This is a genomic window from Prochlorococcus marinus str. MIT 9312, assembly GCF_000012645.1.
Classification (GTDB): Bacteria; Cyanobacteriota; Cyanobacteriia; order PCC-6307; family Cyanobiaceae; genus Prochlorococcus_A; species Prochlorococcus_A marinus_L.
Genome location: NC_007577.1, coordinates 1,589,405 through 1,647,075 on the forward strand (window position 1 = coordinate 1,589,405; position 57,671 = coordinate 1,647,075).

At 32.6% G+C, this 57,671-nt stretch carries 57 protein-coding genes, 1 tRNA gene and 1 riboswitch (2 of these 59 running past the window's edge); of the genes, 24 read left to right on the forward strand and 34 right to left on the reverse strand.

The genetic code is table 11. The annotated features are described in order from the left end of the window. Nucleotides 1-147 carry the start of a glutamine--fructose-6-phosphate transaminase (isomerizing) gene (glmS, locus tag PMT9312_RS08765; protein WP_011377241.1) on the reverse strand. It extends 1,749 nt beyond the left edge of the window, so only the first 147 of its 1,896 coding nucleotides appear in the window; its start codon is at nt 145-147; the stop codon falls past the left edge of the window. A gap of 80 nt (nt 148-227) precedes the next feature. After that, on the reverse strand, nt 228-473 hold the full coding sequence (gene psaC / locus PMT9312_RS08770; RefSeq protein ID WP_011377242.1) for a photosystem I iron-sulfur center protein PsaC: 246 nt from the start codon (nt 471-473) through the stop codon (nt 228-230). A 133-nt stretch (nt 474-606) separates the two neighbouring features. Between psaC and acpP the strand changes: the two genes are divergently transcribed. The 3 genes from acpP to tkt are packed head-to-tail and all read left to right on the forward strand — an operon-like array spanning nt 607 to nt 4,147. Then, on the forward strand, nt 607-846 hold the full coding sequence (acpP, locus tag PMT9312_RS08775; protein ID WP_011377243.1) for an acyl carrier protein: 240 nt from the start codon (nt 607-609) through the stop codon (nt 844-846). 6 nt (nt 847-852) lie between these two features. Next, complete coding sequence (gene fabF, locus PMT9312_RS08780; RefSeq protein WP_011377244.1) at nt 853-2,097, forward strand: beta-ketoacyl-ACP synthase II; 1,245 nt, start codon at nt 853-855, stop codon at nt 2,095-2,097. A 43-nt stretch (nt 2,098-2,140) separates the two neighbouring features. Then, nucleotides 2,141-4,147: a transketolase gene (gene tkt, locus PMT9312_RS08785; protein WP_011377245.1), complete on the forward strand. Its 2,007-nt coding sequence runs from the start codon at nt 2,141-2,143 to the stop codon at nt 4,145-4,147. 13 nt (nt 4,148-4,160) lie between these two features. Here the strand turns inward: tkt and thiC are convergent, their stop codons facing one another. The 4 genes from thiC to ruvB form a co-directional block, all read right to left on the reverse strand. Continuing rightward, a complete protein-coding gene (gene thiC / locus PMT9312_RS08790; RefSeq protein ID WP_011377246.1) occupies nt 4,161-5,531 on the reverse strand; it encodes a phosphomethylpyrimidine synthase ThiC in 1,371 nt (456 codons plus the stop codon). Nucleotides 5,532-5,566: 35 nt separating this feature from the next. Further along, a riboswitch (TPP riboswitch) is annotated at nt 5,567-5,665 on the reverse strand. A 274-nt stretch (nt 5,666-5,939) separates the two neighbouring features. Further along, nucleotides 5,940-7,124, reverse strand: coding sequence for an amidohydrolase (locus tag PMT9312_RS08800; RefSeq protein ID WP_011377248.1), 1,185 nt, complete (start codon nt 7,122-7,124; stop codon nt 5,940-5,942). Nucleotides 7,125-7,127: 3 nt separating this feature from the next. After that, complete coding sequence (locus PMT9312_RS08805) at nt 7,128-7,916, reverse strand: tetratricopeptide repeat protein (protein ID WP_011377249.1); 789 nt, start codon at nt 7,914-7,916, stop codon at nt 7,128-7,130. Further along, nucleotides 7,903-8,961 carry a Holliday junction branch migration DNA helicase RuvB gene (ruvB, locus tag PMT9312_RS08810; protein WP_011377250.1) on the reverse strand — a complete coding sequence of 353 codons (1,059 nt, stop codon included), beginning with the start codon at nt 8,959-8,961 and terminating at the stop codon, nt 7,903-7,905. Before ruvB ends, PMT9312_RS08805 begins: the two co-directional genes overlap by 14 nt. 52 nt (nt 8,962-9,013) lie before the next feature. On the opposite strand from ruvB, the gene smpB reads away from it, so the two are divergent. After that, complete coding sequence (gene smpB / locus PMT9312_RS08815) at nt 9,014-9,508, forward strand: SsrA-binding protein SmpB (RefSeq protein ID WP_011377251.1); 495 nt, start codon at nt 9,014-9,016, stop codon at nt 9,506-9,508. A gap of 24 nt (nt 9,509-9,532) precedes the next feature. Here the strand turns inward: smpB and PMT9312_RS08820 are convergent, their stop codons facing one another. From PMT9312_RS08820 to PMT9312_RS08845, 6 genes are all read right to left on the reverse strand, one after another. After that, complete coding sequence (locus tag PMT9312_RS08820) at nt 9,533-9,781, reverse strand: hypothetical protein (RefSeq protein ID WP_011377252.1); 249 nt, start codon at nt 9,779-9,781, stop codon at nt 9,533-9,535. Between the two features lie 29 nt (nt 9,782-9,810). Beyond that, the gene (gene lysS / locus PMT9312_RS08825; protein ID WP_011377253.1) at nt 9,811-11,349 is read right to left on the reverse strand and encodes a lysine--tRNA ligase; all 1,539 of its coding nucleotides are present in this window, start codon (nt 11,347-11,349) and stop codon (nt 9,811-9,813) included. Nucleotides 11,350-11,399: 50 nt separating this feature from the next. Then, entirely contained in the window at nt 11,400-12,146 is a 747-nt protein-coding gene (gene rpaB, locus PMT9312_RS08830) for a response regulator transcription factor RpaB (RefSeq protein WP_011377254.1), read from the reverse strand. Nucleotides 12,147-12,327: 181 nt separating this feature from the next. Next, complete coding sequence (locus PMT9312_RS08835) at nt 12,328-12,846, reverse strand: hypothetical protein (RefSeq protein WP_011377255.1); 519 nt, start codon at nt 12,844-12,846, stop codon at nt 12,328-12,330. Continuing rightward, complete coding sequence (gene mreC, locus PMT9312_RS08840) at nt 12,843-13,595, reverse strand: rod shape-determining protein MreC (RefSeq protein ID WP_011377256.1); 753 nt, start codon at nt 13,593-13,595, stop codon at nt 12,843-12,845. Before mreC ends, PMT9312_RS08835 begins: the two co-directional genes overlap by 4 nt. 4 nt (nt 13,596-13,599) lie before the next feature. Next, nucleotides 13,600-14,652, reverse strand: a complete 1,053-nt coding sequence (locus PMT9312_RS08845) for a rod shape-determining protein (RefSeq protein WP_011377257.1) — start codon at nt 14,650-14,652, stop codon at nt 13,600-13,602. A 133-nt stretch (nt 14,653-14,785) separates the two neighbouring features. On the opposite strand from PMT9312_RS08845, the gene PMT9312_RS08850 reads away from it, so the two are divergent. Then, nucleotides 14,786-15,160 carry a single-stranded DNA-binding protein gene (locus PMT9312_RS08850; protein ID WP_036923880.1) on the forward strand — a complete coding sequence of 125 codons (375 nt, stop codon included), beginning with the start codon at nt 14,786-14,788 and terminating at the stop codon, nt 15,158-15,160. Here the strand turns inward: PMT9312_RS08850 and PMT9312_RS08855 are convergent. Beyond that, nucleotides 15,157-15,816, reverse strand: a complete 660-nt coding sequence (locus PMT9312_RS08855) for a DedA family protein (RefSeq protein WP_011377259.1) — start codon at nt 15,814-15,816, stop codon at nt 15,157-15,159. The genes PMT9312_RS08850 and PMT9312_RS08855 overlap by 4 nt on opposite strands. Nucleotides 15,817-15,818: 2 nt before the next feature. Beyond that, nucleotides 15,819-17,237 (reverse strand): adenosylhomocysteinase, encoded by a 1,419-nt coding sequence (ahcY, locus tag PMT9312_RS08860; protein ID WP_011377260.1) that lies wholly within the window; start codon nt 17,235-17,237, stop codon nt 15,819-15,821. Between the two features lie 51 nt (nt 17,238-17,288). Between ahcY and tsaE the strand changes: the two genes are divergently transcribed. After that, nucleotides 17,289-17,726, forward strand: a complete 438-nt coding sequence (gene tsaE / locus PMT9312_RS08865; protein ID WP_011377261.1) for a tRNA (adenosine(37)-N6)-threonylcarbamoyltransferase complex ATPase subunit type 1 TsaE — start codon at nt 17,289-17,291, stop codon at nt 17,724-17,726. On the opposite strand, the gene PMT9312_RS08870 is transcribed toward tsaE, so the two are convergent. Continuing rightward, nucleotides 17,684-18,682, reverse strand: coding sequence for a carbohydrate kinase family protein (locus PMT9312_RS08870; protein WP_011377262.1), 999 nt, complete (start codon nt 18,680-18,682; stop codon nt 17,684-17,686). The genes tsaE and PMT9312_RS08870 overlap by 43 nt on opposite strands. 90 nt (nt 18,683-18,772) lie before the next feature. On the opposite strand from PMT9312_RS08870, the gene PMT9312_RS08875 reads away from it, so the two are divergent. Next, nucleotides 18,773-19,687 (forward strand): alpha/beta fold hydrolase, encoded by a 915-nt coding sequence (locus PMT9312_RS08875; protein ID WP_011377263.1) that lies wholly within the window; start codon nt 18,773-18,775, stop codon nt 19,685-19,687. Here the strand turns inward: PMT9312_RS08875 and PMT9312_RS08880 are convergent. The 6 genes from PMT9312_RS08880 to gyrB all read right to left on the reverse strand — a co-directional run bounded on the left by PMT9312_RS08880 (nt 19,672) and on the right by gyrB (nt 25,217). Beyond that, entirely contained in the window at nt 19,672-20,673 is a 1,002-nt protein-coding gene (locus PMT9312_RS08880) for an RpoD/SigA family RNA polymerase sigma factor (protein ID WP_036923838.1), read from the reverse strand. The genes PMT9312_RS08875 and PMT9312_RS08880 overlap by 16 nt on opposite strands. Nucleotides 20,674-20,774: 101 nt before the next feature. Then, complete coding sequence (gene mgtE, locus PMT9312_RS08885; protein WP_011377265.1) at nt 20,775-22,181, reverse strand: magnesium transporter; 1,407 nt, start codon at nt 22,179-22,181, stop codon at nt 20,775-20,777. A gap of 44 nt (nt 22,182-22,225) precedes the next feature. Continuing rightward, entirely contained in the window at nt 22,226-22,594 is a 369-nt protein-coding gene (locus tag PMT9312_RS08890; protein WP_318655364.1) for a CrcB family protein, read from the reverse strand. Then, nucleotides 22,552-22,920: a FluC/FEX family fluoride channel gene (locus tag PMT9312_RS08895; protein ID WP_011377267.1), complete on the reverse strand. Its 369-nt coding sequence runs from the start codon at nt 22,918-22,920 to the stop codon at nt 22,552-22,554. The genes PMT9312_RS08890 and PMT9312_RS08895 overlap by 43 nt, the downstream gene beginning before the upstream one ends. Before the next feature lie 3 nt (nt 22,921-22,923). Continuing rightward, nucleotides 22,924-23,253: a hypothetical protein gene (locus PMT9312_RS08900; RefSeq protein WP_011377268.1), complete on the reverse strand. Its 330-nt coding sequence runs from the start codon at nt 23,251-23,253 to the stop codon at nt 22,924-22,926. Next, a complete protein-coding gene (gene gyrB / locus PMT9312_RS08905) occupies nt 23,250-25,217 on the reverse strand; it encodes a DNA topoisomerase (ATP-hydrolyzing) subunit B (RefSeq protein WP_011377269.1) in 1,968 nt (655 codons plus the stop codon). Before gyrB ends, PMT9312_RS08900 begins: the two co-directional genes overlap by 4 nt. Nucleotides 25,218-25,356: 139 nt before the next feature. On the opposite strand from gyrB, the gene miaA reads away from it, so the two are divergent. From miaA to cysE, 4 genes are all read left to right on the forward strand, one after another. After that, complete coding sequence (gene miaA, locus PMT9312_RS08910) at nt 25,357-26,256, forward strand: tRNA (adenosine(37)-N6)-dimethylallyltransferase MiaA (RefSeq protein WP_011377270.1); 900 nt, start codon at nt 25,357-25,359, stop codon at nt 26,254-26,256. A 55-nt stretch (nt 26,257-26,311) separates the two neighbouring features. Continuing rightward, on the forward strand, nt 26,312-26,884 hold the full coding sequence (infC, locus tag PMT9312_RS08915) for a translation initiation factor IF-3 (RefSeq protein WP_011377271.1): 573 nt from the start codon (nt 26,312-26,314) through the stop codon (nt 26,882-26,884). 78 nt (nt 26,885-26,962) lie between these two features. Further along, a complete protein-coding gene (locus PMT9312_RS08920) occupies nt 26,963-27,949 on the forward strand; it encodes a GntR family transcriptional regulator (RefSeq protein ID WP_011377272.1) in 987 nt (328 codons plus the stop codon). Between the two features lie 6 nt (nt 27,950-27,955). Further along, nucleotides 27,956-28,690: a serine O-acetyltransferase gene (gene cysE / locus PMT9312_RS08925; protein WP_036923877.1), complete on the forward strand. Its 735-nt coding sequence runs from the start codon at nt 27,956-27,958 to the stop codon at nt 28,688-28,690. Nucleotides 28,691-28,698: 8 nt separating this feature from the next. Here cysE and secA read toward each other — a convergent pair whose 3' ends face one another. Beyond that, nucleotides 28,699-31,530: a preprotein translocase subunit SecA gene (gene secA, locus PMT9312_RS08930; RefSeq protein ID WP_011377274.1), complete on the reverse strand. Its 2,832-nt coding sequence runs from the start codon at nt 31,528-31,530 to the stop codon at nt 28,699-28,701. Between the two features lie 173 nt (nt 31,531-31,703). Between secA and PMT9312_RS08935 the strand changes: the two genes are divergently transcribed. Beyond that, nucleotides 31,704-32,159: a GNAT family N-acetyltransferase gene (locus PMT9312_RS08935; protein WP_011377275.1), complete on the forward strand. Its 456-nt coding sequence runs from the start codon at nt 31,704-31,706 to the stop codon at nt 32,157-32,159. 21 nt (nt 32,160-32,180) lie between these two features. On the opposite strand, the gene PMT9312_RS08940 is transcribed toward PMT9312_RS08935, so the two are convergent. From PMT9312_RS08940 to psbZ, 4 genes are all read right to left on the reverse strand, one after another. Beyond that, nucleotides 32,181-32,612, reverse strand: coding sequence for a nuclear transport factor 2 family protein (locus PMT9312_RS08940; protein WP_011377276.1), 432 nt, complete (start codon nt 32,610-32,612; stop codon nt 32,181-32,183). 45 nt (nt 32,613-32,657) lie between these two features. After that, nucleotides 32,658-32,729: transfer RNA gene (locus PMT9312_RS08945), tRNA-Gly, on the reverse strand. Between the two features lie 60 nt (nt 32,730-32,789). Further along, a complete protein-coding gene (gene ribH, locus PMT9312_RS08950) occupies nt 32,790-33,266 on the reverse strand; it encodes a 6,7-dimethyl-8-ribityllumazine synthase (RefSeq protein ID WP_011377277.1) in 477 nt (158 codons plus the stop codon). Nucleotides 33,267-33,315: 49 nt separating this feature from the next. Beyond that, nucleotides 33,316-33,513: a photosystem II reaction center protein PsbZ gene (gene psbZ / locus PMT9312_RS08955; protein WP_011377278.1), complete on the reverse strand. Its 198-nt coding sequence runs from the start codon at nt 33,511-33,513 to the stop codon at nt 33,316-33,318. Nucleotides 33,514-33,656: 143 nt separating this feature from the next. Between psbZ and mutS the strand changes: the two genes are divergently transcribed. Then, nucleotides 33,657-36,398, forward strand: a complete 2,742-nt coding sequence (gene mutS / locus PMT9312_RS08960; RefSeq protein WP_011377279.1) for a DNA mismatch repair protein MutS — start codon at nt 33,657-33,659, stop codon at nt 36,396-36,398. Between the two features lie 31 nt (nt 36,399-36,429). Here mutS and PMT9312_RS08965 read toward each other — a convergent pair whose 3' ends face one another. After that, nucleotides 36,430-37,053 (reverse strand): precorrin-8X methylmutase, encoded by a 624-nt coding sequence (locus PMT9312_RS08965; protein WP_011377280.1) that lies wholly within the window; start codon nt 37,051-37,053, stop codon nt 36,430-36,432. Nucleotides 37,054-37,111: 58 nt separating this feature from the next. On the opposite strand from PMT9312_RS08965, the gene holA reads away from it, so the two are divergent. Both holA and PMT9312_RS08975 read left to right on the forward strand, forming a co-directional pair. Beyond that, on the forward strand, nt 37,112-38,113 hold the full coding sequence (holA, locus tag PMT9312_RS08970) for a DNA polymerase III subunit delta (protein WP_011377281.1): 1,002 nt from the start codon (nt 37,112-37,114) through the stop codon (nt 38,111-38,113). A gap of 39 nt (nt 38,114-38,152) precedes the next feature. Further along, nucleotides 38,153-39,913 (forward strand): aspartate kinase, encoded by a 1,761-nt coding sequence (locus tag PMT9312_RS08975; protein WP_011377282.1) that lies wholly within the window; start codon nt 38,153-38,155, stop codon nt 39,911-39,913. A 7-nt stretch (nt 39,914-39,920) separates the two neighbouring features. On the opposite strand, the gene uvrB is transcribed toward PMT9312_RS08975, so the two are convergent. Both uvrB and PMT9312_RS08985 read right to left on the reverse strand, forming a co-directional pair. Beyond that, entirely contained in the window at nt 39,921-41,960 is a 2,040-nt protein-coding gene (uvrB, locus tag PMT9312_RS08980; protein WP_011377283.1) for an excinuclease ABC subunit UvrB, read from the reverse strand. A gap of 29 nt (nt 41,961-41,989) precedes the next feature. Further along, on the reverse strand, nt 41,990-42,766 hold the full coding sequence (locus tag PMT9312_RS08985) for a DUF561 domain-containing protein (protein ID WP_011377284.1): 777 nt from the start codon (nt 42,764-42,766) through the stop codon (nt 41,990-41,992). Nucleotides 42,767-42,851: 85 nt separating this feature from the next. Between PMT9312_RS08985 and tilS the strand changes: the two genes are divergently transcribed. Next, nucleotides 42,852-43,862, forward strand: coding sequence for a tRNA lysidine(34) synthetase TilS (gene tilS / locus PMT9312_RS08990; protein ID WP_011377285.1), 1,011 nt, complete (start codon nt 42,852-42,854; stop codon nt 43,860-43,862). Here tilS and PMT9312_RS08995 read toward each other — a convergent pair. From PMT9312_RS08995 to PMT9312_RS09005, 3 genes are all read right to left on the reverse strand, one after another. Further along, nucleotides 43,859-45,841, reverse strand: coding sequence for a ribonuclease J (locus tag PMT9312_RS08995; protein ID WP_011377286.1), 1,983 nt, complete (start codon nt 45,839-45,841; stop codon nt 43,859-43,861). The genes tilS and PMT9312_RS08995 overlap by 4 nt on opposite strands. An 80-nt stretch (nt 45,842-45,921) precedes the next feature. After that, nucleotides 45,922-46,824 (reverse strand): 4-hydroxy-tetrahydrodipicolinate synthase, encoded by a 903-nt coding sequence (gene dapA / locus PMT9312_RS09000; protein ID WP_011377287.1) that lies wholly within the window; start codon nt 46,822-46,824, stop codon nt 45,922-45,924. Further along, nucleotides 46,821-47,852, reverse strand: coding sequence for an aspartate-semialdehyde dehydrogenase (locus PMT9312_RS09005; protein WP_011377288.1), 1,032 nt, complete (start codon nt 47,850-47,852; stop codon nt 46,821-46,823). Before PMT9312_RS09005 ends, dapA begins: the two co-directional genes overlap by 4 nt. 123 nt (nt 47,853-47,975) lie before the next feature. Here PMT9312_RS09005 and tig point away from each other — a divergent pair, with 123 nt between their 5' ends. The 4 genes from tig to PMT9312_RS09025 all read left to right on the forward strand — a co-directional run bounded on the left by tig (nt 47,976) and on the right by PMT9312_RS09025 (nt 53,401). Then, on the forward strand, nt 47,976-49,421 hold the full coding sequence (tig, locus tag PMT9312_RS09010; RefSeq protein ID WP_011377289.1) for a trigger factor: 1,446 nt from the start codon (nt 47,976-47,978) through the stop codon (nt 49,419-49,421). A 65-nt stretch (nt 49,422-49,486) separates the two neighbouring features. Then, nucleotides 49,487-50,131 (forward strand): ATP-dependent Clp endopeptidase proteolytic subunit ClpP, encoded by a 645-nt coding sequence (clpP, locus tag PMT9312_RS09015; RefSeq protein WP_036923831.1) that lies wholly within the window; start codon nt 49,487-49,489, stop codon nt 50,129-50,131. A gap of 104 nt (nt 50,132-50,235) precedes the next feature. After that, on the forward strand, nt 50,236-51,603 hold the full coding sequence (clpX, locus tag PMT9312_RS09020) for an ATP-dependent protease ATP-binding subunit ClpX (protein ID WP_011377291.1): 1,368 nt from the start codon (nt 50,236-50,238) through the stop codon (nt 51,601-51,603). 58 nt (nt 51,604-51,661) lie between these two features. After that, on the forward strand, nt 51,662-53,401 hold the full coding sequence (locus PMT9312_RS09025; protein WP_011377292.1) for a DNA polymerase III subunit gamma/tau: 1,740 nt from the start codon (nt 51,662-51,664) through the stop codon (nt 53,399-53,401). A gap of 1 nt (nt 53,402) precedes the next feature. On the opposite strand, the gene PMT9312_RS09030 is transcribed toward PMT9312_RS09025, so the two are convergent. Further along, a complete protein-coding gene (locus PMT9312_RS09030; protein ID WP_011377293.1) occupies nt 53,403-54,704 on the reverse strand; it encodes a glycosyltransferase family 2 protein in 1,302 nt (433 codons plus the stop codon). Between the two features lie 12 nt (nt 54,705-54,716). Next, nucleotides 54,717-56,270, reverse strand: a complete 1,554-nt coding sequence (locus tag PMT9312_RS09035; protein WP_011377294.1) for a SpoIID/LytB domain-containing protein — start codon at nt 56,268-56,270, stop codon at nt 54,717-54,719. Between the two features lie 91 nt (nt 56,271-56,361). Between PMT9312_RS09035 and rpmI the strand changes: the two genes are divergently transcribed. The 4 genes in view from rpmI to PMT9312_RS09055 are tightly spaced (at most 36 nt apart) and all read left to right on the forward strand, a layout consistent with a single transcriptional unit that may run on beyond the window. Beyond that, complete coding sequence (gene rpmI, locus PMT9312_RS09040; protein WP_011377295.1) at nt 56,362-56,559, forward strand: 50S ribosomal protein L35; 198 nt, start codon at nt 56,362-56,364, stop codon at nt 56,557-56,559. Nucleotides 56,560-56,587: 28 nt separating this feature from the next. Continuing rightward, nucleotides 56,588-56,935 carry a 50S ribosomal protein L20 gene (rplT, locus tag PMT9312_RS09045; RefSeq protein WP_011377296.1) on the forward strand — a complete coding sequence of 116 codons (348 nt, stop codon included), beginning with the start codon at nt 56,588-56,590 and terminating at the stop codon, nt 56,933-56,935. A gap of 36 nt (nt 56,936-56,971) precedes the next feature. Continuing rightward, entirely contained in the window at nt 56,972-57,529 is a 558-nt protein-coding gene (locus tag PMT9312_RS09050; RefSeq protein WP_011377297.1) for a tetratricopeptide repeat protein, read from the forward strand. Between the two features lie 2 nt (nt 57,530-57,531). Then, on the forward strand, nt 57,532-57,671 hold the 5' end (the start) of the coding sequence (locus tag PMT9312_RS09055; protein WP_011377298.1) for a thiazole synthase. Its footprint extends 655 nt past the window's final position; only the first 140 of its 795 coding nucleotides appear in the window; its start codon is at nt 57,532-57,534; its stop codon lies off the right edge, out of view.

Consider the following 57,671-nt stretch of genomic DNA (forward strand, 5'->3'; position numbering starts at 1 on the left):
TGCTTTGTTACAAATAATAGAATTTGTTTCAGAATTTATTATTGCAATACCTGCAGAATCGTAACCTCTGTACTCAAGTTTTTCTAAACCATTCATTAACAATGGTAAAGCTTTTTTATAACCAGTGACAGCAACTATTCCACACATACGCTGATTTTTTTTTAATTATATTGAAAAAAAATGCGTATTTAATAAATCATGGACTCTCTTAAAACTGCACTATAAAGTTAGTAAGCTAGGCCCATACTCCTAGAAGTCTCGTCACCTAAATAAACACGAATACTTAAGAAATCAGTTGGACAGGCCGTTTCACATCTTTTACAACCTACACAATCTTCTGTTCTAGGAGATGATGCAATTTGGGCAGCCTTACAGCCATCCCAAGGAACCATCTCTAAAACATCAAGTGGGCAAGCCCTTACACATTGGGTGCATCCAATGCAAGTGTCATAAATTTTAACTGCGTGTGACATGTAAAAATTCTCTTTTGAACCTTGATATATAATACTATTGTCTTACAAAGAAATTAAAAAAATTAAGATATGCTTCACTCTTGTTAACTCTAGGGCATAAAATCTTATAGATAATTAGTAAATTCCATAAACTATGTCACAAGAAATCCTCGAAAAAGTCTGTTCTATTGTTTCAGAGCAATTAAGCGTTGAAGCAGCAGAAGTGAAATCAGATTCAAATTTCCAAAATGATTTGGGTGCAGATTCCTTAGATACTGTTGAATTAGTGATGGCTCTGGAGGAAGCATTTGATATTGAAATACCTGATGAAGCAGCTGAAGGCATTGCAACAGTTGGAGATGCAGTTAAATTCATCGAAGAAAAAAAAGGTTAATTAAGAATGCCAAATTTCCATCGAGTAGTTATTACCGGTATCGGAGCAGTAACTCCAATTGGTAACAACATTGATGAATATTTACTAAGTCTTCAAAAAGGTGCTAATGGTGTCTCAGGTATCACTCTGTTTGATCCAGTAGATCATCCTTGCAAATTTGCAGCAGAAGTTAAAAATCTTCAATCTCAAAATTTCATAGAAGCCAAAGAATCCAAAAGGTGGGATCGTTTCTCACAGTTTGGAGTTATTGCTGCAAAGCAAGCCTTTAATGATTCTGGTCTTGAAATTAATGAAGCTAATGCATCAAGAATTGGAGTGATTATTGGCTCAGGTGTTGGAGGCTTACTAACTATGGAAAGTCAAGCTCAAATACTGAGTCATAAAGGGCCAAAAAGAGTAAGTCCATTTACAGTCCCAATGATGATTCCAAATATGGCAACTGGACTAGCTGCCATTGCTTTGGGTGCAAAAGGCCCAAGTTCCTCTGTTTCCACTGCTTGCGCTGCTGGCTCTAATGCAATTGGTGATTCTTTTAGATTACTCCAACTTGGAAAAGCAGATGCAATGATCTGTGGAGGTGCAGAAGCAAGTATTACACCTCTTGGAGTAGCTGGCTTTGCCAGTGCCAAAGCTCTTTCATTCAGGAATGAAAGTCCCCAGACAGCTAGTAGACCTTTTGATGCTGAAAGAGACGGTTTTGTTATTGGAGAGGGTTCCGGCATTCTTGTGTTAGAAACTTTAGAGAATGCTCAAAAAAGGGATGCAAGAATCTATGGAGAAATTATTGGATATGGAACAACATGCGATGCTCATCACATCACTGCTCCCTCTCCAGGTGGAGTTGGAGGTGCAGAGGCTATCAAACTAGCAATTGAAGACAGTTCTATCAGTCTTGACGAAGTTGATTACATAAATGCTCATGGAACGAGTACATCAGCTAATGACAAAAATGAAACTTCTGCAATTAAATCTATTTTTAAAGACAGATCTTACCTTATTCCTGTAAGCTCTACTAAGTCGATGACTGGTCATCTCCTAGGAGGTTCAGGAGGTATAGAAGCTGTTGCTTGTATACTTTCTTTGACACATAATTTTATCCCTCCTACAATTAACTACGTCAATCCAGATCCTGATTGTGATCTAGATTATGTACCAAATAATGCAAGAGAAGCTCGACTGGGAGTAGCTCTTTCTAATTCTTTCGGCTTTGGTGGTCACAATGTTTGCCTTGCTTTTAGCAAAATGAATTGAAGACAACCAATTCTGTATTTCCAAATTATCTTATTTTAAAAAAATGGTTGCTGCATCTGTTTCAATAGAATCACTCTGTGTAAATAGTATAAGAATGCTTGCTGTAGATGCAGTAAATAAATCTAATAGTGGGCATCCTGGTTTACCAATGGGATGTGCTCCTATGGGTTATGCACTATGGCAAAACATACTAAATCACAACCCCAATAATCCAAAATGGTTTAATAGAGATCGTTTTGTATTATCAGCTGGTCATGGCTGTATGTTGTTATATTCCTTGCTTCATCTAACAGGATACAAATCAGTTTCCATAGAAGATATTAAAGAATTTAGACAATGGGGATCAAAAACTCCTGGTCATCCAGAAACATTCGAAACTGAGGGAGTTGAAGTTACAGCTGGACCTCTCGGAGCTGGTATTTCTAATGCAGTTGGTTTAGCAATAGCTGAAACTCACTTAGCAGCCAAATTCAATAAGCCTGATTGCAATATCGTTGATCATTATACTTACGTCATAATGGGTGACGGCTGTAATCAAGAAGGTATCGCATCAGAGGCTTGCTCATTAGCTGGTCACCTTAAGCTTGGAAAATTAATTGCGCTCTATGACGATAATCAAATTACAATTGATGGACGTACAGATGTCTCTTTCACTGAAGATGTTTTAAAAAGATACGAAGCTTATGGATGGCATGTACAACATGTTGAAGATGGTAATCATGATGTTAAAGGAATAACTGAAGCTATCGAAAAAGCAAAATCAATTACAAACAAACCTTCTATTATAAAAATCTCTACAACAATAGGTTATGGTTCTCCTAATAAATCAGATACTGCAGGAATTCATGGTGCAGCTGTTGGAGAAGAAGAAGCTTCATTAACCAGAGAGTTTTTAAATTGGGAATATCCTCCATTTGAAATTCCAGATGAAGTATATAAACATTTCAGAAAATCAATAGACAAGGGCGAAAACTTAGAGAAAGAATGGGATTCTAGATTTGAAGAATATCAGAAAAAATATCCCTCTGAAGGAGCCGAATTAAAAAGAATGTTAAAAGGCCAATTACCTGAGAATTGGGATTCAGATCTCCCATCTTATACACCTAATGATAAAGGTTTAGCTACCAGAAAGCATTCACAAATATGTTTAGGTGCTCTAGGTCCTAACCTACCAGAATTAATTGGTGGATCAGCAGATTTAACTCACTCTAACTATACAGATATCAAAGGAGAAACAGGATCATTCCAGCCTCATAGTCCTGAAAAAAGATATTTACATTTTGGAGTAAGAGAGCATGCAATGGCAGCAGTACTTAATGGTATTGCATATCACAATAGCGGTCTTATACCCTATGGTGGAACCTTCCTTGTTTTCGCGGATTATATGAGAGGTTCAATGAGACTTTCAGCACTTAGCGAATTAGGAGTTATCTATGTATTAACCCATGATTCAATTGGTGTAGGCGAAGATGGTCCAACACATCAACCTATTGAAACTATCCCTTCTCTTCGAGCCATGCCTAACATGCTAGTTTTCAGACCAGGAGATGGAAATGAGACGAGTGGAGCTTATAAGCTTGCTATTAAAAATCGCAAAAGACCTTCTGCCCTTTGTTTAAGTAGACAAGGTATGCCTAATCAAGAAAACACTTCAATTGAAAAAGTTGCACTAGGAGGATATATAGTTGCTGATTGCGAAGGAACACCAGATTTAATATTTATTGGAACTGGAAGTGAACTAAATCTTTGTATTGAAGCAAGTAAGGAGATTTCAAACTTAGGTAAAAAAACTAGAGTTGTCTCTATGCCATGCATAGAACTTTTCGAAGAACAAGAAGAATCTTACAAAGAAAGTGTTTTACCTAATAGTGTGACTAAGAGAGTTGTAGTAGAAGCTGCCCATTCATTTGGTTGGCATAAATATACAGGTTTTGATGGGATTTGTATTACTATGGATAGGTTTGGTGCATCAGCACCTGGTGGCGAGTGTATGAAAAATTTTGGATTTACAGTTGAAAACGTTGTAAATAAAACAAAGGAAATTCTATAAGCATTATTGATAATTACACTGAAGAATTACATTCTTCAAGTTTATCTTTTAGTTGATCAAGAGATTCATCAGAAATTTTCGAATTCATTGGACAATGTTTAGGTCCACACATTGAACAAAATTCGGCCTTTTTAAAGATTTCTTCAGGTAGTGTCTCATCATGGTATTGCTTTGCTCTTTCTGGATCTAATGAGAGTTCGAATTGTTTATTCCAATCAAAGTTATACCTTGCATGACTAAGTTCATCATCTCTATCACGAGCTCCAGCTCGATGTCTTGCTATATCAGCAGCATGAGCAGCTATCTTGTAAGCAATTAATCCTTCGCGTACATCTTCTGCATTTGGGAGACCTAAATGTTCTTTTGGTGTTACATAACATAACATAGAAGTCCCATACCAACCTGCCATTGCCGCTCCAATAGCACTTGATATATGGTCATAACCAGGAGATATGTCTGTTACTAATGGACCAAGTACATAAAAGGGAGCTTCTGAACATTCTTCCATTTGCTTTCTCACATTAAACTCAATTTGGTCCATAGGAACATGACCAGGGCCCTCAACCATTACTTGAACATTATGTTCCCAAGCTCTTCTAGTAAGTTCTCCTAAGGTCTTCAATTCGGCTAGCTGAGCATCATCAGAAGCATCATGTAAACATCCAGGCCTGAGTGAATCACCTAGAGAAAAAGTACAATCATATTTCTTAAAAATCTCACAAATATCATCAAACCTTGTATATAGAGGATTTTGCTTAAAATGATGCAACATCCATTGAGCTAAAATACCACCCCCTCTACTTACAATTCCAGTAATTCTTCCTTTGACTTTTGGCAAATGCTCTATTAATAATCCAGCATGAATAGTTTGATAATCTACGCCCTGCTGGCAATGTTTTTCAATAATATGAAGAAAATCGTCTTCAGTTAGTCTATCTATTGAGCCATGTACACTTTCTAAAGCTTGATAAACAGGAACTGTTCCTATAGGGACAGGTGATTCGTGAATAATTGCTTTCCGCACTTCATCTAAATTTACTCCTCCTGTAGAAAGATCCATAACCGTATCAGCCCCATATTTAACGGCTAGCTTGAGCTTCTCTACTTCTTCATTAATATCACTAGCATTAGGGGAAGCACCAATATTTGCATTAACTTTGCATCTAGAAGCAATACCTATTGACATTGGCTCAAGATTCAAATGATTAATATTAGCTGGAATGATTAATCTTCCTCTTGCAACTTCTTCCATTATTAAAGAAGCTGGTAGATTCTCTTTTTTAGCAACAAAATCCATTTCTTCAGTAATATATCCATTTCTCGCAAAGTTAATCTGAGTTACATTGTCTTTGCCTAGGCGAGGCTTAATCCAGGAACTTCTCATAATTTATAAATTTTTAAAAGTTTTATTACTAAAGTTTGATCAAATTTCCACTTCCCTGAATCAGGATTAATGATTCAGGTTCAAAGGGTATGATCTCAGCTAAGTTAAATTTCCCAGCACCCCTAGTATTAATCTTATTGATAGCTCTTTTCTAAAAAATAGTCATCACATATTGCGTAAATTAAATAAAATAATTTTATTTAATTTTTTTATAAGACTTTATCTTTTGTAAAATATTCTCCCGTTCCAGTCTTCTTCTTACTTCTTTCTCCAAAATAATTGAAATTCCCATTAAGCCAATAGGCAAATAAAAAATTTTCCTTGTATGGTCACTTAATAACAAGCCAATAGCAGACATTAGGATCAAAAAAGGGGCCGCAAAAGACAAAATAAACCTTTTATTAATTTTCATTTGTCAACCGTATTAATTATTTCACTGTTTAATTTTACAATGGCTTCTGTAATCACTTTAATTCCAATAGCAATAGCTCTTTCATCTGGATCAAATTTGGAACTATGTAGTGGAGCACATCCATTTGAACTAGAAACACCAAGCCTAAACATTGCCCCAGGGATTTCATTCAAAAACTCAGCGAAATCTTCAGCACCTAATGATGGTTTTTGTAATTCGATAACATTTTCTTGACCCAAAACATTAATTCCTGAATCTCTGAGGACTCTATTAATTTCAAAATTATTATTTACTGGGGGAGTTATTTCTCTGAAGAATACTTTTGCCTCAGCTCCGCAACTATTAGCAATAGAAGAGATATTTTCATTAAGCCAATTACCAATATTCTTAAATAATTTAAGATTAGTGCATCTAACTGTACCAATTAAATTAACATTTTCTGCAAGAACATTAAATGCATTGCCACCATTAATTTTACCAAAAGTTATCACTACAGGATCTAAAGGATCTAACTTCCTTGTTATTAATTCTTGAATTCCTGAGATTACTTTAGAGGCGACCCAAATAGCATCAATTCCTTCATGAGGTCGAGCACCATGGCCTGATTTTCCTTTAATCTCTACCTTAAGTTCTCCAGCGGCTGCAGTTAAACTTCCCTCTTTAATCCCAATAGTCCCTACAGATAAATTGGGGTAAACATGTACCCCCAATATATGGGTTAAACCATCAGTTGCACCATCCTTAATCATCCATCTAGCTCCACTCGCGATTTCTTCAGCTGGCTGAAAAATTATCCTAGTCCTAAAATTAAGTTTTAAATCCCTAACAATTTTTGCTACACCCAATCCAATTGATATGTGCAAATCATGACCACAAGCATGCATAACGCCATCTACTTTTGAACAAAAACTTAATTTAGTTTCCTCAAATATTGGTAAAGCATCCATATCCACTCTTAAACCTATGATCCCTTTATCTAAGGGGCCAAAATCAGCTATAACTCCAGTCCTACCTATGGATTCTCTGACATTCCAACCAATATTTTTTAAATAACCACTTATCAAAATCGCAGTTTGATTTTCAAGTCCACTTAATTCCGGATGTGCATGGATATGTCTTCTTAAATTAATTAATTCATCATTAAATGAATCAATTTTTTGAAAGCACTCATCTCTATTCATTACTTATTTTAAATCAATAAAGTTCATTAAATCCTTAATTGGTTTTGGAGGCCATCTTCTTATTGTTTTTAACCATTTCTCATCACTATACCTAGGATCTAATTCAGTTACTGCTATCCAATTACTCTCTGCTTTACCATATTCACCATTATACCAATTCAAAGCTGTTAAAGCTGCCCTAGCATCTGCAAAAGTTGGATAACGTCTAATTAATTTTTTTAATTCTTTTTCAGATTCATCAATATTTCCCAACTGGAAATCTGCTAAAGCCATACTTGATCTTGCCATCGCAAATCCAGGATTATATGTAGCAGCTTTTGAAAATAAATCTCTTGCTTTTTCCCATTGTGATGCAGAACCTTCAACATTAGCCAAATTATATAATGCAGAGAAATTCTTATTATCTTGCGAAATAACAAACATATAATCTTTTTTTGCTTGCGACCATAGACCCAAGGCCTCCTCTGCTATACCTCTGTTAATGTAAGGATCTATTTCATTAGGATTTAAACCTATTGCCTTATTTTGATCATCTATTGATCCCTCTACATCTCCAATGACAAGTCTTACATTTCCTCTATTGCTCAAAGCGGCAGCATCATCAGGATAAGAATCGAGATAGTGATTCCATTCTTGTAGAGCGAGATTAAATTGTCCGCCTGAACTTAAATCTATTGCATTTTTAAACAAATCCTCTCTTAAAGATAATGAATAGCATGGTGCAATATAAAAAATATTGACAAAAACAAAAATTAATAAAAAACAAACCTTAACTTTTTTAAAAGTTATCATTTTTTGAATCAATGTACTTTTTCCCTAAAGCAGTAAGCAATCTTCCTCGAGGAGTTCTTGTGAGAAAACCAATTTGGATTAGATATGGCTCAACTACAAATTCTAACATTGAAGAATCATCACCCAATCCGGCTGCAATTGAATCTAGGCCAGTTGGAATATTTTTGTTTTGGTTTAGAAAAGATAAATATTGTCTATCTACATAATCCAATCCTTTTTCATCTATTTGGTAAGAATTTAAAGCTTTTTTTATTAAATTCACGGAGATAACATTAGTTTTTTTAACAACTTGAGCATAATCTCTAACTCGTCTTAATAATCTCAAAGCAATTCTTGGAGTCCCTCGAGATATCTTTGCTAAGTGAGAGGATGCTTCATCATCTACATTAAAGCTTATTAATCTGGAGAAATTATCAATTATTTGTTTTAGTTCATCACATGTATAAAATTCAATTTTTTGAGATATCCCAAATCTATCTCTTAGAGGCGCACTAATTGAGGCTAATTTAGTTGTGGCGCCAACCAGAGTAAACCTGGGAAGATTAATTGTTCTGCAACGTGCTCCTCTATTAGCTCCCATAGTTAAATCAAGTCTAAAATCCTCCATTGCAGAATATAACAACTCTTCAGTTAACCTATTTAAGCGATGTATCTCATCAATAAATAAAACTTCACCTTCTTTTAATCCAAGCAGTAACCCTACAATATCTCTAGGTCTTTCAATCGCGGGGGCAGTAGCTATCCTACATTTTGTATTCATTTCTTTGGCTATCAAAAAAGCTAGGGTAGTCTTACCTAAACCAGGCTGTCCATATAAAAGAGTATGCTCCAAAGGTTCTTTTCTATAAATTGAAGCATCTATAGCTATTCTTAAAGAAGACTTAAGTTTTTCTTGGCCTATAAATTCTTGAAAAGTAATAGGCCTAGCTAAGTTCAGATTATTTTTTCTTTTTTCTTCTGGAATGATTTTTGAATCAACTAGCCTAAGCTCTTTTTTACGAAGAGAAAAGTCATTATCGCCTATATTGGAGGAAATTATTGCCATAATGAAAGGTTAATTGCAATTGTTCTAAGTAGAAAGATTTTTTACAGCTAAAATGGCAAAAAATTCAAACAAAGTTAGAAAAAATACTAATAAAGAAAATAATTTTAAACGTCTAGCTGAGAATAGATATGCAAAATTTCAATATGCAATATCTGAAACAATCGAAGCTGGAATTGAACTTTTAGGAACTGAAGTAAAATCTATTAGAAACGGAAAAGCAAATTTAAGAGATGGGTACTGTTCATTCAGAGATGGTGAGATTTTATTATTAAATGTTCACATTTCACCACACAAAAATGTGGGGTCTTTCTTTAATCATGATCCATTAAGAAATAGAAAGTTGCTACTACATAAAAAAGAAATAATTAAGCTGAAATCCAATACTGAAAAAAAAGGAATGACTATTGTTCCCTTATCTATGTATTTAAAAGGGTCATGGATAAAACTAACTCTTGGTGTCGGTAAAGGGAAAAAATTACATGACAAACGACAAGATGAAAAACAAAAAAGTATAAAAAAAGAAATCAACTCTGTACTAAAAAGATAAAAATATTATGCAGACTTCTTGAAACTATGAATCCAAACTTACTGAACTTGGAGGCGGGGAAGGATCTGGATCTGCAATTAACATATGCTGTAAGACAGTTTCAGGTCTTTCACTATCTCTCCAACGTATTTTGTAAGCAGGCATTTTGGTACCCCTACTTGTAGTTTGCTCTACTGGTTCAATAACCCATCCTCTTCTTGATCGGCCTTGAGGATTTCTTTTTACTACTGCATCCGCGTGTTTGAAACGGAAACCAACACGTTCACCACTCATTTAAAAAATTGCGTATTGGATTAATTATCTTATTTTACTTCATTCAAGGGTAATTTTTCGTTTTTATTGGAAGTTATTTCTGGTTTTAACAATGGGAAAGGGATTACATCTCTAATTGATGGACTATTAGTAATTAGCATAATCAGTCTATCAATACCTATGCCTAATCCCCCAGTAGGAGGCATACCAATCTCCAAAGCATTCAAAAAATCTTCATCTATACAATGAGCCTCATGATCTCCTTCATCTCTAAGAGATTGCTGTAATTGCATTCTTTCTCTTTGATCTACTGGATCTATCAACTCACTAAACGCATTTGCTAGCTCTCGTCCAACAATAAATAATTCGAATCTCTGAACCATTTCTTTATTATCAAGATGAGGCCTAGCTAAAGGAGAAATTTCAACAGGATAATCGATAACAAAAGTAGGTTCTATAAGTTCTGACTCAACTTTTTGCTCGAAGACCTCATTTAAAAGTCTTCCCATAGAATTCACTTTATTAGAAAATTCAACATTTATACTTTTAACGGCTTGTTTTGCTGATTGAAAGTCTCCACTGAAAGAATCAAAATCAATCCCTGTATATTTTTTGACAATATCTTTCATGGATATTCTTGACCAAGGTTTAGAAAAATCAATTTCCTTATTTTGATAATTTATAACTAAAGAACCACACACATTAAATACAATATCTTTAATCAGTTCTTCTGTTAGATTCATCATATCGACATAGTTAGAAAAAGCTTGATAAATTTCAACTGAGGTAAATTCTGGATTATGCTTTGTACTTATCCCCTCATTACGGAAGATTCTTCCCAATTCATAAACTTTCTCAAATCCTCCAACAACCATTCTTTTTAAATGTAATTCTGTAGCTATTCTTAGATACAGCGGAATATCCAATGTATTGTGATGAGTAATAAATGGTCTTGCTTCAGCACCACCAGCTTCAGATTGAAGAATTGGAGTCTCTATCTCTAAAAAATTTCTATTATCTAGCCATTGTCTTATAAAACTTATACATTTTGCTCTTGTTTTAAATACATTTTTAGAGTGTGGATTAACTATTAAATCTAGATAACGTTGTCTATATCTTTTTTCAATATCAGTCAATCCATGCCATTTATCGGGTAAAGGCTGTAATGATTTGGATAACATTTCCCATTTTTCTACTTTAATTGAAAGCTCCCCTTTATTAGTCTTTTTAATAGTGCCGTATACGCCTATCCAATCACCAATATCTACTATTTCCTTAATATCTTCAAAAGAAAGTAATTTTTGGTTTTCTAAATTGCAATTAATCATCCTTTTATCTAGATAAAGCTGAATCTGTCCTTCTTGATCGCTTATTGTGAAAAAAGCAATTTTACCCATTACCCTTTTTGCCATCACTCTACCAGCGAGAGAAACACTGAAGTCTTCCTCTTGACCATTTTCTAAATAATCAAATTTTTGAATAAGAAATTTTGTAGTATGTGAAACGCTAAAACTCTCTGCGTAAGAAGCAAATCCTTTACTAACTAGTGAATTAGCTTTTTGTAAGCGTGCTTCTCTTATTTCAGACAAAATTTATTTTAATATATTTGTTTTATTTAATAAAATTATCAGACTATGGCTCAACTTGCCAAAGATGTTGCTGTTTCGCCAACTCTCTGAGACGCATAACCGATCCCTCTAACAGTTAATATTAATTCTGGATTTCTTGGATCTGGTTCCAATTTACCCCTTAGTCTTGCGACATATACATCTACAACTCTTAAATCTGCAGCTCTACGAGGCGGATAACCCCATAGCTGTTCTAAAATTTCTGCTCGAGGAACAACTTTACCAGGCTCGTCGAATAATAATTCTAAGAGGCTAAATTCAGTATAAGTTAGACTAATTCTTTCCCCTGCTCTAGAAACTTGTCGACGATTAGTATCAACAACTAAACTTCCAAATTTCATAACTCCTTTGCCAGATGGAACTTCTTTAGTTTCAGCAACCGATACAGTAGGTCCCATTCTTCTCAAAATAGTAGCTATCCTAGCCTCTAATTCTTTTGGGCTAAATGGTTTAGATAAGTAATCATCAGCACCTAAGTCCAAACCTGCAACTCTTTCTGAAATAGCCTCTAGAGCGGTTAAGAATATTATTGGCACTACTGATTCAGCTCTAATTCTTCTGCAAACTGCGAATCCATCCATTTTTGGAAGCATAACATCAAGAACTATCAAATCTGGGGAATCCCTGTGAAAAGATTCAATAGCTTCTTCGCCGTTAGTGGCTGAAAAAACTTGATATCCTGCTAGTTGAAGCCTTGTAACTAATACCTTCAAAACTGCAGGTTCATCATCAACAACTAAAATTCTTGCTTTTGACATAGTTCAAAAAAATTTCTCAATATTTCAAAGCAAAGAATTATTGCATTGAATATTTATTCTAACAATTAAAAATATAACATTACGAACCCTCAAAGGGATATTCCGTAGATTTACAAAAATTTTCAATAATTTGTGGATATAAATTTTTTCGTAAACTTTTTACTTCATTCATAAAAATATATTACTGTAATTTTCTTCTTGAAAATTTAAACAATTTTAAAAGTTGAGAGCAAATAAAAGGAGCAAAAAAACCTGTAAGGAATACCTCAGCTAAAATATTTTGAACACTAGGGATAACCAGTAAAAAAGTAATATCTGAAAAATCTTTAAACAAAATTTGTAAAAAATAAAGAGTCCCACATAACAAACTTCCAAAAGAACAAATTAAACCATACCTAAAATGTCCCACCAAAATATTACTATGTAATTTAATTCTCCCAAATACAATTCCACATAAAATTAAGCCCGGTATTTGAGTAAAACTACTATCTAAAGTTACAGAATCTAAAATTAGACCTAAAAACAAACCAAATATTAGTCCATTGATTGATCCATAAGTCATTGACCAAGGTAATAACCAAAATAACGGCCAATATGGCTGAACACCTAACAATCCAAGCCAATTTGGATGCCACAAAAAAATAATTGGGATAAAAATAAATGATATTATTGATGATTTTTTTTTGAAAAATGTATTCATTCAATATTGACTTTTAAAATTTGCACCCAATCAATTAAGTGAGGTTTTGCTAAAAGTGATATTTTTGCCGTTTTTTTTGCTTTAAATGTCTCATCTATAGATTGGACAATACCAATGGGTATATTTGGAGGTAATAACGTACTAGCAGGAGAAGATGATACAAAATCTCCGACTTTAATATCAGCATCTTTTGAAAAAAGTATTAAGCTAGGAAAATCAGACCCTAAACCGACCAGTAATCCATTAATTTGAATTCTATCCACCCAAACGCCTAACTTACTTTCTGGAGAGGTTATTAAAGTTACCGACGAAGTAAATAAAGAAGTATTATTTACTCTTCCTAATAATCCCCCTGGACCAATAACAGTACTACCAATTTCCACTCCATCTTTTGAACCTTTATTTAATATTATTTGTCTCCACCAACTACCTGTTTTTCTAGAAATAACTGCAGCTGAAATATTATCATTATTAGTTGATTCTTGAAGAGATAGGATTTCCCGCAGTCTTGAATTGTCCTTTTTAAGAAGATTTAACTTTATTAAAGATTCTTGATCAATACTCTCTAGTATAACTTCTTTTTGAAATTGACCAGGCCAAAACGGCTTTGAAATAAAATAATAAAAATCCTTATAAAAAGATCCCTTTGATATCCTCACAAAAACTAAAAATACAAAAACTCCGAAGAAAAACCAACTTTGCTTTTTATGCCACCAACGACTAGTAGAAATTCGTCGGATATCTAACATAATATTAATCTCTTATGGCGTTCCTTATAAAGTCTGGAGTATCGACAACTCTTTTCAGTTTTTTAAAATCATCCAAAACCTCTCCACAACCATTAACTACGCACAGCAATGGGTTTTCTGCTATGTGAGTAAAAATTCCTGTTTCATCGCTCAATAAATCATTAATTCCTCTGACTAAAGCTCCACCTCCTGCAAGCATAATCCCCCTGTCAACAATATCTGCAGCAAGTTCAGGGGGGGTTCGCTCTAAAGTTCTTTTGACAGCTTCCACTATTTTACTTAGTGTTTCCGCCATGGCCTCTCTAATTTCTCCTGATGTCAAAGTGACTGACCTTGGTAGACCAGATAAAAGATGTAAACCTCTCACTTCTAAAGTAGTTTTATCAAAATCATCATCTGGAAATGCAGATCCAATTTTGATTTTGATATCTTCTGCAGTTCTCTCTCCAACAACTAAATTGTGAACTTTTTTAAGATATAGCGCAATTGATTCATTTATTTCGTCGCCAGCTATTCGAACAGATTCACTTAATACAGTTCCGCCCAAACTTAATACTGCAACCTCAGTAGTACCACCACCAATATCAACAATCATAGTTCCAATTGGCTCAGTCACTGGTAGTGATGCTCCTATTGCTGCTGCAACAGGTTCATCAATTAAGTGAACTTCTCTAGCTCCGGCTAATCCAGCTTCTCTTACTGCTCTTCGCTCAACACTGGTAACTCCGCTTGGAATACCAATCACGATTCTTGGGGCTACTATACCTTTGCCTTCGTTACATTTTTGAATAAATGTTTTTATCATTTGTTCTGCAGCATCAAAATCTGCGATAACTCCATCTCTTAGTGGTCTTACAGCTCTTATATTGCCAGGGGTCCTTCCAAGCATTAACTTTGCTTCTTTACCAACAGCCAATGGAATCCCTTCTTCTAAATCCATAGCTACCACAGAAGGCTCTTGTAAAACAACCCCCTTACCTGATACATGTATAAGTGTATTGGCAGTTCCCAAATCTATGCCAATATCTCTAGAAAATTTAAATCTGTTAAAAATCACAATAAGAATTCTTTTTATAAATAATATATCTATTTTTTGTTAAGCTCTCAGAATTCTGTCTTTTAGTTATGAATAGCACTTAAAACTTTGAGCAGAACCTAGAAATATGAGTAGTATTAAAAAAAAAATAATTATGGAAATTAACACTATTAACCTAGTTGGCAGAGCTGGAAGAGAACCAGATGTCAGATATTTTGAATCTGGCAGTATCGTAGCGAATTTCACTCTTGCAGTGAATAGAAGAAGCAGAGATGAAGAACCAGATTGGTTTAATTTAGAAATATGGGGCAAACAAGCTCAAATAGCAGCAGATTACGTTAAAAAAGGATCTTTAATTGGAATTACAGGGAGCTTTAAAATTGATAGTTGGAAAGATAAAAATACTGGTGAAGATAGATACAAACCAGTTGTTAGGGTAGATAGATTAAACTTACTAAGCTCCCGAAAAGAATCTGAAAATAACCAATATTCTAACAACAGTAGTAACTCCAGCGAAATCCCTTTCTAAGCTCTATTGTTTTTTAAAAATCTAATAAGTAGTTTTATAAAAAAATATAAGAAAATTAAAATTAAAATTGGCTTTACAAAATATTTGATTTGATCTAAATAAGTTTCAATTATTGGATAATTTTCACCAAATAAATATCCTGCATAAGTGAGAAGTGCGACCCATATAAAGCTACCAAATGTAGTCCAAATCAAGAATTTTCTTAATGGCATAAGTTCTATACCAGCAGGAACTGAAATTAACGTTCTTATACCTGGTACTAATCGGCCCCAAAAAACTAAAGAAACCCCGTATTTATCAAACCACCTTTTACTTTTATTTAAATCATTAGAAGAAATTCCTAAATATTTTCCTTTTTTATCTAAAAAAATTGAAAGTCTTTTTTCATTTACTAATCTACCTAAGTAATACCAAGGCAATGATCCTAGAATCGTTCCTAATAACCCCCAAAAAACTAAAATGTAGAAATTTAATTTTTGTTGATAAACAAAAAATCCTCCCAACGGCATTATTATTTCTGAAGGGATTGGAGGTATTATGTTTTCTAAAAACATAGCCAAACAAATTGTTAGGTATGCAATTGTTGAATTCTTTTCAACAGCCAAACTAATATAGTCAGGGATTGAAGTAAGAAAATTTATAAAAATTAAATTCAAACTTAGTATCTATAAAGCTCTGGTTTATAAGGACCTTCAACAGAAACATTAATATAATCAGCCTGTTCTTCAGTTAATTTTGTTAATTTTGCACCAATTTTATCAAGATGTAATCTAGCTACCATTTCATCTAAATGTTTTGGTAAAACATAAACCTCCTTAGCATATTTTTCTGACTTATTGAAAAGTTCAATTTGAGCTAGTACTTGATTAGTAAACGAATTACTCATAACAAAGCTTGGATGTCCAGTGGCACAACCTAAATTAACTAATCTACCTTCAGCTAAAAGGATTATTTTATTACCACTCGGTAAAGTTATGTGATCAACCTGCGGCTTAATATTTTCCCATGGATAATCTTTCAATGAAGCCACATCAATTTCATTATCGAAATGGCCGATATTACAGACTATGGCCTCGTCTTTCATCTTGACAAGATTTTTGTTTGTTATAACCTGATAGTTCCCAGTAGCTGTAACAAATATATCTATATCTTCCACAACATCGTCTAATGTAACAACGCTAAAACCTTCCATTGCCGCTTGAAGAGCACAAATTGGATCAACTTCAGCAACTTTTACAATTGCACCAAGTCCTCTTAGAGACTGGGCTGAACCTTTACCTACATCTCCAAAACCCATTACTAAAGCGACCTTACCTGCAATCATCACGTCAGTTGCACGCTTTATGCTGTCAACTAGAGATTCTCGGCAACCATATAAATTATCAAATTTGCTCTTAGTTACTGAATCATTAACATTGATAGCAGGGAAAGGTAGAGCATTTTGCTTTTGCAGTTGATAAAGTCTTGCAACTCCCGTTGTAGTTTCTTCAGTGACACCAATGATATTACTCTTAATTCTAGAATAGAAGTCACTATCAGTTTCCAACTTATACTTGATAGAATTGAATAAAGCAATTTCTTCTTCATTACCGGGATTATCTAAAACAGATAAATCTTTTTCTGCTTTACTACCAAGTATCAATAAGCCAGTTGCATCTCCCCCATCATCAAGAATCATATTTGGAGAGTCTGCACCCCAATCAAGGATACAGTGGGTATATTGCCAATATTCATCAAGAGTCTCACCTTTTTTTGCATACACAGAAATTCCTTGATCTGCAATAGCTGCTGCAGCATGATCTTGAGTTGAAAAAATATTGCATGAAGCCCATTTCACTTCTGCACCAAGATCAACAAGAGTTTCTATTAAGACTGCTGTCTGAATAGTCATATGAAGACTTCCAGCTATTTTTGCCCCTTTTAGTGGCTTTTCAGATTGATATTTATCTCTAAGTGCCATTAATCCAGGCATTTCCGTTTCGGCAATTTTAATTTCTTTACGACCAAAATCTGATAAAGATATATCAGCAACTACGTAATTAGTTGTGGAGCTTTTAACTGAATTTGCGATAACCATATCTAGTAAATACTTTCTCTACTAAACTATAAATGATTCTTGTGTAATTTTGTGTTTATTGAGAATTTAAAAGAGACTTTAAATTTAGGAAAAAAACTCTCACACAAATTAAATCCCCAATCAATTGTTTTATTAAAGGGTCCAATTGGGGCTGGGAAAACTTCATTTGTTCAAGGGATTGCAAAAGGCTTATCAATCTCTGAGGACATTACAAGCCCTACATTTGCTTTATCGCATCACTATAACTCCGGCAAAATTCCACTAATTCACCTTGATTTATACAGGTTAGAAAATGTTTCTTCAGCAAAAGAAGTTTTTTTTTCAGAAGAAGAAGAGGCAATACAAAGACAAGCTATTTTAGTTATTGAATGGCCAGAATTAATAGAACCAGTTATTGATAATTTCTGGAAAATAGAAATTAGTTACGCAAAAAATCATGGAAGACACTACGAAATAAGAGATCCCAAAAATTTCTTAACCTTCTCATAATATGGCTGTTGCTCGATGGCCCCTTCACCTAGACAAGTTAATAATCCACAAACACCTGCGAACTTAATGCAATCTTCTATCTCTAGTTCATTTGAAGGATAGCCAGAAGAAATTAATTTTGAAATTAAGCCAGCTAGAAAAGCATCGCCTGCACCAGTAGTATCGACAATTTTTTGTGAAGTAGGAGTTTCGGTAATTCCCTGCAATCCATTGATATACCATGCAACGGGATTTTTCCCATCAGTTATTATTACATCTGGTCTATTAGACAATTGTTGAGATATTCGGAAGGGATTTTCATCCTCAAAAAACAAAGTTGCTTCTTCCTTGGCAAGTTTTAAAACATTTGCATTATTTAAAAAGTTCTTGATTAACTTAACTTTCGCGGATTTACTAATTTCTGATGAAAAACTTGAATGATCCCAAAAGACCTCTCTCCAATTCAAATCAATAACTATTTTGACTTCAAATTTTTTAGCCTGTTCAAGAAGAAAAAAAATAGTCTCTGCTGATATTGGAGATGATAATAAGATCGTTCCTGTAACCAAATATTGTGTTTCTAGCAAAGATTTCTCCAAATTTAAAATTTCTTTTTCGATTAATTTCTTACTAAGAACTTCGTCTGCAAAGCATGAATGAGAACTTTCCTCAAAGCCTGAAAAAAAACGATCTCCAAATTGATCTCTATCAACATTAACCACGCGAGTAGATGAATCATTATCTAATTGCAAGAAATCTAAATTAACGTCCAATTCACTAAATTGCGTAATAAATTTTTTTCCATAATCATCACTACCCAAACTTCCTATAAATGTTGAATCTATTTTTAATTTTCTTAATGCACAAGCAACATTAGCCGGCGCACCTCCCAAAAAATCTGTAAATCCTTGATTTGACTTATTTCTGATTCTGTCTATTAAAGCCTCTCCAATACATATGACCTTTTTCTTTTTCATAAAATGAAAGCTTTTTCTTAACTAAGAATAATTTATTAAAAACGAATAATTTTTTTTTGAATTAAAGTTTAATTAAAAGCATATTTCATAGTGTCTTTAAATAAATCTGAAACTTGGAAGTGGAAAAATTGGGAAATTTCTTGGTCTTTATCAAAAGAATCTACTTCTGAAAAAAATATTAAAATTTTATTAGTTCATGGATTTGGGGCATCAAAAAACCACTGGAGACATAATCAAGATTTCCTTGGGAAATTTTCTAACTGCTTCGCAATTGACTTACTAGGATTCGGAGAAAGCAGTCAGCCTAGTGCTTTATTAAATTACGAACCTTATAAAGAGAATTCAATTAAATATTCATTTGATTTATGGAGTGATCAAATATCGACCTTTTGTTCAGAAGTAATAAAATCTCCTGTTTACTTGGTAGGGAACTCAATTGGTGGTGTTATTGCATTGAAAGCTGCTGAAATTCTCAAAGATAATTGTAAAGGTGTCATTTTAATTGATTGTGCGCAAAGAACTATGGATGATAAACGCTTGAAAAAAAGTGATGTTTTAATGAATTTACTTAGGCCCGTATTAAAAACATTAGTAAGACAAAGAATAATTAGTAATACACTTTTTATGAGAGCTGCTAATCCAAAAGTTATAAAACAAATCCTAAGAAAAGCTTACCCCTCAGGAAAAAATATCGATGAAGAATTAATTGAAATTCTATATCAACCCTCTAAAAGGAAAAACTCTAAAGAAGCATTTCGTGGCTTTATTAACTTATTTGATGACTATCTTGCTCCAGACCTGTTCGATAAGGTTGATACTCCAATCCAATTGATTTGGGGAGAAAAAGATCCTTGGGAATCCTTAAATGAAGCAAAAGAGTGGGAGAAAAAATTCAGGAATATCAAAAGATTAGATATTATTAAAGATGCTGGTCATTGTCCCCATGATGAAAAACCTGAAGAAACCAATAAGTTAATATGTGAATTTCTTCAGGAAACAAAATAGGCTTCTACATTATCACTAAGTCTTCTCAAACCTCTTAATCCATCTCGTTCTAGGTTTCTTACTCTATCCCTACTTATTCCTAGTACTCTTCCTATACCTGTAAGAGACATTGGCTCATCACCATCCATTCCATATCTCATTCTTAAAACTCTACATTGCAGGTCTGGTAATTGATGCAAAAGAGAATGAAGATCGCCTCTCATACAATCCATCTCTATTTGCTCGTCTGGCAAATCCTCGCCGCCTGCTAGTAAATCTAATAAGACAGTGTCTTCACCATCGCCAACTTTTGTTTCCAGACTAACTGGCTGTCCAGCTTTGCACATCAAATCTTTAACATCTTCTTCAGGAAGCTCTACGTATTTAGCAAGTTCACTCACTGTTGGAGTTCTAGACATTTCTTGACTCAACTCTCTTTGACCTTTTTTCAACTTATTCAACATTTCAGTTATGTGAATTGGAAGCCTTATTGCCCTACTTTTTTCAGCTATCGCTCTAGTAATGCCTTGTCTAATCCACCAGTATGCATATGTTGAAAACTTGTAGCCTCTAGCTGGATCAAATTTTTCTACACCCCTTACAAGCCCTATAGTTCCCTCCTGGATTAAATCTAATAATTCCATATTTCTTTTAGTATATTTTTTTGCAACACTTACTACCAACCTTAAATTAGCGGCAACCATTCTTTCTTTAGCCCTTTGTCCAGCTCGCAATCGTTTCTTGATTATTGGAATTGATAAATTTAATTTGCTAGATAATTCCTCAATACTTGGCTTATCTCCTGTTAATTCAATAATTTCCAATTCTGCTCTTTCAACTTGCATATATTCTTGGACTTGCCTACCAAGAGTAATTTCTTGCTCGTGAGATAATAGAGGAACTCTACCTATATCTCTTAAATAAGATCTAACAAGGTCAACATCATTACTAGCCTTTAAACTTGATATTGTTGCTAATTTATTCTCACTTAATGTTTCAGAAGACATGAAAATTGAATGTTGTTTTGTAAACAATACCATTAAGAATTGTAAAGTTAAACAAAAAAATCCACAAATTTACAAAAATGAGAATAAATACCTAGTTGATTTTAAATCAACGAAAGGCTTAATAGCCATTTTGCGGTACTTAGATATATAAATACACCTGCAATATCAGTGATAGTTGTTATGAAAGGAGAGGACATTAAGGCTGGATCCAGTCTCATCCTGTCAAACAACAATGGGAGAATAGCGCCTGTTGTAGCAGCTAAAGTCGTTATAGATATTAAACTTATTCCTACTGCAGAGGCTATTAAAGGACCTTCTCCTTGCCACCAAGCGAAAGGAAATACAACTAGCATCATCAAAACACCTAATAGAGCGCCTGTGATTGCCTCCTTAACTACCGCCTTAATTGCACCAAGAGACTTCAATTTTTGAGTACTTAAACCTCTAATGACAACTGTTGAACTCTGAGCTCCAACATTTCCCCCAGTACCTATTAGCAGTGGAATAAATGCAGCTAGCAAAACTATTTCTTTTAATATTTGATCATTCATCGCTATAACTTTTGTCGTCAAACCATTTGCCAAAACCAAAATCAACAACCACAAAATTCTTCTTCGAGCTATCGTAAATAAACTACTTTGAAAATAATCATCTTCATCTCCAGGTTGAACTGCCCCCGCTGCATAAATATCTCTTGTGGCTTCTTGCTCTATAACATCAATTAAATCATCAACAGTTACTATCCCAACAAGTCTTTTTTCTTTATCGACAACTGGGAGCGCTAAAAAGTCATATCTTTGTATTGCTCTTGCCACCTCTTCTTGATTCGTATTAGTAGAAATATTAACTACATCTTTAGTCATAACATCTCCAATTGGCTTAGAGGGATCAGCAGTTACAAGGTCTCTCAAAGAAAGAATACCAGTTAAATGTCTTTCCTTGTCTGTAACATATAAACTATAAATTGTTTCTGTATATGGAGCTCTTTTTCTGACTAAAGCAAGAGCCTCGGCTGCCGTTTGCATCTCTTTAAGATCTATGAATTCAGTTGTCATTAATCTTCCAGCAGTTTCAGGCTCATATCCAAGCAATTCAGCTGTTACTTTCCTTTCACCAGGACTTAGAGCAGACAGAAATTTTCTTACAACTTTTGCAGGTAATTCGTCAAAGAGTTGAACCCTATCATCAGGAGACATTTTCTCAACGATTTCTAAAACTTCTCCCGAACGAAGTCTATCCAATAAAGTTTGCTGAACTATTGGATCTAAATATTCATAAACCTCAATCGCCTCATTTTTCTTTAGTAATCGAAATGCTAATGCCTGCAATATTAATGGAAGACTTCCAATAGCATCTGCAATATCAACAGGTTGAGAAGGTTCTAAAAGTAACTTTGCCTCATCATAATTTCCTGCGACGAGCAATTCTTCCAGTTGAATAGTAATATTTTCTCGAGTACTTAAATCTGAAGGTAAGGATGTAACAGTTTCAAGATTATCTTCATTCATAAAATATAATTCCTTTTCAAAGTAACAACACCATTATATGAAATCTAAGTAATTTTTCTACTTATCCAAAACCCAAAATACATTACCAATAAATTTATAATAATAATTAAATTACAAAAAATTATGAATTTCATCAAGTCTCCTTGATTAAAAACTTTATACAAAAAATATATAAATCCGCTAAAAGATGTAAAGCACGAAAAAAAACCGCTTAATATAATTTTTTCTATCGAGTAACTTAATCTTTTGTCAATAAAAAAACCAAAAAGTAATGATCCAATGATTGAAACAATGAAATTATTATTTATAAATAATCTTAAAAAAGAAGCTATATAACAAGCTAAAAGAATATAAATATAAATTTTTATTTTCATTTTATAATTTGCATCAAATAATAACCTAAATAAAAGCATATAAAGGAAATTATTATTACCTCGAAATAGTGAAAAAATAAATGCATAAATTTCCTCTTTTGCAATAAAACAAATAGTTGATATATAAAAGAAGAAAATGTACTAAAACATCCTAAAAATCCAATATAAAATAACAATAATAAGTTGTTATTAGTAAGATTTAATGCTAATAAAATTCCTAAAAAAAATGATGCTATGAAATTAACTATTGAAGTATTTTGAATATTAAAACCTATATTAATTTTTAAATTATTTTGTATGAACATCCTAAATATTAATCCAAAAGTACTCCCAAATAAAACAAGACTTATGGCAGTAATATCCAAAATTTACATTTTTATCCAGCCTTTTGTAATTTTATTAGGATCATCTAATAATTTATTAGAAGCTAATTCCACCCTAACCCAACTTTCTCTTTCACTGACTTTCCAAGTACGTAAAACTGATAAACTTGTACCAATTTCAAGAACTAGTAATTCTTTAGCATTAATTTCTGGAAAAGAATAAAGAGAAGTATTGGAACTTAATATAATTTCTTTTGTATTATTAGGAAACTTATTATGATTTATACTTTTTTGAATCCCACCAGCAGGTAATGTAATTGGAGCAATTAATGCAAAAGTAATTAAGCAAAAATTCTTAAGAAGATTATTAATCATATATCTAAAGTTGCCATATCTAATTTACTACTGTGAGTTTCAATAAATTCTCTTCTTGGTGCAACTTTATCTCCCATTAATATATTAAATATTCTGTCAGCTTCAAGTGCATCTTCAATTTCAACCCTTTTCATCATCCTGGTTTGAGGATTCATAGTTGTATCCCACAATTGTTTTGGCATCATCTCACCTAATCCCTTAAATCTTTGGATATTGTAATTTGCATTTTCTCCAAAGCTTCCAATTGTATCCTTTAATTGATTCTCGTTATAACAGTATTTATGATTCTTACCTCTTTCAACCTTGTAGAGGGGAGGACAAGCAATATATATATATCCCTTTTCAACAAGTTCTCTTTGATATCTATAAAAAAATGTCAATAATAAGGTTCTTATATGAGCACCGTCAACATCAGCATCCGTCATAATTACAACTCTGTGATATCTCAAAGAGCTCACGTCGAACTCCTCTCCTTTTATTCCTAATCCTAAAGCTGTTATTAAAGACTGAATTTCTGTATTTTTATATATTTTTGTATCGTCAGTTTTTTCGATATTTAGAATTTTACCCCTAAGAGGCAAAATAGCCTGAAATTTTCTATCTCTGCCTTGTTTTGCGGAACCTCCAGCAGAATCTCCCTCAACGATATAAATTTCAGATTCTGCGGGATCTCTAGAACTACAATCTGCTAATTTACCTGGCAAAGTTGAGCTTTCAAGAACACTTTTTCTTCTTACTAATTCTCTAGCCCTTCTTGCAGCTTCTGCTGCATTGAATGATTGAATTGCTTTCTCAAGAACCAAGTCTAAAATTCCAGGATTAAATTCCATAAATTTTGTAAGAGCCTCCCCAATAAGAGAATCAACAATTCCTCTTACTTCCGTATTACCTAATTTTGTTTTTGTTTGTCCCTCAAATTCGGGATCTGGAACTTTAACGGATAAAACTACAGTTAAGCCCTCTCTGATATTTTCGCCAGCTAAATTTTTTTCAATATCTTTTCTTTTACCTCTTTTTTTTGCAAGATTATTGAACGTTCTTGTCAAAACTGTCTTTAATCCTTCAATATGAGTTCCTCCATCAATAGTTCTAATATTATTTGCAAAACCTAAAATATTATCTGAATATACATCTGAACACCATTGCAAAGCTGCTTCTACGTAAACGTTTTCTTTTTGTGAGTCAACATAAATTATGTCAGGATGAATGGCCTCTTTTTCCGCATTCATGTATTGAACATATTCTTTAATGCCTCCTTGATATAAGTAAATTTCTTCTTTAAAAGAACCATCTGACAATTTATTTCTCTCATCTCTAAAAACAATTTTTACACCGCCATTAAGATAAGCAAGTTCTCTTAATCTTGATGAGAGAAGAGCATATTCGAATTCGATTCCTCCAGAAAAAATCGTTTTATCAGGTTTAAAACAAATAGTGGTTCCTTTTTTAAAAGGTTTTTTAGTCTGCTTTTTACTTTGCAATACATTCTGCGATACACCTTTTTCAAATCTTTGATTAAACTCACTACCATCTCTATAAACAGTCACATTAACCCATTCGCTTAAAGCATTAACTACAGAGATTCCTACTCCATGCAATCCGCCTGAAACTTTATAGCCACCACTTCCGAATTTACCTCCCGCATGAAGAACAGTCAGTACAGTTTCTAAGGCACTTTTACCCGTCCTTGGATGAATATCTGTTGGGATACCTCGTCCATTATCAGAAATTAAAGCTGATCCATCTGATTGAAGAACTATTTCTATATGATCACAATGACCTGCAAGTGCTTCATCAACTGAATTATCAACGACTTCATATACTAAATGATGCAAACCTCTAGGACCTGTAGAACCTATATACATGCCAGGACGTTTACGAACTGGCTCTAATCCCTCTAAGACCTGAATCTGTTCCGCACCATATTCATTTGAGATTTTATTAGATCTTTTGTCCTCACTCATTTAATATAAAAAAAAAACATTGGTCATTTAAAATGACCTTTCATTAAACTTACCACCGCAATAAGAGAAAGGCTCGAAGTCTATGAAAAATTTAATCACTTATATTATATAACTAATAAATTTTTCTTCAGAAATTCATATGTCTTCTTATCCCCCTCATGTAATAGTTCTAATTGGAGCCACAGCAAGTGGGAAAACAGAATTAGCTATCGAAATTGCAGAATATTTTAAAACTCGTATACATAATATCGATTCGAGACAAATTTATAAATCTATGGATATTGGAACAGCCAAACCATCTGAGAATCAACAAAAAAAAATAAAGCATTTTCTAATAGATATAGAAGAACCTATTAATCCAATTAATGTAAAACAATTTCAAGAAATTGCTCAAAAATCAATACAAAAAGAAATTAAGCAAAATAATTTACCTCTACTTGTTGGAGGAAGTGGTTTGTATATGAACGCAATAACCAAAGGTTTTTTTGTGCCGGATGTCCCTCCGCAAAATAATTTGAGAGAGCAATTGGAGGAACTTGGTCAAAAAGAATGTTGGGAGCTTTTAAAAAATTGTGATCCAATTTCGGCAAAAAAAATCAATCTTGCTGATCAAATTAGAACAATAAGAGCTTTGGAAGTATTTTATGTAACCGGTAAACCTTTATCTTCTCAAAAAGTTCAAAAACCGCCTCAATGGAAAATACTAGAGCTTGGATTAAATAGAGATAATTTAAAAGAAAGAATTTCACGAAGAACAAAAAATATGTTTTTATCTGGAATTATTGAAGAGACGAAAAATCTTATTTCTCGATATGGATCTGATTTACCAATATTAGAAACTATTGGTTACCGTGAAGCTAAAGATGTTTTAAATAATAATTTACCGATTGATAAGGCGATTGAGTTAACTAATATAAAAACGAACCAATTTGCCAAAAGGCAGAAAACATGGTTTCGTAATAAAAATAATCCTATTTGGCTTAATAACAAAAACCTGCTAAAAGATGCAATAATTAAGATAGAGTCTTTTTTAGACTAACTTTATGAAAAATAGATTTTTGTTCATCATCCAATCAATTTATTAACCAAACTGAATGCCACCACGCCCACGCTTTGACCGTCGCTCTCCTGTTAGGGAGCTCCCTAATATTAATGAAAGAATAAAATATCCCCAATTGAGAGTCGTTGATTCGGATGGGAAACAACTAGGAGTCATAGATAGATTAGAAGCATTAGAAATAGCCTCTCAAAGAGAACTTGATTTAGTTTTGGTAAGTGAAAAAGCAAATCCTCCTGTTTGCAGAGTAATGGACTATGGAAAATATAAATTTGAACAAGAAAAGAAAGCAAAAGAAGCAAGAAAAAAATCTCATCAAACAGAAGTTAAAGAAGTAAAAATGAGATACAAAATTGACAAACATGATTATGACGTACGAATCGGTCAAGCTACTAAATTTTTAAAATCGGGCGATAAAGTAAAATGCACTGTATTTTTTAGAGGCAGAGAAATTCAACACTCTAATTTAGCGGAAACACTCCTTTTAAAAATGGCTAATGATTTAGAAGAACAATCAGAAATACAACAAAAGCCAAAAAGAGAAGGAAGAAACATGATTATGTTTTTAAGCCCTAGAAAAACTCCTCTTATTAAGAAAGATGAAGGATAAGAAATTATTTTCGAAAAACTATGCCAAATGTTAAAGTGTCACTATGTATAAAAATTAATAAGTAAGGATTTTTCAAAAGTGAGATTCCGTATTCAACAAGAAAGTGATATCCCAGCATCGACACAACTCTATAATCAAATTTGCTTTGCCATAGCTGCAAGACATTATCCTCCGGGCCATCGACTTCCCAGCACTAGGCAACTTGCAATGCAGACTGGACTCCATAGAAATACCATAAGCAAAGTTTACAGACAACTTGAAATGGATGGGGTTGTTGAAGCGATAGCTGGATCTGGTATCTATGTAAGAGATAATCTTACTAAAAGAGACTTTAAAAAATCGATATACTCAAAAGACAAAATAAGTAAACAACCTGATCAAGAAATAAAGCAGACTATTGATAAATTAATTAATCTTGGCTGCACCTTACAAGAAGCAAGAGAAATATTTACCAATGAAATTGATTGGCGTATTAAATGTGGCGCAAAAATTATTGTAAGTACTCCTAGAGAAGATATAGGAGCTTCTATGTTAATCGCAGAAGAGCTATCTCCAAAAATTAATGTGCCAGTAGAAGTTATTCCTATGGAAGAATTAGAAAAAGTTTTGAGTAATTCAAATAATGGCACTATTGTCACAAGCAGATATTTTTTACAGCCTTTAGAAAAAGTTGCTAAACATCATGGAGTTCGTGCTATTGCAGTTGACTTGAGCGACTTTCAAAAGGAGTTAGATATTATCAAAGAATTCAATGCTGGAAGTTGTGTAGGTATCGTTAGCATTAGCCCTGGTTTATTGAGAGCAGCAGAAGTTATTATACACAGCATGAGAGGAGGTGAATTAATTCTTATGACGGCAATCTCAGACAATAATAGTAGACTACTATCACTTTTAAAGGCCTCAAACCACATAGTTTGTGACGGGCCTAGTTTATCAGTTGTGGAAAACACATTATTAAAAAATAGATCTCAGCTTATGAGATTACCTAAAATAATATGTGCTAAAAATTATTTAAGTATCGAAACAATAAATCATTTAAAAAAAGAAATAGGAGTTATTAATTAAACTATGATTTTAAGAACTTTTAAATCTGATATAGCAATTATCAAAGAGAGAGATCCTGCTGCTAGAGGAATATTAGAGATTTTTCTTTGTTACCCAGGTTTCCAATCAATAGTTATTCATAGGTTAACTCATCAATTATGGCAATTAAAAATTCCTCTAATTCCCCGCTTATTAAGTCATCTCAATAGGTTAGTAACAGGTATTGAAATCCATCCTGGAGCAAAAATTGGTAAACGGGTTTTCATAGATCATGGTATGGGAGTTGTTATTGGTGAAACGGCTGAGATAGGAAATAATTGTCTTCTTTATCAGGGAGTTACATTAGGAGGAACTGGTAAAAGTCATGGTAAAAGACACCCAACCTTAATGGAAAATGTTGTAGTTGGAGCAGGTGCAAAAGTTCTTGGGTCCATCACAGTAGGATCTAATACACGTATTGGGGCAGGTTCAGTAGTTGTCCGTAATGTAGAAGGGAACAGTACTGTGGTTGGAGTTCCTGGAAGAGTGGTGCATCAGAGTGGGGTCAAAGTTAATCCATTAGCTCACTCTGCCCTACCAGATACAGAAGCTAATGTTATAAAAAATTTAATGGATAGAATAGACTCACTTGAGAATGAAATTCTTAAGTTACAAAAAACCCTGCTGTGTCTAGCTAACTCAGAATCTATTGATATTTCTAAACTTGGTGAGGCTCAAAATCTTAAAGACAAAGAAATCATAGAATTTCTTGGAGATGATTAAATATTGATTTAATTTTTATCATCCTTATCAGTTTTAGGTTGAAACATAAACATTGAATAAATAACATTGCGTCTCATATTAGTCATCATTTCGAGAAACATATCATATCCTTCATTTTTGTACTCGATTAAAGGATCTTTTTGTCCATAACCTCTCAATCCAACCGATTCTCTTAAAGAATCCATGGATTGAAGATGTTCTCTCCATAAATTATCAATTTGCTGCAAAATAAAGAATCTTTCAGCTTCTCTCATTAATCCTGGTCTAATCTGTTCTATTTGTGATTCCTTCAAATCATAAGCTGTTCGCAATTGCTCTTGAAGATAGTTTTTTAATTCTTCTATTGAAAGTAACTTGACGTCATCAGCTTTAAGGTCATCTAATAAATATATAAATTCTTTGACTTTAGAAATTAATTGAGCAATATCCCATTCTTCTGGAGGTAGATCAGGATTAATATAAGCCTCCACAATTTCATACATTGTTCTTTCTCCATATCCTATAACTTGTCTCTTTAAATCAGTGCCTTGCAAGACTCTTAGTCTTTCGCTATAAACTGCCTTTCTTTGATTATTCATTACCTCATCATATTCAAAAACTTGTTTTCTAATATCGTAATAATATGTTTCTACTTTCTTTTGAGCACTTTCTAAAGACCTAGTAAGCATTCCTGATTCTATAGGCATATCTTCATCAACCCTAAATGCATTCATTAGATTTGCTACCCTTTCACCCCCAAAAATCCTTAATAAATTATCTTCTAAAGATAAAAAGAATCTTGTACTTCCAAAATCACCTTGTCTTCCTGCTCTACCTCTAAGTTGATTATCCACCCTTCTTGATTCATGTCTCTCAGTACCAATAACATGTAAGCCTCCGACTTCTCTTACTTTTTTTTCTTCATGAGTCAACACTTTTTCATATTCGTCTTTTACACGTGATAAAGATTCTCTCAAAAGCTTTATCATTTTATCTTCGGTTGGTGCTTTTTCTGCAGCTGTAGCTATTCTGTCATCTAAATCCAAGACAGAAAGTTGTCTATCACCCCAATTCTTAACAAGTTCATCAGATAAAACTGAGAGTTTCTTTTGGATTTCTTCATCCAGTTTGCAAGGAAAAAGACTTGTTGAATAGTCTGGAATGTTCTTTGTTAAATTTGAGCCAACTTTTGAAGAAAAACCACCCTTAGATTTTGAACTTCGTTGTTTAGGGATTGGTGGCTTATGCTCATTATTTGGCTTTACTAATAAAGGAATTAGAATCTCTTTTAATTTAAGTCTTGCCATATAATCACTGTTACCGCCGAGAATTATATCTGTTCCCCTTCCAGCCATATTAGTAGCAATAGTAACAGCACCTGCTCTTCCAGCCTGAGCTACAATTTCTGCCTCACGTTCAACGTTCTCTGGCTTAGCGTTTAACAAATTATGTGGGATTTTTTCTTCAGCTAAAAGTGAACTTAACAACTCACTTTTTTCAACACTTGTTGTACCAACTAAAACAGGTCTACCAGCTCTATGAATTTGCGCAGTTTCTCTAGCAACAGCTTTCCATTTACCTATCTCTGTCTTAAATACTTGATCAGGCAAATCTTCTCTCTTTCTTATTTGATTTGTTGGTATAACGGTTGATTCTAATTTATAAGTTTTTTCAAATTCAACCTCTTCTGTTTTTGCTGTTCCTGTCATACCTGCCAAACCAGGATATAAAAGGAAAAAATTCTGATAAGTTATAGATGCTAATGTTTGAGTCTCAGGCTGAATTTTAAGACTCTCTTTCGCTTCTATCGCCTGATGCTGTCCGTCACTCCATCTCCTTCCTGGCATTACTCTTCCTGTAAATTCGTCCACTATTACAGCCTCATTATTTTTAATAATATAATTTACATCTTTAATAAATAATTCTTTAGCTTTTAAAGCATTGGTTATGTAGTGCGCCCAAGGATCTTTGGGATTATATAAATCGCTAACTGCCAAATACTCTTCACATTTAGCGAAACCCTGATCAGTTAATATACAACTTCTCTGCTTTTCATCAACTTCATAATCGCCTTCTGGATCTATACCATCTTTACCTATTTCTTTTGCTTTAACTAGTGCCAGAGCTAATTCTGAAGCTTTTTGATATTTTTCTTGGGGTCTTTCAACTTGGCCAGAAATGATTAGAGGTGTTCTTGCTTCATCAATTAATATTGAATCAACCTCATCAATCACACAGTAATTGAATGGTCTTTGCACTACCTCATTAATATCGGTGGACATATTATCTCTTAAATAATCAAATCCTAATTCAGAATTCGTAGCATAAGTTATATCGCAGTCGTAATTTTTCTTTCTCTGAACAGGGCTCATATCTTGTTGAATCAAACCAACGGATAAGCCTAAAAAACGATGAACTTGGCCCATCCACTCAGCATCTCTTCTAGCTAAATAATCATTTACAGTAACTACATGAACCCCTTTTCCAGTTAAAGCATTTAAATAACAAGGTAATGTTGCTACAAGAGTTTTTCCTTCTCCAGTCTTCATCTCAGCGATTTGACATTCATGTAAAACCATCCCGCCTATTAACTGAACATCAAAATGTCGCATATCCAGAACACGTTTACTTGCTTCTCTAACAATCGCAAAGGCTTTTGGAAGAGATTCATCCAAGAGTTCTTTTTGTTGTTTAATATCTGATTCTGATGAGATCTGTGATTTGAGATTATGAGTTTCTTGTCTCAACTCATCATCAGTTAATTTAGAAATTTCTTCTTCTAAAAAATTTATCTCTTCCACTATTGGTTGATAGCGCTTTAACTTTCGTGTATTCGGATCTCCCAACAAAAGTTTTAGCATAAGTAACAGTCCTTGAAAAATTCATCTTATTACAAACATTATAAATTAGTGCGTTACAACAGAATGAAGAAAAATCATATCTCTTTAATTTTATAGAAATGATCGACTAAGGTATTTAAATTAAAACCAAGACAATAATCTAGTTATCGACAATTTCTACAACTTTTTAAAAAATGAAGGCAATATCTCTAATAAACCATTCCAAAGGAGCTGTAGGGTTAAGGTTTTTTGGATTAGGTCCTAATCTAAAGCCGACCAATGGGTTAAATAAGCTGCAAAATTTACTTAATAGAAATGCTTTCTGGGCCAAAAGCAGAACAATAAATGATCTAAAAAAATGTCTTGCCAACAGTGACGTTATAATAAGTCTTTGGGTTGGCAACGAAATAGTTGGTTTTGGTAGAGCTTTAACAGATGGGATTTACCGAGGATTTCTTTGGGATATAGTTATAGATCATAATTACCAGGGACAAGGTTTTGGCACATTAATTGTCAAAAATCTTTTATCTTCAAAAAAAATTAAAAATACAAAGAAAATATATTTAATGACGACTAATAAAAAATTGTTCTATACTCAATTTGATTTTAAAAAAGTTACTTCTCAAGATTTGTTGATTCGTGAAATATAAACCACGTCTTCTATCAAACAATCAAGTTACAAACTTACTATAAAGCCATCTTATAAAAGGACCTAAAATAGGAACTGGTCCAAAAGTTGGTCCACAAAAATCAAAATAATCTCTATGCTCTTTTATTAATCCATTTTGACCAAATAATAAACGAGTAGTTCCAGGATAAATAAATTCTTTACCCATAATTTTTAAACCCATTGTCCATTCAACAAATCCACAATTTCCACTTATTGAGATTGCATGAGTTTCTAAAAAAACATCATCACATCTTTTAACAAGTTTTTCTTGAGCTTTGATATAAGCATCTAATCCTTCTGTTTCCTGCGTTGGATCTACAAAAATAACATTCTCATTATAAAATTCTGCCCATTTTTGTTTTGTTGGTGAATCTGCACCATAAGGTTTAGTAAATAATCCCCTTAATTCATCTACAGAAATTACTCTGGCCATTTCAAAACGATTGTTATTGATACTCTAGAAGATAAACACATGAAAAGCGGATGAAGAGATTCGAACTCTCGACATTCTCCTTGGCAAGGAGATGCTCTACCACTGAGCTACATCCGCATAATATTGTTATTTTATCTCAAAGAAGGGATCAATGATAGAAATAATTAATTTTCTCAACTAATTTAAATTTTTAATTAAAGATCCCATCTCAATTGCTTGTAAAGCATAATTCCAACCAAGATTATTCTTAATCCCTGCTCTTTCTAAAGCCTGCTGCATAGTATCAGTAGTTAAAACTCCAAAAATAATTGGAACATTATTCTCATTTGAAACTTGTGAAATCCCTTTGCTAGCCTCTGATATAACTACATCATAGTGAGAGGTTTCACCGCGAATAACAGCCCCAAGAGCAATTACAACATCATAACTCTTTTTTTTCATCAGAGTTTTAGCTGCGATTGGTAATTCGAATGAACCTGGTACCCAAACTATATCTACTTGATTACTTAATTCAGAAGTATCTAAACCATGTCTTTTTAGACAATCAAGACAACCAGATAGAATTTTATTTGTAATTAAATCATTAAATCTTGCTATTACAATTCCTACTTTTAAAGTAGATGCACTAGTAAAAGACCCTTCAAAAATAGCCATTAAATTTTACTTCGATATATTAATAGACTCTCACGAAAAGGTATTTAGTTCAAACCAAGTTAGCAATAACACCCTCAATCAATACTAAATGGAACCAAACTCCTCCAATTATTTCAACTTTCTTGATCTCTGGATTACGTCTATCAGATGGATCAGACTGTGTCATATAGAAATATGGTACTCCCACTACTGCTATTAAAGATGCAAATAAAAGAGCATTTATGAAGAAAAAGTTTACTGCCTGCATGATTCAATCTTGAATTTTTAATAATTATAAATACTATAATCTCATGAAAGTGATTTTTTTTGGAGAAAATTTACATACTTTTAGCTACTTTAAAATGCAAAAAAAAAATTTTTACCTAATATCAATTTAGGAATTAAAAAAATATGAAAGAAGATACGATAATTCAAAAGAATTTATTTGCTATTGATAATGAAAATAATGAGCAAAAAGAAATAACAAAAATTCCAGAAGATTTATCTTGGGAAGATTTAAAAAAAGAATCGCAAAAAAGACCTAGACAAAGAAAAAATACAACTAATTTAATAAATAAATTCAAGACTGATTTGATTTCAAAAAATAAAAATGTTTGTATCAATGAAGAATCATATAGTTACAAAACTGTTTCAAAACTGAAATTAACTCCTGTAATGAAACATTATGTAACTCTAAAAGAGGAAAATAAAGATAGGTTATTGCTCTATAGATTGGGAGATTTTTTTGAATGTTTTTTTGAGGACGCTGTATTAATATCTAACCTTTTAGAAATAACACTAACCAGTAAAGATGCTGGCAAAGAAATTGGTAAGATCCCCATGGCAGGCGTTCCTTATCATGCAATGGAGAGATACTGTGCTGATTTAATTAAAAAAAATTATTCTGTGGTTATATGTGACCAATTAGAAAAAAGTTCTGGTAATTATGGGACTCCAATTAAAAGAGGAATAACAAGAATCATTACTCCTGGAACTGTAATTGAAGAGGGCATGTTAATAGCAAAGAAAAATAATTGGATTACTGCTATTTACTTATCAGAAGAAAATTCAAATGAATCTTATGAATGGGGTATATCAAAAGCTGATGTAAGCACAGGAGAATTAATAACTATGGAAGGTCAATCTCTGTCAAAACTATTTGATGAAATTATTAAATTAGATTCTTCAGAAATCATTATAGGAAGCAATGAAGTAAGAAATTTATTAATGAATGGAAATAGTCAAATTTCATATACTGTTTCACAAGAGACTAATTTCGGCATTAATGAAGCAAATTATCTAATAAAAAAATATTTCCAAATTGTAAGCCTAGAAGGAATAGGACTTAAAAATTTAAACAATGCGACTAGATCACTTGGAGGTTTATTAAATTATTTAAAAAAAATTAATCCTTTAAATTTAGATAAGGATTCTTCTGTAAAAATCTCATTAGACTTTCCACAAATTCAATTTTGTCACAACAAATTAATTATTGATTATCAAACTCAAAAAAATTTAGAAATAAAAAATACACAACGAGAAAACAATTATGTAGGTTCGCTACTATGGAGTATTGATAGAACATATACCTGCATGGGTGCCAGGTGTTTAAGAAGATGGATAGATTCACCACTATTAAACGTTAATGAAATTTATAAAAGACAAAATATAATTTCAAACTTTATTGAATCGAAACAAGTCCGCATGGATACCCAAAATTTACTTAGAGCAATGGGTGATTTAGAAAGACTTGCAGGAAGAGCTTGCGCAGGTCATGCAAGTCCTAGAGACTTAATTGCAATCGCGGAAGGTTTAAAAAAATTGCCTAGAATAAAATCCATCATTGAATTATTTAAATATGATCTCCCAGATTGGACTGATCAATTAAAAAATATTGATGAAGAACTCTTAGAATTAGCTGATACGATTAGTTTTCAACTAATAGAACATCCTCCTCTTAATATAAGTGAAGGAGGCATGATCCACGATGGTGTTGACAATATATTAGACGGTTTACGCAATTTAATGGATGATTACTCTGAGTGGCTAAATCAAGAGGAATTAAAAGAGAGGAAAATTAGCAAAATTTCAAACCTAAAAATTCAATTTCATAAAAATTTTGGCTACTACATATCTATAAATAAATCAAAAGTTAATTTAGCTCCACAACATTGGATAAAAAGGCAAACACTGACTAATGAAGAAAGGTATATCACTACAGATATTAAAAATAAAGAAAATAAGATTTTCCAAATCAAAAGTCGAGCTTCATCAAGGGAATATGAAATTTTTTGCGAATTAAGAAAAATGGTTGCTGAAAAAACAAAACAAATAAGATCAATTGCTAAATCCATAGCATCTCTTGATGCATTACTTGGATTGTCAATTACTTCAGTAGAAAACAATTTTATAAAACCTGCGTTAATCCCAATAAATGATTCACAGAAAAAAAATAGTACTAAAATTATTGCAGGAAGAAATCCAATAGTTGAGCAATTATTAAATGATAAAAAGTTTACAGCGAATGATATTTGTTTTGATGATAACCAGAAATTAATTATTTTAACTGGTCCCAATGCAAGCGGGAAAAGTTGCTTTATAAGACAAATTGGTTTAATACAAATCCTTGCACAAATTGGTAGCTTTATTCCGGCAAATAAAGCTGAAATCAAGATTGCAGATAGGATTTTTACAAGAATTGGGGCGGTTGATGATCAATCTTCAGGACAATCAACATTTATGGTAGAAATGTCTGAAACTGCATCAATTTTAAATCAGGCAACTTCGAGCTCACTTGTATTACTTGATGAGATAGGTAGAGGGACATCTACTTTTGATGGCCTTTCCATAGCTTGGTCTGTAAGTGAATATCTTGCAAAAAAAATTAAATGTAACACTATTTTTGCTACTCACTATCATGAATTGAATTATTTAAAAAATTCAAATAAAAATATAGAAAATTTTCAAGTTTTAGTAGAGCAAAATAACGATCAAATAATTTTTAGTCATAAGATTAAAAAAGGAGGTTCAAACAAAAGTTACGGAATAGAAGCAGCTAAATTAGCAGGAGTTCCAAGAGAAGTTATAGAAAAAGCTAAATTAGTTTTAAATTCTTTAGAAGAAAATAATAAATTCAATAAAAATAATGATTAAAGTATTGAAATTTTTATGAGATCAATACTTTTTAAATAGATTCCCTCAACAAAGCATTAACCGCCGCAGCTGCCATCGCAGCACCGCCTCTAGTTGAATTCAAAACAATTCTAGGAAGATTAGTGGAAAGTAATTTATGTTTGCTTTTTTCTACTCCTATAAATCCAACTGGCATTCCAATAATTAAACTAGGTAGATCTTTGGCATTCTTTAGAATATCAATTAGATAGATTAAAGCTGTTGGAGAACTACCAATAACTACAATAGGTGATTTGATTCCGAAATTTTTAATAGATAACTCTTTCCAGCCTTCACTTAATCCATATGCTGTTTTAGTTAGTTTTGAGTGATGATTCTCATCAAACCACATTCTCGCGGAAAACACTTTATTCTTATTGGTGTTTTCAGCCATAGATTTTATAGCTGCAGCTGCCATATCGGTATCAGTTAATATAGGAGCACCCTTTTTCAGTGCCTGAAGTCCCTTTTCACAAGCACCTTCACTAAATTCTATTAGATTTTGAACAGAAAAATCTCCTGCAGTATGAACTAATCTTTCTAAAACCTTTTTTTCTAAATAATTGAGTTCATTGGCTTCTAAATGAGATCTTATGAATCTAATACTTTCCAAAAAAATTGGATGATCTATTACCATTAAATTAAATTTGTGTTAGAAGTAATCATAGTTAATATATGATTTTTATTGAGCGATTATGCCAATACAAATATTATGGGGTAATGATCTAAATGCTCAAAATACATTTATCAAAAAATTAATTGACAAAGAAGTATCAAAAGAATGGAAAGAAATAAACGTAACTAATTTAAATGGAGATGATGATGAACAAATAAATAAAGCTTTTGATGAAATTCTTACTCCTCCTTTTGGAGATGGTTCCAGAATAGTTACATTAAAAAATAATCCGATTTTTACTACAAAAAATGAGGACCTAAGAACTAAATTTGAAAAAATTCATGACAATATTCCTACAAATACTTATTTCATTTTACAAAATACTAAGAAGCCAGACTCAAGACTAAAGAGTACTAAATTTTTACAAAAACTTATCAAAAATAATTTAGCCAAAGAAAAATCATTTTCTTTACCAGAAATTTGGGACTATGAAGGACAAAAGAGATATTTAGAAGATTCAGCAAATGCAATGAATATCAAAATTGATAAAAATGCAGCTGAATTAATTATTGATTCAGTTGGAAATGATAGCTTTAAATTAATAAATGAATTAGCTAAAGCCAAAACATACCTTTCCGCGGTAGCCAGTGATTCAAATTCACAAATTTTCCTAAAAAGTATTGATGTAAAAAAAATATTTAGTGATCATCAATCAAACATTTTCAAAATAATTGATCTTCTCTTACAAAAAAATATAAATAAAAGTCTCATCGAAATTAATTATTCCTTACAGAAAGGAGAACCTGCTTTGAGACTCAATGCAGGTTTAATTAGTCAAATAAGAATTCATACCATTATAAAATTAGCCGTTAATTCAGGAAACTATAATGTAGAAAAGATTTGTAATCTTTCGGGCATTTCTAATCCAAAAAGAATATTTTTTATTCAAAAAAAAGTAAAAAATATATCACAAGAATATTTAATCAACTTAATGAGTAACTTATTAGATATTGAATCATTACTAAAAAAAGGTAATAATCCTATAAATGTTTTTACAGAAAATTTAATTAATTTAAATTAACCAAATTAGAAGTTTAAGAATTTACATTATGATTTAAATATGGCTTTACTAGTAAAAAAATTTGGCGGGACTTCCGTTGGTGATATTAAAAAAATTCAAAATATTGCAACTAGCATTTGTCAAAGTAAAGAAGCAGGAAATGAAATTGTCGTAGTTGTCTCTGCAATGGGCCATACTACCGATAACTTAAATTCTATAGCGGAATCAATAAGCAAAAATCCCAATCGAAGAGAACTGGATATGCTTCTCTCAACTGGAGAGCAAGTAACCATAGCTCTTCTCTCAATGGCATTAAATGAATACGGAATACCCGCAATTTCCATGACCGGTAGCCAGGTAGGAATTATTACTGAATCAATACATGGAAAAGCAAGAATTCTGGATATTCAAACAGGAAGAATTCAAAATTATATAGATCAGGGTTTTGTAGTGGTAGTGGCTGGATTTCAAGGGACAACATTAAGCCATACTGGATCAATGGAAATTACGACTTTGGGTAGAGGCGGTTCAGATACATCCGCAGTAGCTTTATCAACAGCTCTAGGAGCTGAGACTTGCGAAATTTATACAGACGTTCCTGGAGTTCTTACTACTGATCCAAGAATTGTTCCTAATGCAAAACTCTTAGATTCAATTAGTTGTGAGGAAATGCTTGAACTTGCAAGCGTCGGCGCTTCAGTTCTTCATCCACGAGCTGTAGAAATTGCCCGCAATTATGGAATTAAATTATGCGTCAAATCAAGCCAAAGCAACTCAAGTGGAACTCTCCTCGAAAGCCAAATCCAACCTCTCCCCCTTAAAAGAGGAAGCTTAGAATTAACAAAAACAGTAAATAGTCTTGAAGTTTTAGAAAACCAAGCAGTATTCAGTCTCTCAAATATTCCTGATAGACCTGGGATTGCAGCTCAAATCTTTGAAAAACTATCAGAAGCAAGTATTAATGTAGATTTAATAATACAAGCGACAAATGATGGAAATAATAACGATATTACATTTACTGTAAGTGCATTAGAAGCTCAAAAAACTGCAGAACAATGTGAACTTATAACAAGTCAATTAGGAGGCGAATACAATTTAAAAACAAACATGACTAAATTGAGCATTCAGGGAGCAGGCATTATGGGTAGGCCAAGTGTCTCAGCTGATTTGTTTGATACATTATCACAAGCGAATATCAACGTAAGGTTAATAGCTACTAGTGAAATTAAAGTCAGCTGCGTCATTGAAATTAATAATATTCCAAAAGCCATTAGATTTGTTGCTGAGAAGTTTAAGTTATCTGATACACAAATATTCGTTAATCCAATCTACGAAAAACAAGATCAACCTGAAGTAAGAGGAATTGCATTAGATAAAAACCAAGTACAAGTAAGTTTTCGAAAACTGCCTGATCGTCCAGGTGTAGCAGCATCGATATGCTTAGCATTAGCTGAAAATAATTTACTTTTCGATACTATCGTGCAATCAGAGAGAATTTCCTCTTTAAAAGCTAAGGATATTAGTCTTACCATGAATAAGCAAGATAGAGAAAAAGCTAAATTAGTTTTTGAGGCTTTAACCAAGAAATTACCCGGTTCATATATTGAAGATGGCCCTGCAATAGCCAAAGTAAGCACTGTAGGAGCAGGAATGGCATTTAAGGTTGGAACAGCTGGAAAAATATTTAGAGCACTGGCCAACCAAAATATCAATATTGAAATGATTGCCACCAGTGAAATTAGAACTTCATGTATTGTTTTAGAGAAAGATTGTGACAAAGCAGTAAATGCTATTCATAATCATTTCGAATTGGAAAAATAAGTTATTTTTAGCTATTTCTTGCTAATTTTTGTCTTAATTTTTTAATTCTATCCCTCAAATTTGCTGCTTCTTCAAAATTTAACTCTTTTGCAGCATCTTTCATTTTCATTTCTAACTTATCTATCAAGTGCGGCAATTCTTCAATCAAACATTGATTATCGCTGGCATTGAGAATTACATCCGTTTTGTTATTAACTATATTTATTAAATCTTTAGATAAACCACCAGCATCTAATTTTCTGGAAAGTTCTAGAAAAGATAATATTGAATTTTCTATTTTTTTACCTGCAGGTTTTGGAGTAATGCCATTGTCCTGGTTATGTTTTTTTTGAATAGTTCTTCTTCTTTCAGTTTCAGATATTGCTCGTTTCATTGAATCTGTGAAATTATCTGCATAAAGCAAGGCAACACCTTCAACATGTCTTGCAGCTCTTCCAATTGTTTGAATCAAAGATCTTTCTGCTCTCAGAAAACCTTCTTTATCAGCATCTAAAATGGCGACTAACGATACCTCAGGAAGATCTAATCCCTCTCTTAATAAGTTAACTCCCACCAAAACATCATATTCGCCCATTCTGAGGTCTTGAATAATTTCAATTCTTTCAATTGAGTGGATTTCGGAATGCAAATATCTAACTCTTACTTTATTTTCAGATAAAAAATCAGTTAGATCTTCAGCCATTCGCTTAGTAAGTGTAGTCACTAGCACTCTTTGATTTTTTTCAGCTCTAATTCTTATTTCAGATAATAAATCTTCTATTTGGCCCTCACTAGGTCTTACATCAATTACTGGGTCTAATACCCCAGTTGGTCTTATAACTTGCTCAACAAATTCACCATTACATTGATCTAATTCCCATTGACCAGGAGTTGCACTTATGAATAATGTCTGCTTTGACTTTTCCCAAAACTCCTCACATTTTAAAGGTCTATTATCTGCAGCACTTGGCAATCTAAAACCATGATCTATTAAAACTTTTTTTCTAGATTGATCACCATTGTACATTGCATGTAGTTGAGGACATGTTACATGACTCTCATCGACTACCAACAACCAATCTTTAGGAAAGTAATCTATTAGACATTCTGGCGGTGAACCTTCCTCCCTTCCTGATAAATGACGAGCATAATTCTCAACTCCATTACAATAACCAACCTCTTTTAGCATTTCTAAATCATATTTTGTGCGTTGTTCAAGACGTTGAGCCTCTAATAATTTTCCTTCGTATGTAAATTTGTCGAGTTGAGTTTTTAATTCACTTTTAATTGCACTTATTGCACTCTCAAGTCTTTCTTTTGGAGTAACAAAATGCTTCGCTGGGTAAACGCTTATTTGTTCTAAACTTTCAAGGATCTCTCCAGTAGTAGGGTCAACATATCTAATAGCCTCGACTTCATCACCAAATAATTCAATTCTTATCAATCTATCTTCATAAGCAGGACCAATTTCTAAAACATCACCTTTAATTCTGAATCTACCTCTAGTAATTTCAATATCATTTCTAGTATATTGATTTTCAACGAGCGACCTTAAAGAAGAACGTAGATTTATAGATTTTCCAACTTCAAATTTAACTGCAGCTTTTAAATATTCACTTGGTATACCAAGACCATAAATACAACTTATGGATGCTACGACAATCACATCTTTTCTCTCAAATAATGAGCGTGTTGCAGAATGCCTAAGCATATCTATTTCTTCATTAATTGAAGCGGTTTTCGCTATGTATGTATCACTTACAGGGACGTAAGCTTCAGGTTGATAATAATCGTAGTAAGAAATAAAGTACTCAACAGCATTTTTTGGAAAGAACTCCCTTAATTCATTACATAGTTGTGCAGCTAACGTTTTGTTATGAGCTAATACAAGAGCTGGCCTTCCTGTTTGTTGAATTACATTCGCAATAGTAAATGTTTTACCAGTCCCAGTAGCTCCTAAAAGGGTCTGAAACTCTTTCCCACTATTAACCCCTCTAACTAATTTTTTTATAGCTTCAGGTTGATCTCCATTTGGTTCGTAAGGAGCTTGAAGCTTATAGTTTTTCATCAAGCTAATAGCCGAAGGGTATTAATATTTTAAGAAATTTTTTCTCCAATTATTGAATTTTTCAAAGATTCTTTTAAACCCCTAACAACCGCGATCATTGAGATTAAATCATCTAATTTGTTAACTGCAGATCCAACACCAACTGCTGAGGCTCCGCAAGATATTGCTAGTGGGCAAGTTACTTGGCTTAATCCAGAGGCACTCATAATTGGTATCTCCAAAGCTTGTTTCTTAAATTCTTGATGAATAGCATAGGTAGCAGCAAGAGTTGGTACTGACTTTTCGAAAAAGCCCTTAATTCCAGACGAATAAGGACTAGAACTCGTGCCACCTTCCGTTTGAATAATATCAACTCTTTCTTCCACAAGCTTAATAGCAAGATCGACTTGTTTATCAATAGGCATAGTATGAGGAACAGTTACTGATAAAGGGACATTAGGCAATAAATCTCTCGTCTCTTTTGTAATGTTTAAGACTTTTTCTTCTGAAAAATTAATGCCTTTTTCATAAAAAGTATCGTAATTCCCTATCTCAATTAATGAGGCGCCTGCTTCTACAGACTCCAGAAAAAATCTTGGCACTACTGAACTAACGCAAACAGGTAATGAAGAATTCGCAAGTGCTAAATCAACAAGTTCAGGTTTACAAGCAATATCTACAAAGTCTGCACCTCCTAATGAAGCAGCCTCAACAATTGTTTTCACAGATTTAACATCAAAATTATTCAATCCTGAAATAACTTTGAGTAAAGATTTACTTCTCAACTCTTCTTGAATTTTTTGTGGCAAAAGATTAATCAGACTCATTTAATTAATGAATTTATTACCTGATTGTGACATTGTTTTAGTAAAACAGTGCATTTTTTAAAAAATATTATCTGAGCAACACAAAATGTCTGATAAAAATTTTACTCATAAAAATTGGTCAGCATTGCATCATCTATTTCATAAAGAGCTTCTTAGCAAAAACAAATTAATTCCCAAAGGATCAAATATTGTAATAAGTGTTTCCGGAGGACAAGACTCAATGGCTTTATTAACACTAATTAATGACCTAAAAAAACTTCATAATTGGTCTATTAGTGTTTGGCATGGTGATCATCAGTGGCACGAAAAATCCTCGCTATATGCTCTTGAATTAAAAAGTTTTTGCGAAGGTAAAAATATTTCATTCTATTTTGACCAAGCAAAAAAAGAAAATGTTTTTACAGAAGAAAAAGCACGAGAATGGAGATATAAAAAATTATGTGAAAGAGCTAAAACTTTATTAAAAAAGGACCAGGGGGGGGGGGATATTTATTTGTTAACTGGTCACACGAGTAGTGATAATGCAGAAACATTTATCCTCAATTTATCTAGAGGGAGCAATTTTACCGGTCTGAGTAATATTGAGAGCAAAAGATTAATAGAAAATAAAATTTTTTTAATAAGACCAATATTAATTTTCAGTAGGGAAGATACAAAACAATTTTGTAATGATATGAAGATCCCAGTCTGGGAAGATCCTACAAATTCAGATCTTAAATTAAAAAGAAATTTAGTAAGAAAAAAAATTATTCCTACCTTAGAAGTTATCTATCCTGGTTGTTCTGAAAGGATAAATAATTTTTCCCAAAAAATGAGCAACTACAATAATGAACGTAATGATCTTAGTGAACTAGCATACCTATATTGTAAAGATTTAAGAGGTATCAATAGGAATCTCTTAAATAGTATGTGTATTGAAGCAAGATGCACAATCTTAAATAGATTTTTAAAAGAAATATCTGCAAAGCAGTGTAGTTCTAAAAATCTGACAAAATTAGCAACTTCAATTTATGAAAAAAATAAAGGTCAAATAAACTTGCAAGAGTTTTTAAAAATTGTTTGGAATAAAAACTATATAAATTTTGAAAAAAGTTAGGATGTGACAGCAGATCTTCTTCTTCTTGTTCTACCTTCAAATGAATCTTCTGTAGCAGTCTCAGCTGATGGATTCTGTGAAACTTTTGAACTTTTTTGAGTATTTCGTGGGTTATTTGAACTATTAGGATGATTATTGTTTGTTTTCTTATGGAAATTATTATTTCTATTTCTATTGGAAGAATTTTGCTCTTCAGTAATCTTTGGAATATAAGCACGAGTTCCACTTGGAGCAGGTTGAACTAAACACAAAATAAGTGGTTCAACTTGTAATTCTCTTCTCATTCTTCTCGATAAACCATTTTCAATTTCTCTTTGTACACCAATCCAATCTACTTCAAAATTATTAGGCCCAGTTTGTCTGGATAATTGTTTCCATCTATTTTCTAAGACCCAGCTTATTTCTCGTTCTGTCCACATAGACATTTTTCTTGGCTCTGCAGTAGTAACAACTCCTCTTAAATTCACTCTAGGAGGCGCAACCATCTTCCCATCTGTACTAATAGGAGCTAAAACAGTTACTACACCATCTCCAGCTAATTGCTGCCTTTCCTTTAAAACTCGAGCATCTACTATCCCATTTCGTGAGTTATCAAGCAGTTCAACACCAGCTTTTACAGGATCACCCTTTTGAATAGAATTAGGAGTTAACTCAACTACATCTCCATTTTCAATAATTAAAATATTGTCCTTTGGAACCCCCATAGTTTGTGCACTCTTACCATGACAAACAAGCATTCTATGTTCTCCATGAACAGGAACAAAAAACTTAGGTTTTGCAAGTGCCAACATTAACTTTTGATCTTCTTGAAAACCATGCCCAGAAACATGAATATTCTCACCCTTTCCATAAACAACCTTTGCTCCGAGTTTCATTAATCTATCTATTGTATTAACAACAGAAATAGTATTACCAGGAATTGGGCTGGCTGAAAATATTACAGTATCAGTAGTCTTAAGACGAACATGCTGATGTTCACCACGAGATATTCTGCTTAAAGCTGCTAGGGGTTCTCCTTGACTTCCAGTCATTAATAATAAGGTCTCTCTGTCTGGCAAATCTCTAATTTGCTTGATAGGAACAAACAAATCATCTGGGCATTTCATATAACCAATATCTCTCGCCTTAGCAATAACATTTATCATAGATCTACCTAACAAACCGACCTTTCTGCCATGTTTCATGGCTAACTCTAAGATCATTGTCACTCTATGAACAGAACTAGCAAAAGTGGTAAGGATAACTCGTTCTTTTGCCTCTGCAATATGTTTTTCTAAAGAGGAATAGATAGTCTTCTCAGAAGGACAAAAACCTGGAACTTCGGCATTAGTCGAATCACTGAACATGCATAAAACGCCCTTCTCCCCATAATGCACCATTCTTTCAATATCAAATTGCTCGCCATCTACTGGCATATGATCAAACTTAAAATCTCCTGTGAAAATAATTGTGCCAACAGGTGTTGTAACTGCTAAAGAAAAACTATCGCAAATAGAATGGGTATTTCGAATAAATTCAACAGAAAAATGTTGTCCAACTTTTACAACATCTCTTGGATTTACTGTCTGTATAGTTGTTCTGTCAGATACCCCTGCTTCCTCCATTTTTCCTCTAAGCATTGACATTGCCAGTCTTGGACCATAAATAATCGGAATATTAAAATGCTTTAGATGATGAGAAATACCTCCAATATGATCTTCATGACCGTGAGTAACGATCATTCCTTTAATTCTTCTTTGATTTTCTCTTAGGAAAGTTGTATCTGGCATTACAATATTTACGCCATGCATACCATCAGATGGAAAAGCTAGGCCTGCATCAACAAGCATCAATTCATCACCATATTCAAAAACACAAGTGTTTTTTCCTATTTCATGTAATCCTCCAAGAGGTATTACGCGTAGAGCTGGCGTATTACTTTTAGATCTAGATGAATCATTAGTAGATCTATTTACAGTTGAATTTGAACTTGATTGCATAATTTTGAAATTTATAAAGGCCGGCTTGTAATCAAATAAGGTTTATTTAAATTTAATTATCAAGTTAAATATAATCCCTATTATAGCGATGTCAGGATAAAAGATAGTTGCTTTTTCATGTCATTGCTTAATGGTGACAAAGGACTTCTAGGTTTACCTACATTCCATCCCGATAGCTCCAAAGCAGCCTTAATTGGGATTGGATTGGTGGTCATAAAAAGTGCTTTGAAAAGAGGCTGAAGTTTTTCATGAATTGCAAGCGCATTAGCAACTTTTCCACTTTGAAAGGATTGAATCATCTCTTTCAGTTGCAAGCCAACCAAATGACTTGCAACACTTACTACTCCTACAGCACCCACAGATAACATTGGAAGCAACAATGAATCGTCGCCACTATATACAGAGAGTTCGGAGCCACAAATAGCTCTTAATTCTGTTACTTCTTCTATTCTACCGCTTGCCGCTTTAATACTGAGAATATTCGAGAAATCCATAAGTTTCTTCACAGTATCAGGTAATAAATTGCACCCTGTCCTTCCAGGTATGTTGTAAAGCATTAAAGGCAAATCCTTTGCAGAATTAGCAATGGAACTGAAATGTTTATAAAGACCTTCTTGAGGTGGTTTATTGTAATAAGGAACAACAACCAAAGCACCGTCCGCACCAGAGTCATAGGCTTTTTTTGTAGCTTCTACAGCCTCACTTGTGCAATTACTCCCAGTACCAACTATAACTTTACAGCTTGAATCCAAAGATCCTTTTACTGCAATAAATAAATCATGCTGTTCCGCCCATGAAAGAGTCGGAGATTCTCCAGTAGTACCACATAGCACAATGCCATCAGAACCGTTCTCAAAAAGATAATTAGAAAGTTTTATAGCTAGTTCATAATCTACATTTCCATTTTCAGTAAATGGAGTAACCATTGCAGTCAATATTCTTCCAAAAAATGGATTAGTAAACTTAGTGTTGTCTGGAATCATTTTTTTGGAATTAATAACTCAGCTATTTGAACAGCATTAAGAGCTGCTCCTTTTCTTATTTGATCTCCACATAACCATAATTCTAATCCATTTGTCTGACTTATATCACTTCTTAACCTGCCAACAGCAACATTATCCTTTCCCATAACGTCATTTGGCATAGGAAATCTATTATTTTTGTAATCCTCGATAATTTCAATTCCAGGAGATTTTCTTAATTCTTCAAGAGCATCTTTAGGTTCAACTACATCAGCAAATTCAATATTGATAGCTTCAGAGTGAGCTCTCAGTACTGGAACTCGAACGCACGTAGCAGAGAGCTTTAAATCAGCAATATTTAATATTTTCCTAGTCTCATTAACCATTTTCATCTCTTCTTCGCAGTAATTATTTGCAAGCATGGGTGAATTATGTAAAAACAAATTAAAAGCTAGGGAGTATGGCAAAACTTCACTTTTTTGCAGATTACCCTGAAGATATTGTTCAGTTAAAAGTTTTAATTCCTCCATCGCCATTTGGCCTGCACCACTTACAGATTGATATGTTGAGACAATAACTCTTTGAATAGTTGAAAGTTTATTTAAAGGGGCTAAAACTAATGTCAACAAAATGGTAGTGCAGTTTGGATTCGCTATTACCCCATCATGATTGAATGCGTCACTAGCATTAACTTCAGGAACTATAAGAGGTACGTTCTTATCTAATCTGAACGCACTGGAATTATCTATAAGTAAAGCATTTTGATCGATAATGGTAGGCAACCATTTTTTTGAAATACTTCCACCGGCTGAAGCTAAAACTAAATCAAGATTCAGAAATTCTTCCTTAGTTGTTTTTTTTGTAACTAATTCTTCACCTTTCCAAATAATTTTTTTTCCTTCTGACCGCTCTGATGAAAGCAAGACCAATTCTGATATTGGGAAATCACGTTGTTCAAGAATTTTGAGTAATTCAGATCCCACAGCACCTGAAGATCCTAAAACAGCAACTTTTAATGGCCTATTAGGCAAAAACGGAGATTGTCTCACACTTTAAAATGATTTTTTAAATAGATTTACTATTTTTTTTACTTTATCAAAAAATTAACTTTCAAGGGAATCACATAATGTGAAATAATTAAGATTCGGCTTATAGTAATAATTACAAAAAACATGGCTAAAGAAGCATTAATAGTCAAAACCACTCCTCTACCTCAAAGTAGAATTTCATTTGAATTAGAAATACCATCTGAGACATGCAAAACGTGTGTAAATGAGACAATCAGTACTATTAGTCGTTCGGCTAAAATTCCGGGCTTTAGACTTGGTAAAATCCCTAAACAAGTCTTAATCCAAAGAATTGGCATCACACAATTACATGCTTCTGCTTTAGAAAAAATAATTGATAAATCATGGCAAGAAGCATTAAAAATAAAATCTATTGAGCCACTAAGTGAGCCAGAATTGGTAGATGGATTTGAATCTTTACTTGCAAAGTTTAGTCCTGAAAAATCACTTAAGTTTACTCTTCAAACTGATGTTGCCCCCGAATTAAAACTAAAGAAATCCAAAGGACTTAGTGTTGAAATCTCAAAAACTAAGTTTGATCCTAAGTCAGTAGATGAAGCGCTAGAAAAATCTAGAAGTCAGTTTGCAAATATTATTCCAGTAACCAATAGAGCAGCGAAATTAGGGGACATTGCTGTAGTTAGTTTCAAAGGGAAATATAAAGATTCTGGAAAAGAAATTGATGGTGGGACAAGTGAATCAATGGATCTTGAATTAGAAAAGAACAAAATGATTCCCGGTTTCGTTGAGGGAATAGTAAAGATGAAAATTGGTGATACTAAAACACTAAACCTGAAATTTCCTGAAGATTATTCTCATGAGGATTCAAGAGGCAAAGAGGCAATCTTTGAAGTAAGTCTTAAGGATCTTAAGGAAAAAGAATTACCTGAACTTAATGACGATTTTGCAAAACAGTCTGGAAACAAAGAATCTTTAAAAGAGTTAAAGAAAGATATTGAAAAGCAACTTAAAGAAAATTTTGAAAAAACTCAAAAAGATATCAAAATTGAAGCTTTATTAGATGCCTTAACAAACGAATTGGTTGCTGAAATTCCAAAATCTATGATTGATATAGAAGTGAGAAATAATATTGAACAAACAGCGCAAAGATTTGCTCAACAAGGTCTTGATGTTAAATCTACTTTCACTCCGGAATTAGTAAAGTCATTATCAGAGTCCACAAGGCCTCAGGCTGAAAAAAATGTTCAAAGAAATTTAGCTCTAAAAGCATTAGCTGAAAAAGAAAACATAACAGTTGAAAAAGATGAAATTGATTTAAAAATGAAAGATTATGAAGATGCAATCTCTCAATCTTCAAAACAAATAGATATTAAAAAGTTAACAGAAGTAATAAGTAAAGATTTACTAAAAGAAAAATTAATAATTTGGCTTGAAGAAAATTCCGAAGTAAAAGAAAAAACTACAAAAGCTTCTCAAGCTTCCAAAACAACAAAAGCGAAAAAAACAACGACAAAAACAACAAAAGCCACAAAAACTGCGACAAAAACAACAAAAGCCACAAAAACTCAAAATAAAAAAGAAAAAAAATAATTTATGAAATTTCCTACTAATTAAACAAAAACCCCTTAAATTATCTATAAGTGGAAAACTATTTTGTGAACTCAGAAAAAAAACATTTAATCCAAAGCTCAATAAGTTCTTACGAAAGTATTCATAAAACTATTGGAGCGGTGCCTACTGTTATAGAACAATCTGGTAGAGGAGAAAGAGCTTTTGATATTTATTCACGACTATTGAGGGAGAGAATAATTTTTTTAGGTAGTGGAATTAACGATCAAGTATCAGACTCTCTTGTTGCACAATTATTATTTCTTGAAGCTGAAGATCCCGAAAAAGACATACAAATATATATCAATTCTCCTGGAGGCTCAGTAACTGCAGGAATGGCCATATACGATACTATGCAACAAATATCCCCAGATGTAGTGACAATATGTTTTGGAGTAGCTGCAAGTATGGGAGCATTTCTACTTTCTGGAGGTGCAAAGGGGAAAAGATTGGCTTTACCTAATTCTAGGATCATGATTCATCAGCCTCTTGGAGGTGCACAAGGTCAAGCAGTAGAGATTGAAATACAAGCAAAAGAAATACTTTTTCTTAAGAAAACATTAAATTCGCTCTTAGCAGAACATACCGGTCAACCTTTGGAAAAAATTAATGAAGATACAGAAAGAGATTACTTTTTATCTCCTTCAGAAGCAGTCGAATATGGATTAATTGATAAAGTTATCAAAAAGTGACAAGGGATACTGATTTTTTAAGAATATGATGACGAATCGATATTTATAAGCAATCCTAGTGAATAGGGAATATTTAACACCTTTCACATTAAAACTTATAATCGATGGCTAAATTCGACGCCCATCTTAAATGTTCATTTTGCGGGAAATCACAAGACCAAGTAAGAAAGCTTATAGCTGGTCCTGGGGTTTATATCTGTGATGAGTGCATAGACCTTTGTAATGAAATTCTCGATGAAGAACTACTTGATAATCAAGCGAACACAAACAACTCTCCGCAAGTAAAAAAGAAATTAACAAATGATAATCCAAAAAAATCTGTTCCTTTAGAATTAACCTCAATTCCTAAGCCATTAGAAATTAAAAGTTTTCTAGATAATCAAGTTGTTGGCCAAGAATCTGCAAAAAAAATATTATCAGTAGCCGTATATAACCACTACAAACGATTAGCATGGAAAGTTAAAGAAGAAAGTAAAAATAGCAATTCAACTGATTCACAAGCAACGAAATTACAAAAATCGAATATTTTACTCATCGGCCCTACTGGAAGTGGAAAAACGTTATTGGCGCAGACTTTAGCTGAGTTTCTAGATGTTCCTTTTGCAGTTGCTGATGCAACGACTTTGACAGAAGCTGGATATGTTGGGGAAGATGTTGAAAACATACTTTTAAGACTTCTACAAAAATCAGAAATGAATGTAGAACTAGCTCAAAAAGGAATTATCTATATAGATGAAATAGATAAAATTGCAAGAAAAAGTGAGAATCCTTCAATTACTAGAGATGTCTCTGGTGAAGGAGTACAACAAGCATTATTAAAAATGCTTGAAGGAACAATTGCTAATGTGCCACCGCAAGGCGGCAGAAAACATCCTTATCATGACTGCATCCAAATTGATACGAGTCAAATATTATTTATTTGCGGGGGGGCTTTTATAGGTTTAGAGGATATCGTTCAAAAGCGTATGGGTAAACACTCTATAGGATTTACCACCAATTCAGATCAAAACAACGTTGATACAAAAAAACTAGTAGAACCAAGAGATTCCTTAAAAAATTTAGAGTTAGATGATTTAGTGAAATATGGGCTAATTCCAGAATTTATTGGAAGAATTCCCGTTTGTGCTGTATTAGATCGTCTGACTAAAGAAACTTTAGAATCTATTTTAACTCAACCGAGAGATGCATTAGTCAAGCAATTCAAAACGTTACTAAGTATGGATAATGTTGAATTGAAATTTGAGCCTGATTCTGTTGAAGCAATAGCTAATGAAGCATATAAAAGAAAAACAGGTGCAAGAGCATTAAGATCAATAATTGAGGAGCTTATGCTAGACGTAATGTACACTTTGCCTTCTGAAAAAAATGTAAAAGAATTCACAATTACAAAAAAAATGGTAGATAATTTATTCTCATCCAAAATTGTTAAACTACCTTCAGGATCAAAAAGAATCATTAAAGAGTCTGCATAAAAAGTAGAGTTTAATTTTTGCAATTTTAACCCTAATTGTTCTAATTAATGAAGAATAAATGCCTAATATACATAAGCCTTTTCATCAAAAATATAGACCAAGCAACCTAGATGAACTGGTAGGTCAAAATTTTATATCCATTACTCTAAAACAAGCACTATTAACAAAAAAGATTTCTCCAGCTTATCTTTTTAATGGTCCAAGAGGCACTGGCAAAACATCAAGTGCGCGAATATTTGCGAAATCTTTAAACTGCCAAGCATTCGAAGAACCAACAATACATCCTTGTGGTAAGTGTGACTTATGTAGACAAATCACAGATGGGAACGCTCTAGATATTATCGAAATTGATGCAGCATCGAATACTGGAGTAGAAAATATAAGAGAAATTATTGAAAGAGCTAGATTTGCACCTACTCAAGCGAGATGGAAGGTATACGTTATTGATGAATGTCATATGCTTTCAACAGCAGCTTCAAATGCTTTATTAAAAACTATTGAAGAACCACCCTCAAGAGTAGTATTTATTCTTGCGACAACAAATCCTGAGAGAGTATTAAATACAATACAAAGTAGATGTCAAAAGTTTGATTTTAGAAGAATAAGTCCTAGTGACATTTTTCAACATTTATCAGAAATCGCAGAAAAAGAATCGATTAAATATGAAGTTCAGGCGTTAAACATTATTGCAAAAAGATCTAATGGAGGTATGAGAGATGCACAAAGCCTCCTTGAACAACTTAATCTTCTTCCGGAAGGCATAACAATTAATAATATTAAAAATCTGTTGGGAGAAGTATCAGAAATTGAATTAACAAATCTGATCAAATCATTAATTGAGAATAATCCAGAATCATTAATTATCACCTGCAACAAATTATATGATGATGGAAACGAACCCTATCAAATCATTATTGGGTTATTAAACATAACAAGAGATTTACTACTTCACACTACAAATAATAAATATTCAGATCTTTATTATACTTCTGATGGATTTCAAGATGAATTGGATAAAATCTCAAAAACAATCAATAAATCAACAATAATTAATTGGCATAATCATCTTAGAAATATTGAATATCAACTCAAAACAAGTGATAATCCAAGGCTTTGGCTGGAAATACATTTAACTGGCCTTTTAGATAATCACAAGATAAATAGTATTGATAATAAGCAAGAAAAGATAAAAAGAAAGGTAATAATTAATGAAGAAAATAATTCTAATGAAATTCAAAAACCAAGTATCAAAGAGAATATCAGTAGAGAGCAATTGATTTCAAAAAAAGTAGAAAAAGTAGAAAAAGTAGAAAATTTTAATGGTCTTGAAAAAGAAAATATGGGAAATATTTCTAAAAATAGCCAAAATAATCTTGGTTCAAATAACTTAAAAGATAAATGGGAATTAATTCTTTCTAAATTAGAGTTGCCATCAACAAGAATGTTACTTTCACAACAAGCAGAACTTGAAAGTTTTGATTCGGAGAAAATCACAATTGCATTAGCTCCAAACTGGGAAAATATGATAAAAAGCAGAAAAGTTATAATTGAAAATACAGTTAAAAAGATCTTTGGAGATCAAATAATACTTAATTTTTCAACCAAACAATTAATTCAAAGTAACAAAACAAACACTCCAGAAGTCTCCCAAAATGAAGTAAAGAATTTGAAACTAACAAAAAAAAATGAACTAAAAACTAATTCTTCAACAAAAATATCTAACGAGGAAACTTATGATGATAGTTCAAAAAACTTAGCAAATTTTTTTAATGGAGAAATTATAGACCTTGATGAATAAATTAAACTCCAGTATGAAGAGTTTTTCGCCAAAGTATCTTTTTTGGGAAAATAGACATCTTTATTGTTACCCAGGGGATTACTAGAAACCAATGTGATAAATAAAAAACCGAAACAAATACCATCAAAAAATTTTTTTCTTGCAATACAGGTACTTCGCTTTTGCAGGAAGAACCGTACCAAAAAGCAATTCCAGATAACATAAAAGCTGTGAATGAAATAGGCCAGTAAATTGGTGAATCTAATAAAGCAATACTGAGAACTAAATCAAAAATAGAAATTATTGGTAGTGCATATTGCAAGATGAAGAAGTAAGTTAAATCAAATTTTTGCAAATAATCAATTTTATTAGTAACTAATTGGTCCCCATAATCAAAGAATCGTTGCAAACCCCCCTCTGCCCATCTTTGCCTTTGCGATAATAAAGCATTTAAATTCTCAACTGCTTCCTCCATGACAGGAGGATCCCATAAGATTCCAATTCTAGATTTTGATAATAATAACCTTAAACTTAAATCAAGATCATCTGTAACTGTGTCTTCATTAAAAGAACCACATGCCAATAATGTATCTTTCTTAATTAATTGACCATTTCCCCTTAATTCAGAAACTCCAGCAACTGACAATCTTCCATATTGAAAGATTGCGTCCATAGCCATCTCCATTGACTGACATGAAGTTAAAAAGTTCTTACTTACATTTGTTACTGATTTTCTTAATTGAACTGCAGACCAATCACCCTCTTTTACAAAACTAAATAACCTGATCAAAGAATCTTGTTTTAATTGAGCATCAGCATCCAAAACTAATAACCATTCACCATGAGTAAACTTCAAGGCATAATTTAAAGCTCCTGACTTTCCCCCTCCTGCGTTTGGAGAACGACTAACTACTTTTAGCTTTTCATATTGTCTAGATAATCGATCTAAAATTAAAGGCGTCTTATCAGAACTGCCATCATCGATTATGTAAATATTTAATTTATTTGTTGGATAATCTAAATTAAATAATCTTTCAACTAATCTTGCTATGACATTCTCTTCATCTCTCGCTGCGACTAAAATATCAAGCACGGGTAACTCTTTATTGCTAATTCTGCTGCTTTCAGTATTTGAAACGTTTTTCCTTTTGAAATTTCTAGAAATAACTATTAAACCGTACAAAACAATCACAAAAGAAAGAGTCAATATAAGGTAAAAGAAACTTTCGATATTGTAAACATGAGGAATAAGAGCTACTAAAAAACAAGCGCTAAGAAATATAAACGACTTCAATCTTCGATTTTTATAAAAACCCTTACTCATAAAAGTAAATTTTTAATTATTTAATTTTCCTTGAGACAATATCTCAATTTTTTTTAGTTTTACATCTCGATAGTAATGATTCAATATTTGTACATAAGAGAATCCTAATTTAGCCATTTCAATTGCTCCTGATTGAGATAAACCTACACCATGACCGAAGCCTCCTCCTCTCAAAAGCCATAAATCATCACTTAATTTATTAATAGTAAATAAATTACTAGGTATAAAATTTAATACCCGTCGAATATCATCTTTGACTAGAACAATAGATTTATTGACTTTGTTCGTCTGTATTTCCAATTTTGTCACTCTTCCACTAGAACCACGTTCAATAGATTTTAAATCCAAAACATTTTCATTAATATTGATAAGTTTGTGTTTAATTAACTTTTCTTTAATGTCAGGACTAGAAATTTTCTTATTCCATCGAAAAAGAGAATGATTACTCCCATAAAACTGTTTTTTATCAAAATCTAAAAAATTATTTAAATCAGATTCACTTGTAATTGGAAGTTTAAAAATTTTATTGAATGATTTAGAACGATCTATGATTGAGGTGAAATAAGAATAATCTTGAATTTGCCAAGATTCGCCTGCAGTAGCAGATACGCCACCATTAGAACCATGGTAAAACGCATTTATTGGTTGATTTCTATATGTGAGAATTAAATTTGAAGTTGCTTCTATAGCTTTTTGTACTTTTTTATTTTTAATTTGAGAAGGCTTATACACTTGGCATTGAGTGCTTATACATAAATGGTATTTATCCATATTAAATCTATCAGAATTAAAAATTCCCCAAGTTCTTGCAATAACTGCTTGTGCCTTAAGTGCTTCTAAAGGAGAATTCAGTCCAATTTCGTATGGCAAAACTCCTGCCAAATAATCATCAAACTCAATTTTTTGAACTAATGTCCAAGTTCCATATGAATCTTTTATTAAATAAAAATTTTTGCCAAAATTGACACCATTTATTTTTATTTCCTCTTCGGCATAAATATATATAGGTCCTTCGAGTTTCATAACACTATAATCACTTCTAAGAAAAGGAGTAATTTGAATATTTTTTATTTTTCTAGAAATCTTATTTTGTAATTCAAACTCTGGCAGATCATCTTCAAATGGAATCCATACTTCCCAATTTTCAGGGAAAGCAATAGTCGTCTCAAATCCTTTATCTTTTAAATTATCTGCTTGTTTTTTTGCTGATTCATAGCTAGCAAAAGGACCAAAAACAATTCTTTCAATTGTTTTTGGATTTTTTATGGGTATATCCACCCAGGTAATATTAATCTGTTTTGATTTATGTTTGATCCCATTTGATGAATGCAAGTTTAAAAAGCCTGCATCAGTTATAAAATTTATATTCCTTTTCCTAGAAAAACTATCATTTTCCCCGCCAAGATATTGCTTTAAACCTATTAAAAATTTTCCTTTTTTAATTTCTGTATTGAGATCAACATTTAGCGATTCTTCTGCGACTAGATTAGAAGTAAATTTAGTGTTAATTATTAAAATAGAAATAAATCCTAAAAATAAATTTAAAAAGGTAAATTTAAGTTTCATAAGTAGCAAATTTCCCTATCAATTAAAAACTTTAATTTGCACCAATGCATATAAAGGTTTAGATTATCCTAATTAAACATATTTGACTTAAATGTCTAAACTAAAAACTCGTAAATCAGCTGCCAAAAGATTTAAAGCTACTGCAACGGGTAAATTCATGAGAAGAAGAGCTTACCATAATCATTTACTTGATCATAAAAGCTCAAAGTTAAAAAGACATCTTTCAACAAAAGCCGTAGTTGATGAAAGAGATGCCGATAATGTAAAATTGATGATTCCATACGCATAAATCGTTCACCCATTTTCCTTAGTAATTCATGGCACGTGTAAAAAGAGGCAATATAGCCAGAAAAAGAAGAAACAAAATCTTAAATCTTGCAAAAGGTTTTAGAGGTGGAAACAAAAATCTTTTCAGAACAGCAAATCAAAGAGTAATGAAAGCTCTTTGTAATGCTTACAGAGATAGAAGAAGAAGAAAAAGAGATTTTAGAAGACTGTGGATTTCTAGAATTAATGCTTCAGCCAGAATAAATGGTACGAACTATAGCAAGTTAATAAATGGCATGAAAAATTCTGAAATTATCATTAATAGAAAAATGCTTGCTCAATTAGCCTTAAATGACCCAAAATGTTTTGAAAAAATAGTTTCTTCAGTTAGCAATTAAAAAAAAGAATATAATCTTAAAAAATAATTCTAAATAATGGAAATATCTTCCTTTCAATCCTATATAATAATTCTTTTTGTAGTACTAATAATAATTTCTATTTTTGTTTTAAGACAATTTTTAAGAACAAGAAGTGAAGAATTGAATTTAGTAAAATTTGAACAAAAAGGTTTAGATTCCATAACTCAAGCCACAGAATTATATGAATTTGGCTCTATTCAGATAAAAAAAAGATTATATTCTGAAGCAACTAAGACTTTTTTAAAAGCTATTGATAATTATGAAAATGAACCTGATGAGGCCAAAGCCATTATAAATAATGCTTTAGGATTTTCTTATGCTGCCCAAAATGAGTTTAAAAAAGCAATTAAACACTATAACTCAGCAATAAAATCACTCCCCGAATATCCAATAGCCTTAAATAATCTTGCATCAGCACAACAGCGTTTATTGGAATATGACTTGGCATATGCCACTTATCAGAAGGTTTTAGTTATAGATCCAAAAAACAAAACCGCAATTAAAAAAAGTAAGGAATTAGAAAAAAGAAATAACTACAAACCTTATCAAGGGATAAAAGATAAAGGATTTTAAATATGGACAATTATTCATCTTTACGAATTGGAGGAAAACAATTTTCCAGTAGATTAATGGTAGGTACTGGCAAATACAAATCTACACAAGATATGGTAGAAAGTTTGTCAAATTCAGACACAGAAATTATAACTGTCGCTGT

Excerpts from the sequence above, each read along its gene's own strand:
- psaC (WP_011377242.1), bottom strand. The coding sequence starts at position 473 with ATGTCACACGCAGTTAAAATTTATGACACTTGCATTGGATGCACCCAA.
- acpP (WP_011377243.1), top strand. The coding sequence starts at position 607 with ATGTCACAAGAAATCCTCGAAAAAGTCTGTTCTATTGTTTCAGAGCAA.
- fabF (WP_011377244.1), top strand. The coding sequence starts at position 853 with ATGCCAAATTTCCATCGAGTAGTTATTACCGGTATCGGAGCAGTAACT.
- tkt (WP_011377245.1), top strand. The coding sequence starts at position 2,141 with ATGGTTGCTGCATCTGTTTCAATAGAATCACTCTGTGTAAATAGTATA.
- thiC (WP_011377246.1), bottom strand. The coding sequence starts at position 5,531 with ATGAGAAGTTCCTGGATTAAGCCTCGCCTAGGCAAAGACAATGTAACT.
- PMT9312_RS08800 (WP_011377248.1), bottom strand. The coding sequence starts at position 7,124 with ATGAATAGAGATGAGTGCTTTCAAAAAATTGATTCATTTAATGATGAA.
- PMT9312_RS08805 (WP_011377249.1), bottom strand. The coding sequence starts at position 7,916 with ATGATAACTTTTAAAAAAGTTAAGGTTTGTTTTTTATTAATTTTTGTT.
- ruvB (WP_011377250.1), bottom strand. The coding sequence starts at position 8,961 with ATGGCAATAATTTCCTCCAATATAGGCGATAATGACTTTTCTCTTCGT.
- smpB (WP_011377251.1), top strand. The coding sequence starts at position 9,014 with ATGGCAAAAAATTCAAACAAAGTTAGAAAAAATACTAATAAAGAAAAT.
- PMT9312_RS08820 (WP_011377252.1), bottom strand. The coding sequence starts at position 9,781 with ATGAGTGGTGAACGTGTTGGTTTCCGTTTCAAACACGCGGATGCAGTA.
- rpaB (WP_011377254.1), bottom strand. The coding sequence starts at position 12,146 with ATGTCAAAAGCAAGAATTTTAGTTGTTGATGATGAACCTGCAGTTTTG.
- PMT9312_RS08835 (WP_011377255.1), bottom strand. The coding sequence starts at position 12,846 with ATGAATACATTTTTCAAAAAAAAATCATCAATAATATCATTTATTTTT.
- mreC (WP_011377256.1), bottom strand. The coding sequence starts at position 13,595 with ATGTTAGATATCCGACGAATTTCTACTAGTCGTTGGTGGCATAAAAAG.
- PMT9312_RS08850 (WP_036923880.1), top strand. The coding sequence starts at position 14,786 with ATGGAAATTAACACTATTAACCTAGTTGGCAGAGCTGGAAGAGAACCA.
- ahcY (WP_011377260.1), bottom strand. The coding sequence starts at position 17,237 with ATGGTTATCGCAAATTCAGTTAAAAGCTCCACAACTAATTACGTAGTT.
- PMT9312_RS08870 (WP_011377262.1), bottom strand. The coding sequence starts at position 18,682 with ATGAAAAAGAAAAAGGTCATATGTATTGGAGAGGCTTTAATAGACAGA.
- PMT9312_RS08880 (WP_036923838.1), bottom strand. The coding sequence starts at position 20,673 with ATGTCTTCTGAAACATTAAGTGAGAATAAATTAGCAACAATATCAAGT.
- mgtE (WP_011377265.1), bottom strand. The coding sequence starts at position 22,181 with ATGAATGAAGATAATCTTGAAACTGTTACATCCTTACCTTCAGATTTA.
- PMT9312_RS08890 (WP_318655364.1), bottom strand. The coding sequence starts at position 22,594 with ATGCTTTTATTTAGGTTATTATTTGATGCAAATTATAAAATGAAAATA.
- PMT9312_RS08900 (WP_011377268.1), bottom strand. The coding sequence starts at position 23,253 with ATGATTAATAATCTTCTTAAGAATTTTTGCTTAATTACTTTTGCATTA.
- gyrB (WP_011377269.1), bottom strand. The coding sequence starts at position 25,217 with ATGAGTGAGGACAAAAGATCTAATAAAATCTCAAATGAATATGGTGCG.
- miaA (WP_011377270.1), top strand. The coding sequence starts at position 25,357 with ATGTCTTCTTATCCCCCTCATGTAATAGTTCTAATTGGAGCCACAGCA.
- infC (WP_011377271.1), top strand. The coding sequence starts at position 26,312 with ATGCCACCACGCCCACGCTTTGACCGTCGCTCTCCTGTTAGGGAGCTC.
- secA (WP_011377274.1), bottom strand. The coding sequence starts at position 31,530 with ATGCTAAAACTTTTGTTGGGAGATCCGAATACACGAAAGTTAAAGCGC.
- PMT9312_RS08935 (WP_011377275.1), top strand. The coding sequence starts at position 31,704 with ATGAAGGCAATATCTCTAATAAACCATTCCAAAGGAGCTGTAGGGTTA.
- PMT9312_RS08940 (WP_011377276.1), bottom strand. The coding sequence starts at position 32,612 with ATGGCCAGAGTAATTTCTGTAGATGAATTAAGGGGATTATTTACTAAA.
- ribH (WP_011377277.1), bottom strand. The coding sequence starts at position 33,266 with ATGGCTATTTTTGAAGGGTCTTTTACTAGTGCATCTACTTTAAAAGTA.
- psbZ (WP_011377278.1), bottom strand. The coding sequence starts at position 33,513 with ATGCAGGCAGTAAACTTTTTCTTCATAAATGCTCTTTTATTTGCATCT.
- mutS (WP_011377279.1), top strand. The coding sequence starts at position 33,657 with ATGAAAGAAGATACGATAATTCAAAAGAATTTATTTGCTATTGATAAT.
- PMT9312_RS08965 (WP_011377280.1), bottom strand. The coding sequence starts at position 37,053 with ATGGTAATAGATCATCCAATTTTTTTGGAAAGTATTAGATTCATAAGA.
- holA (WP_011377281.1), top strand. The coding sequence starts at position 37,112 with ATGCCAATACAAATATTATGGGGTAATGATCTAAATGCTCAAAATACA.
- PMT9312_RS08975 (WP_011377282.1), top strand. The coding sequence starts at position 38,153 with ATGGCTTTACTAGTAAAAAAATTTGGCGGGACTTCCGTTGGTGATATT.
- uvrB (WP_011377283.1), bottom strand. The coding sequence starts at position 41,960 with ATGAAAAACTATAAGCTTCAAGCTCCTTACGAACCAAATGGAGATCAA.
- PMT9312_RS08985 (WP_011377284.1), bottom strand. The coding sequence starts at position 42,766 with ATGAGTCTGATTAATCTTTTGCCACAAAAAATTCAAGAAGAGTTGAGA.
- tilS (WP_011377285.1), top strand. The coding sequence starts at position 42,852 with ATGTCTGATAAAAATTTTACTCATAAAAATTGGTCAGCATTGCATCAT.
- PMT9312_RS08995 (WP_011377286.1), bottom strand. The coding sequence starts at position 45,841 with ATGCAATCAAGTTCAAATTCAACTGTAAATAGATCTACTAATGATTCA.
- dapA (WP_011377287.1), bottom strand. The coding sequence starts at position 46,824 with ATGATTCCAGACAACACTAAGTTTACTAATCCATTTTTTGGAAGAATA.
- tig (WP_011377289.1), top strand. The coding sequence starts at position 47,976 with ATGGCTAAAGAAGCATTAATAGTCAAAACCACTCCTCTACCTCAAAGT.
- clpX (WP_011377291.1), top strand. The coding sequence starts at position 50,236 with ATGGCTAAATTCGACGCCCATCTTAAATGTTCATTTTGCGGGAAATCA.
- PMT9312_RS09025 (WP_011377292.1), top strand. The coding sequence starts at position 51,662 with ATGCCTAATATACATAAGCCTTTTCATCAAAAATATAGACCAAGCAAC.
- PMT9312_RS09030 (WP_011377293.1), bottom strand. The coding sequence starts at position 54,704 with ATGAGTAAGGGTTTTTATAAAAATCGAAGATTGAAGTCGTTTATATTT.
- PMT9312_RS09035 (WP_011377294.1), bottom strand. The coding sequence starts at position 56,270 with ATGAAACTTAAATTTACCTTTTTAAATTTATTTTTAGGATTTATTTCT.
- rpmI (WP_011377295.1), top strand. The coding sequence starts at position 56,362 with ATGTCTAAACTAAAAACTCGTAAATCAGCTGCCAAAAGATTTAAAGCT.
- rplT (WP_011377296.1), top strand. The coding sequence starts at position 56,588 with ATGGCACGTGTAAAAAGAGGCAATATAGCCAGAAAAAGAAGAAACAAA.
- PMT9312_RS09050 (WP_011377297.1), top strand. The coding sequence starts at position 56,972 with ATGGAAATATCTTCCTTTCAATCCTATATAATAATTCTTTTTGTAGTA.